43 protein-coding genes and 1 pseudogene (1 of these 44 only partly in view) are annotated in these 51,720 nt (G+C 61.5%); 14 read left to right on the plus strand and 30 right to left on the minus strand.

Features of this window, described 5'->3' with window-relative positions; genetic code table 11:
* From argS to ACTJI4_RS14320, 3 genes and pseudogenes are all read right to left on the minus strand, one after another.
* A protein-coding gene (argS, locus tag ACTJI4_RS14310; protein WP_392924337.1) for an arginine--tRNA ligase crosses the window boundary here: on the minus strand, positions 1–1,090 show its 5' portion. Its footprint begins 599 nt before the window's first position; 1,090 of the gene's 1,689 nt are visible here — the first part of the coding sequence; its start codon is at positions 1,088–1,090; its stop codon lies beyond the left edge, outside the window.
* Positions 1,091–1,241: 151 nt separating this feature from the next.
* A pseudogene (locus tag ACTJI4_RS14315) lies at positions 1,242–1,424 on the minus strand (JAB domain-containing protein); the annotation flags it as partial.
* Positions 1,425–1,491: 67 nt separating this feature from the next.
* A complete protein-coding gene (locus tag ACTJI4_RS14320) occupies positions 1,492–1,716 on the minus strand; it encodes a helix-turn-helix domain-containing protein (protein WP_440869720.1) in 225 nt (74 codons plus the stop codon).
* A 632-nt stretch (positions 1,717–2,348) separates the two neighbouring features.
* Between ACTJI4_RS14320 and ACTJI4_RS14325 the strand changes: the two genes are divergently transcribed.
* The 3 genes from ACTJI4_RS14325 to ACTJI4_RS14335 all read left to right on the plus strand — a co-directional run bounded on the left by ACTJI4_RS14325 (position 2,349) and on the right by ACTJI4_RS14335 (position 5,015).
* Complete coding sequence (locus ACTJI4_RS14325) at positions 2,349–2,798, plus strand: cyclin-dependent kinase inhibitor 3 family protein (protein WP_440869721.1); 450 nt, start codon at positions 2,349–2,351, stop codon at positions 2,796–2,798.
* 210 nt (positions 2,799–3,008) lie between these two features.
* Positions 3,009–3,443: an NIF family HAD-type phosphatase gene (locus tag ACTJI4_RS14330; protein ID WP_440869722.1), complete on the plus strand. Its 435-nt coding sequence runs from the start codon at positions 3,009–3,011 to the stop codon at positions 3,441–3,443.
* Between the two features lie 798 nt (positions 3,444–4,241).
* Positions 4,242–5,015 (plus strand): hypothetical protein, encoded by a 774-nt coding sequence (locus ACTJI4_RS14335; protein WP_440869723.1) that lies wholly within the window; start codon positions 4,242–4,244, stop codon positions 5,013–5,015.
* A gap of 492 nt (positions 5,016–5,507) precedes the next feature.
* On the opposite strand, the gene ACTJI4_RS14340 is transcribed toward ACTJI4_RS14335, so the two are convergent.
* From ACTJI4_RS14340 to ACTJI4_RS14355, 4 genes are all read right to left on the minus strand, one after another.
* On the minus strand, positions 5,508–7,946 hold the full coding sequence (locus ACTJI4_RS14340) for a hypothetical protein (protein WP_440869724.1): 2,439 nt from the start codon (positions 7,944–7,946) through the stop codon (positions 5,508–5,510).
* Entirely contained in the window at positions 7,927–9,573 is a 1,647-nt protein-coding gene (locus ACTJI4_RS14345) for a hypothetical protein (RefSeq protein WP_440869725.1), read from the minus strand. The genes ACTJI4_RS14340 and ACTJI4_RS14345 overlap by 20 nt, the downstream gene beginning before the upstream one ends.
* A complete protein-coding gene (locus ACTJI4_RS14350) occupies positions 9,570–10,757 on the minus strand; it encodes a tyrosine-type recombinase/integrase (RefSeq protein WP_440869756.1) in 1,188 nt (395 codons plus the stop codon). The genes ACTJI4_RS14345 and ACTJI4_RS14350 overlap by 4 nt, the downstream gene beginning before the upstream one ends.
* An 875-nt stretch (positions 10,758–11,632) precedes the next feature.
* On the minus strand, positions 11,633–11,872 hold the full coding sequence (locus tag ACTJI4_RS14355; protein WP_440869726.1) for a hypothetical protein: 240 nt from the start codon (positions 11,870–11,872) through the stop codon (positions 11,633–11,635).
* A 403-nt stretch (positions 11,873–12,275) separates the two neighbouring features.
* Between ACTJI4_RS14355 and ACTJI4_RS14360 the strand changes: the two genes are divergently transcribed.
* Positions 12,276–12,719, plus strand: coding sequence for a RidA family protein (locus ACTJI4_RS14360; RefSeq protein ID WP_372356340.1), 444 nt, complete (start codon positions 12,276–12,278; stop codon positions 12,717–12,719).
* Positions 12,720–13,040: 321 nt separating this feature from the next.
* On the opposite strand, the gene ACTJI4_RS14365 is transcribed toward ACTJI4_RS14360, so the two are convergent.
* Positions 13,041–13,520 (minus strand): DMT family transporter, encoded by a 480-nt coding sequence (locus tag ACTJI4_RS14365; protein WP_115875139.1) that lies wholly within the window; start codon positions 13,518–13,520, stop codon positions 13,041–13,043.
* 8 nt (positions 13,521–13,528) lie between these two features.
* On the minus strand, positions 13,529–14,926 hold the full coding sequence (locus ACTJI4_RS14370) for an amidohydrolase family protein (RefSeq protein ID WP_440869727.1): 1,398 nt from the start codon (positions 14,924–14,926) through the stop codon (positions 13,529–13,531).
* Positions 14,927–15,066: 140 nt separating this feature from the next.
* Here ACTJI4_RS14370 and ACTJI4_RS14375 point away from each other — a divergent pair, with 140 nt between their 5' ends.
* A complete protein-coding gene (locus ACTJI4_RS14375; RefSeq protein WP_372356341.1) occupies positions 15,067–15,972 on the plus strand; it encodes a LysR family transcriptional regulator in 906 nt (301 codons plus the stop codon).
* A 267-nt stretch (positions 15,973–16,239) separates the two neighbouring features.
* A complete protein-coding gene (locus tag ACTJI4_RS14380; protein ID WP_440869728.1) occupies positions 16,240–17,547 on the plus strand; it encodes a hypothetical protein in 1,308 nt (435 codons plus the stop codon).
* A gap of 566 nt (positions 17,548–18,113) precedes the next feature.
* Here the strand turns inward: ACTJI4_RS14380 and ACTJI4_RS14385 are convergent.
* The 7 genes from ACTJI4_RS14385 to ACTJI4_RS14415 all read right to left on the minus strand — a co-directional run bounded on the left by ACTJI4_RS14385 (position 18,114) and on the right by ACTJI4_RS14415 (position 27,882).
* The gene (locus tag ACTJI4_RS14385; protein WP_440869729.1) at positions 18,114–18,506 is read right to left on the minus strand and encodes a hypothetical protein; all 393 of its coding nucleotides are present in this window, start codon (positions 18,504–18,506) and stop codon (positions 18,114–18,116) included.
* Between the two features lie 616 nt (positions 18,507–19,122).
* On the minus strand, positions 19,123–20,169 hold the full coding sequence (locus tag ACTJI4_RS14390) for a hypothetical protein (protein WP_440869730.1): 1,047 nt from the start codon (positions 20,167–20,169) through the stop codon (positions 19,123–19,125).
* A gap of 1 nt (position 20,170) precedes the next feature.
* On the minus strand, positions 20,171–22,561 hold the full coding sequence (locus ACTJI4_RS14395) for a hypothetical protein (protein WP_440869731.1): 2,391 nt from the start codon (positions 22,559–22,561) through the stop codon (positions 20,171–20,173).
* 670 nt (positions 22,562–23,231) lie between these two features.
* Entirely contained in the window at positions 23,232–24,632 is a 1,401-nt protein-coding gene (locus tag ACTJI4_RS14400) for a hypothetical protein (protein ID WP_440869732.1), read from the minus strand.
* 404 nt (positions 24,633–25,036) lie between these two features.
* Positions 25,037–25,510, minus strand: coding sequence for an ABC-three component system middle component 2 (locus tag ACTJI4_RS14405; RefSeq protein WP_440869733.1), 474 nt, complete (start codon positions 25,508–25,510; stop codon positions 25,037–25,039).
* Entirely contained in the window at positions 25,500–26,474 is a 975-nt protein-coding gene (locus ACTJI4_RS14410) for an ABC-three component system protein (protein WP_440869734.1), read from the minus strand. The genes ACTJI4_RS14405 and ACTJI4_RS14410 overlap by 11 nt, the downstream gene beginning before the upstream one ends.
* Positions 26,475–27,216: 742 nt before the next feature.
* Positions 27,217–27,882 (minus strand): UPF0758 domain-containing protein, encoded by a 666-nt coding sequence (locus ACTJI4_RS14415; RefSeq protein ID WP_440869735.1) that lies wholly within the window; start codon positions 27,880–27,882, stop codon positions 27,217–27,219.
* A gap of 115 nt (positions 27,883–27,997) precedes the next feature.
* On the opposite strand from ACTJI4_RS14415, the gene ACTJI4_RS14420 reads away from it, so the two are divergent.
* A complete protein-coding gene (locus ACTJI4_RS14420) occupies positions 27,998–28,246 on the plus strand; it encodes a hypothetical protein (protein WP_440869736.1) in 249 nt (82 codons plus the stop codon).
* A gap of 61 nt (positions 28,247–28,307) precedes the next feature.
* Here the strand turns inward: ACTJI4_RS14420 and ACTJI4_RS14425 are convergent, their stop codons facing one another.
* The 4 genes from ACTJI4_RS14425 to ACTJI4_RS14440 form a co-directional block, all read right to left on the minus strand.
* On the minus strand, positions 28,308–28,433 hold the full coding sequence (locus ACTJI4_RS14425; RefSeq protein WP_314106279.1) for a hypothetical protein: 126 nt from the start codon (positions 28,431–28,433) through the stop codon (positions 28,308–28,310).
* A complete protein-coding gene (locus ACTJI4_RS14430; protein ID WP_440869737.1) occupies positions 28,430–28,840 on the minus strand; it encodes a hypothetical protein in 411 nt (136 codons plus the stop codon). The genes ACTJI4_RS14425 and ACTJI4_RS14430 overlap by 4 nt, the downstream gene beginning before the upstream one ends.
* A 232-nt stretch (positions 28,841–29,072) precedes the next feature.
* Positions 29,073–30,470 carry an ankyrin repeat domain-containing protein gene (locus ACTJI4_RS14435; protein WP_440869738.1) on the minus strand — a complete coding sequence of 466 codons (1,398 nt, stop codon included), beginning with the start codon at positions 30,468–30,470 and terminating at the stop codon, positions 29,073–29,075.
* Between the two features lie 116 nt (positions 30,471–30,586).
* Positions 30,587–30,820, minus strand: a complete 234-nt coding sequence (locus tag ACTJI4_RS14440; protein ID WP_440869739.1) for a hypothetical protein — start codon at positions 30,818–30,820, stop codon at positions 30,587–30,589.
* 225 nt (positions 30,821–31,045) lie between these two features.
* Here ACTJI4_RS14440 and coaBC point away from each other — a divergent pair, with 225 nt between their 5' ends.
* The 3 genes from coaBC to ACTJI4_RS14455 are packed head-to-tail and all read left to right on the plus strand — an operon-like array spanning position 31,046 to position 35,132.
* Complete coding sequence (gene coaBC / locus ACTJI4_RS14445) at positions 31,046–32,302, plus strand: bifunctional phosphopantothenoylcysteine decarboxylase/phosphopantothenate--cysteine ligase CoaBC (RefSeq protein WP_392924320.1); 1,257 nt, start codon at positions 31,046–31,048, stop codon at positions 32,300–32,302.
* Positions 32,299–32,772, plus strand: coding sequence for a dUTP diphosphatase (gene dut / locus ACTJI4_RS14450; RefSeq protein WP_440869740.1), 474 nt, complete (start codon positions 32,299–32,301; stop codon positions 32,770–32,772). Before coaBC ends, dut begins: the two co-directional genes overlap by 4 nt.
* 14 nt (positions 32,773–32,786) lie before the next feature.
* Complete coding sequence (locus ACTJI4_RS14455) at positions 32,787–35,132, plus strand: phosphomannomutase/phosphoglucomutase (RefSeq protein ID WP_440869741.1); 2,346 nt, start codon at positions 32,787–32,789, stop codon at positions 35,130–35,132.
* A gap of 216 nt (positions 35,133–35,348) precedes the next feature.
* Here the strand turns inward: ACTJI4_RS14455 and ACTJI4_RS14460 are convergent, their stop codons facing one another.
* The 8 genes from ACTJI4_RS14460 to pyrE all read right to left on the minus strand — a co-directional run bounded on the left by ACTJI4_RS14460 (position 35,349) and on the right by pyrE (position 44,752).
* A complete protein-coding gene (locus ACTJI4_RS14460; RefSeq protein ID WP_440869742.1) occupies positions 35,349–36,068 on the minus strand; it encodes a response regulator transcription factor in 720 nt (239 codons plus the stop codon).
* Positions 36,049–38,709, minus strand: coding sequence for an ATP-binding protein (locus ACTJI4_RS14465; protein WP_440869743.1), 2,661 nt, complete (start codon positions 38,707–38,709; stop codon positions 36,049–36,051). Before ACTJI4_RS14465 ends, ACTJI4_RS14460 begins: the two co-directional genes overlap by 20 nt.
* Positions 38,706–39,362: a potassium-transporting ATPase subunit KdpC gene (gene kdpC / locus ACTJI4_RS14470; protein ID WP_440869744.1), complete on the minus strand. Its 657-nt coding sequence runs from the start codon at positions 39,360–39,362 to the stop codon at positions 38,706–38,708. Before kdpC ends, ACTJI4_RS14465 begins: the two co-directional genes overlap by 4 nt.
* Positions 39,359–41,410 (minus strand): potassium-transporting ATPase subunit KdpB, encoded by a 2,052-nt coding sequence (gene kdpB, locus ACTJI4_RS14475; RefSeq protein WP_440869745.1) that lies wholly within the window; start codon positions 41,408–41,410, stop codon positions 39,359–39,361. The genes kdpC and kdpB overlap by 4 nt, the downstream gene beginning before the upstream one ends.
* 11 nt (positions 41,411–41,421) lie before the next feature.
* Positions 41,422–43,134, minus strand: coding sequence for a potassium-transporting ATPase subunit KdpA (gene kdpA / locus ACTJI4_RS14480; protein ID WP_440869746.1), 1,713 nt, complete (start codon positions 43,132–43,134; stop codon positions 41,422–41,424).
* A 12-nt stretch (positions 43,135–43,146) separates the two neighbouring features.
* Positions 43,147–43,239, minus strand: a complete 93-nt coding sequence (locus tag ACTJI4_RS14485; RefSeq protein ID WP_068848713.1) for a potassium-transporting ATPase subunit F — start codon at positions 43,237–43,239, stop codon at positions 43,147–43,149.
* A gap of 169 nt (positions 43,240–43,408) precedes the next feature.
* Complete coding sequence (locus ACTJI4_RS14490) at positions 43,409–44,077, minus strand: hypothetical protein (RefSeq protein WP_440869747.1); 669 nt, start codon at positions 44,075–44,077, stop codon at positions 43,409–43,411.
* A gap of 15 nt (positions 44,078–44,092) precedes the next feature.
* Complete coding sequence (gene pyrE, locus ACTJI4_RS14495; RefSeq protein ID WP_440869748.1) at positions 44,093–44,752, minus strand: orotate phosphoribosyltransferase; 660 nt, start codon at positions 44,750–44,752, stop codon at positions 44,093–44,095.
* 163 nt (positions 44,753–44,915) lie between these two features.
* Here pyrE and ACTJI4_RS14500 point away from each other — a divergent pair, with 163 nt between their 5' ends.
* The 3 genes from ACTJI4_RS14500 to ACTJI4_RS14510 all read left to right on the plus strand — a co-directional run bounded on the left by ACTJI4_RS14500 (position 44,916) and on the right by ACTJI4_RS14510 (position 47,400).
* Positions 44,916–45,716, plus strand: coding sequence for an exodeoxyribonuclease III (locus ACTJI4_RS14500; RefSeq protein ID WP_440869749.1), 801 nt, complete (start codon positions 44,916–44,918; stop codon positions 45,714–45,716).
* Complete coding sequence (locus ACTJI4_RS14505; RefSeq protein WP_440869750.1) at positions 45,713–47,086, plus strand: AmpG family muropeptide MFS transporter; 1,374 nt, start codon at positions 45,713–45,715, stop codon at positions 47,084–47,086. The genes ACTJI4_RS14500 and ACTJI4_RS14505 overlap by 4 nt, the downstream gene beginning before the upstream one ends.
* An 86-nt stretch (positions 47,087–47,172) precedes the next feature.
* A complete protein-coding gene (locus ACTJI4_RS14510; protein ID WP_392924288.1) occupies positions 47,173–47,400 on the plus strand; it encodes a hypothetical protein in 228 nt (75 codons plus the stop codon).
* A 31-nt stretch (positions 47,401–47,431) separates the two neighbouring features.
* Here the strand turns inward: ACTJI4_RS14510 and ACTJI4_RS14515 are convergent, their stop codons facing one another.
* Together ACTJI4_RS14515 and ACTJI4_RS14520 are read right to left on the minus strand one after the other, a co-directional pair.
* Entirely contained in the window at positions 47,432–48,556 is a 1,125-nt protein-coding gene (locus ACTJI4_RS14515; protein WP_440869751.1) for an anhydro-N-acetylmuramic acid kinase, read from the minus strand.
* Positions 48,557–48,639: 83 nt separating this feature from the next.
* Positions 48,640–50,103, minus strand: a complete 1,464-nt coding sequence (locus ACTJI4_RS14520; RefSeq protein WP_392924282.1) for a M23 family metallopeptidase — start codon at positions 50,101–50,103, stop codon at positions 48,640–48,642.
* Positions 50,104–50,270: 167 nt separating this feature from the next.
* Here ACTJI4_RS14520 and tyrS point away from each other — a divergent pair, with 167 nt between their 5' ends.
* The gene (gene tyrS, locus ACTJI4_RS14525) at positions 50,271–51,482 is read left to right on the plus strand and encodes a tyrosine--tRNA ligase (RefSeq protein WP_392924279.1); all 1,212 of its coding nucleotides are present in this window, start codon (positions 50,271–50,273) and stop codon (positions 51,480–51,482) included.
* Positions 51,483–51,720: the final 238 nt, after the last annotated feature.

Genomic DNA, 51,720 nt, shown 5'->3' on the forward strand with positions numbered 1-51,720 from the left:
GAATGCCCACGTCCAGCGCCTGCAGGCCGGCGCGCACGCGTGCCAGCGAACCGTGGTGGTCCGCGCCCAGCTCGGTGATCGCGCGCTCATAGCCGCGCTGCCACTTGCTAAGGTGGTAGGCCACGTCCGGCAGGAAGTAGGTGTAGGTGCCGTCGGACTTGCGCATCACGCGGTCCTTGTCGTCACCGAAGTCGGTGGAGCGCAGCCACAGCGCGCCGCCTTCCTCATAGGTGTGGCCGGCCGCCTTGAGCTGGGCCACGGTCTCTTCGACCTTGCCATCCTTGTAGAGCGAGCTCTCCAGGAAGTAGATGTCGAAATCCACCCCGAACGCGGCCAGGTCCTGGTTCTGCTCGTTGCGCAGGTAGGCCACGGCGAAGCGGCGGATCGCGTCCAGGTTGTCCGGGTCGCGCTCGCCCACCACCGAATGGCCTTCCAGCTCCACGGTGGCACCGGCCAGGTAGGCCTTGGCCACGTCTTCGATGTAGTCACCGCGGTAGCCGCCTTCCGGCCAGCCGGCGTCGTCGGGCTTGATGCCCTTGGCGCGCGCCTGGGTGGACAGGGCCAGGTTCTCGATCTGCACGCCGGCGTCGTTGTAATAGAACTCGCGCTTGGCGTTCCAGCCGTTCACATCCAGCAGGCGGGCCAGGCAGTCGCCGATGGCGGCGGCGCGGCCGTGGCCCACGTGCAGCGGGCCGGTCGGGTTGGCCGACACGTACTCCACGCCCACGGTACGGCCGTTACCGCTCAGGTTGCGACCGTAATCGGCGCCTTCCTTGAGCACGCTGGCCGCTTCACGCTGGTACGCGCTGGGGGCCAGGTGAAAATTGATGAAGCCCGGGCCGGCGATTTCAACGCGCAGCACATCGTCGCTCTTGGGCAGCGCATCCAGCAGCGCCTGCGCCAGGGCGCGCGGGTTGCTGCGCGCCGGCTTGGCCAGCAGCATGGCGGCATTGGTGGCGAAATCACCGTGTTCACGGGTCTTCGGGCGTTCCACCACGAATTCCGGGGTCAGGGTATCGGCCGGCAGAGTGCCGTTGGCGCGCAAGGCTTCGATGCCTTGGCTGATCAGGGCGCGGAGGAGATTTTTCACAGGGCCTGCTTTGAGACTGGAGCGGCGGAATCGGCAATTTTAGCCCAGAAGCCGCCCCGATCCATTGAACCGGGGCACAGCGGGGGTGGGAAGCCGGGCGTGGGGCGGGGTGGGAGGCCTTGGGGCAGGAGGAATGGGCTGACCGGGCCGTTCAGGTGCGGGCGAAGGGGTCGCGCTTGAGCCAGCCCCGTTCGGCCATGGAGACCGGCGGGCCGTCGCCGACCACGACATGGTCCACCAGCCGGACCCCGACCAGCGCCAGGGCTTCGAAGAGGTGGTAGGTGATCTCCCGGTCGGAGGGCGAGGGCTCGGCCCGGCCGGACGGGTGGTTGTGGCTGTTATGTCGTATGCGTCGTAAAACGTTGCATCCTATTTCCTTGAAATTCAAACAGATAGCTAAGCTAGATCCCCGCATCTTGGAACAGTTGCGCCAGAGTCGAATCCAGGCCACGACTAACGCGTCCCAGCGTGGCCAAGGTCATGTTGCGCTGGCCGCGCTCTAACGCTGCGTAGTACGACCTATGCATTCCGATGTGATCGGCGAATGAATCCTGGCTGTAGCCAAGCTCAACACGCCTTGAGCGGATAACGCGAGCCAAGGCCTCTACGACTATGTCTTTCTCCATCTCGCGAAAAGTAGGAGGCAGACACTTTTAACACTACGCCCTTAAATGTAGTCTACATATATGTATCACTTGGCCCCATGCATGGATCTGTACCTCGTTTGCACCGACCTAAACCTCACCATTCAAATCCCGTTGCCTCGAGACAGTAGCTCGCAGATCGCCAGCCAGCTTGCCCGCGTCCAGGAACAGGGGGACAGGCGAGGTTTCCAGATTCGCCTTGGAGAAGAGGTTGCGAAGATCATTCCGGACCTGACGGATTGGGATCTAAAGCCACCCTCTAAGGCACAGCTAGCGTTTGCGAGATCGCTTTGCAAGCAACTCAGCTGTGAAATCCCAACACCAGCGCTCTATTCACGGATTTCCATGCACAAATTCCTCTCGGACGCGAGGCTAGAGCTGCGCGCGCAGCAAGGCAGGGAGGGGCGCTAGCCCCTTTCCTCCGTGGCTATCGTGGCTATCCACCCGCCGAAGCCTCGGTGCCGCCCCCGATCATCGTGCATAGATGCCAGCCTTGGAGCGCTACGTTGAAGACAAGTCATACAGATCCACTACGCATAGGGACCATCTGCGTCGGAACGCAAGGAGGCGCAATTGGCGTTACCTTCGCTCCCGGCAAGTATCAAGAGACCGCAATGACCGGCGCGTGGGCTCGGGATCTAGACGTTGATCTCAGCGCAATTCGTATCTGGGGTGCTCGACGCCTAGTTTCCCTTTTAGAGCCTTCGGAGTTCCATGAGCTGCGTATCACATCACTTGCGGAGCGCGCCTCGCACCACGGCCTAGCTTGGCATGGCCTGCCGATCAAAGATGGGGCGGCACCAGACAGGCGCCTGCTCGACCCATGGACTGCTCTTGGGCCGATGTTCTCAAGGGAGCTCCTCGAAGGGGCAAAGATTGTGGTGCATTGCAAAGGCGGACTCGGCCGAGCCGGTACAGTGGCCTCCATGTTACTGCTGCAAAGCGGCGCTGCCACCGATAGTGAAGACGCAATGATCAAAGTCCGCATGGCGCGTCCTGGTGCTATAGAGACCCCGGAGCAGGAGGCGTTCATTCGAGCTTGGGCAAGTCGTGTTATCGGCTAGCACATTGCACCCGCGACGCATTTCTACGCAGCCGGATCCTCACGGTCGAAGACCTGCGCCGTAGCGACTAGTTGCCGATGAGGCCCCAGCCGTTGATCTACCAGTCTTCATGGGGCTCACACTCAACAGCTGCGCAACTAAGCCCTGCCGCGACTCAAGAACACCTCCGCCGCTCCACGAAGACATGAAAAATGAAATGACGAGGAAACAATGAAGCCCACCATCCTGGCGCTGGACTTGGAAGGGACACTCATCTCAAATGCCATCAGCCAATTCCCACGCCCCGGTCTCCATCGATTCCTCGTGGAAGTAGCGGCGCTATTTGATCAGCTTGTAATGTTTACGACTGTGCCAAGGGATCGCTTCCAATCTATAGCAAGGCTTCTTGTTCGCGAGGGAGCCGCACCCACTTGGTTCCCAGCACTTGCCTATACCAACTGGCATGGGGCGACAAAAGATCTTCGCTTTGTCTCGCCCACGCTTGGTGATGCGCTCCTGCTGGATGATCATGGCGCGTACGTGCACACTGGGCAAGAGCATCTTTGGGTCAAACTCCCGCTCTTTGCGTCACCCTATCCTGCCGAGGATGATGGCCTCGATCGCGCCCTCGAAGAGCTACTTCTACGAATCGAAAGGGTCAGCTAGTGATTGGCGCACCCATGGGGCCCAGTGACCAACTGACAGAGCTTAAAGCTTGATGTGGCAAGACGATCAATCTACAGCCTATAAGACGAAGCATGGTGAAGCTGGCAACATTGCGCCCCCTGTCAAAGAACCGCGTTGGACGATCACTCTGCGTAATAAGCACTGATGCCTCGTGCTGTAGCCGGCACCTGGTGGGGCTACGCCCACATAACCAAGGCACTTCCCGACATAAAAGTGAGTGTATCTACAGCCTTGGCCAATTCTGTACGTGGCGGTCTATCGACCGAGAATCTAGTGCGCAAGACGCCCACCGACAATGTGGACGAATAACGTGGTTAGACGACTGCTCGCCAGTCACGTCTATTCTTAACTCTCGTTGATGAAGCCAATAGTAAACATTTGAATGTCGTTCGGCCGATCCTCTTCGTTGACGGGGCAGTCCGCATCACGACAATCTGACGTTAGTGTTGGCGCTTTGTGGTCATCTACATCGCCAACAGCCTAGATCCAAACGGTGCGTCCGCACTTTGCAAAATGGATGTCCCCAACAACGGGGGAGATATTTTCCGCTCTTTGTTCTACAGGGGAGATAGTGTCAGGTTCTGTAGGTGCCAATGGGCTTCATGCAGTACTTCTGCATGAGGCTACGGGATTCCGCCTTCGCCCAATCGCACATCTGCGAGGTTCGACTATCAAACGCTGGCAGTGTCAGGCGCTAAGCCGTTAGAGCCGAACTGGCATAATAAAGATTCGATGTGGTCCGCCGATAGCGTTCCTACAGAGTCAATAGAGCGCACTATGCACATAGTTTTTATGCTGACGGTGGTGGGATCGCTACTTTGGGGATTGGTAGCCCTGACGCCGTATTTGCTTCAAAAGGGATGGCCGCTTGCAGTTGCAGTGCCCTTCATTGGCTTAGTCGACGTCTTCTGGGGGGTTTCGATGATCTACGTGATCGACCTCCTCAATTCGCATTACCGAAAGAATAATGAATTCCTAAGAAAATTCTATGCAGAACTCCATTCCGACCTCCTGTCCGTGCTGGCGCTAGCTGTGGTCCTGCTTGTGATCTTCTCTCTTGCGAGGACCAGTTACTCTCTGTCAAGTATCGACGTCGCGTGCTTGGGTCTCCCGATGTTCATCTGCGCACTGGATTCACTGGCTCGAGCCAAGGATCCGTCGGGCATATTGAATATGAATCTCCCTCGGAGGCTAGTCTTGATGGCGCTTCCCGCTGGACTACTCGTCGCATCCTGCTGGGTGCTGATCGAAATCCTCTCCAACGAATTCTCTGCTTCTGCGTCACTCTGGCTTCAGCTCTGCATTCTCTTCGCCGGGTTCGCGTCCTACGTTGGATCCAAGCAGACGAAGTACTTCATGCTGCATCGTCGTCTTGGAATCTCCCCGACGATCATGGCCCTTCTCAAAAAGGTACGAGGCAGAGGAGCACCGGCGTTCTACGAGCAGACCGCTCAGATGGCAAAGAGGTTCCAACGCGATCTCAACATAGCTATCGCTAAGTCGGCTGCGGACAAGCGAAGGTTGGCAAGAACCTCACGGAAAAAGCGATAGGCCTCTCTAAGGACGCGCGTTCCAAGCACCGATTCCTTTGGCGACACCGAAACTGAAGTTGGGCTGACGGAGGGAAGGCAGCACTCTCCGCTACCGCTTGCTCGATCTAGGGGAGGCGACTTTAGGAGGCGTCGGTTCCGTGAAATAGTGCTTAGGGTCAATCCCGTCGCTTTGAAGGCGCTCACACGCCGATACGATGGCCGCTACAAGGTGTTCTACGTGCTCGCGCAATTGCTGCACTTCCAAGAGGAGGACTGTTGTTTGTTCCGAACGCCCCCTACGCTTCGGCTGGACCCGCCCTGACTTTCGTTTAGCGATGGCGATTCTTATCCGTGCGGATAGCTCCTCATCCCGCCACAGGGTCTGCCGACTTACTCCGATGAGATTGGCAAGCTGACTCAGGCCCCGTTCGGGTCCGACTCCCCTTTCCATCTCCTCAACGACAACGAGTGCTCTCGCCCTCCAGCGAGGTAAAGCACGCTTCTGCATGTCCTATATCACCTTCATGTCAATGCTCTTCCTATCCTGCGGTTGTGCATCACAATAGTGCTTTAGAACCCGCTCACATGAGCGCACGACGTCCAAGAGGAACTCGACGTGCTGATCCAGTGGCTCGCTGTGATCAAGCTCAGCTTCGAGACGCGCGCCTAGCGTGTGATAGTTCGGCATCAATACTCCCAGCATCCGTTGATGGCTGGCGCGCAATTGTTCAATGTTCCGTCTCGCGTCTTGATCGGTTGTATCGACCTGGAATGATTTACAGGCGCCGTTCGTTCCAAAGCCTCGAATGCAAACAAGGGTTCTATCGCAAGGGGAGGTATACAGTTCGCGTGAGCAGGTGCCGTAGGGCGTGATATGCAGGATCGACAATTTGTTGTCGACGATGGACTGGATATCTTCCTCGCTAACGTTCGATGAGCGGAGCTCCCTTACTCTCCTGCCGAGGAAGTCGTTAGGTTCGGATCCTTTATCAAGGTACATCCACCGACGTTGCTCAGCGCGTTCCTTCGCGGTTCGATGGTCGTATTGCCTGCCTTGCCGCGGCGCTCGATTCATCCAAGCATCTACCACTAGCTCATTCGCGCCGGCCCGTAGCATTGCATCGGTTACCCAATGTCGAATCATATGGGGACTAAATGCCACAACTTTTCCATCATCATCGCGAATGTTCGCTCTCCGAAAGATGCTCTTCTGAATCGAGCTGTCGCTAAGGTACCTGTAGATGTCCGGCCTGCGCAGCGGAGATGGCAGGAAACCCTTTCTATTTCCAAGCGATGTTTGCGTGTCCCACACTACGATAAGGTGGTCACTCAGTCGCCGGGGGACGCCAGCAGGGGGAGACGTTGCGATGAAGCCTCCGCCAGAGTGACTTCCGTGGGCCGAGAAGTTCTCAGAGAAGTGCTGCGACAGAAGCTTCGCATACCTCTCCCGAAGTGCGCTTTCAAGCCTACTGAGTACCACTCCTGTTGCATGTGCGCCTCCCCGGTTAGAAAGCGCAGCCTTCCGAATTTTCATCCATCGCAGGCGGAAGCGCTCGACAAGAATCTCTGAAGGTGCCGCACTAAAAGCGCCTTCTACACTCATATCGCGCAGAAGAACGCGCAGATCGGTGATGAACCAGCTCATCCTTTTAACGGATGCGCGGTCCGCGCCGCTTCCTTTAACTAGCCCATCGACAGAGAGGCCGTTGGATATGTTCCCCTTCACCGTGTGGGTAAATAAGCCCCAGTCCCAATAGGAGAAGCGATCATCCAGCCACTGTACGACCACTGATGCAGTCGGCTTTGGGAGAGCTATCAGGCATTCTTTGTACCGACCATCAGCATTGAACGTCTTTTCGCTCACGTCAAAACAGGCGCAAAATTCATCGATAAAGTAGATATCTTCGCAGCCAGACAGCTTTGTCTGGGCGAGTCGTGCGGGCGATAGACCCTGTAATTTGCGTAGCGCATCCAAGCTATCGCGAAGGAAGGCGAACCCTTCCTCCTCAATGAGACGCGCTCTAGCCCTGGCTTCCGCGCAGGCATCCAACAAGTAGCTAACGGATTCCACCAACGCCTTTTCCCACACCTCTGGAACTGGGACCGACGCCGCGTCGTTTGACTTCTCTACAGTCTGCCGAAGAAGCGTGTAGCCCGCGCCAACTCTTCTGTCAATGCAACGTACCGAGAGTGATGTGCATTCTCCTATCCGAGCACCCACTGCTAATGCTGGAGCAAGTGCCTCTAGCCTGATGCGGTCGTATCCAGGCGCAGGCTCAATCGTAGGGGTAGAGACGATGGCGTTTCGAGCGCGAGCCAAGGCTATGGCGATGTCTGGCCTGTGCTTTGATCGGGAGTGTCTACTGAACTCCGCCGACTCCGGGTCCTCAATTTTTCTAATTGGATTCTCAACGTTATGACTCCAGATGATGACTTTGGTAAGGAAACGGAACTCCTTCCCGTCTATCCGTACCTGTAGCCTGTTCAAGTATTCAACTATTGCTTGTAGCGAACCCGCACGGTTGTAGACCGTTGCTTCGCTCATGCCTGGGTCGGCCTTGATTCTTGCTAGGAGCCGGGTGAACGTAGCCCGCGTGAGTCCACACCAAGAGACAGGCTCTTCATTCACAATCGCTGCTAGCAGGCTGAATGTGATAGCCCTACCTCTGACCAATGCAGTGGACGGTCTTCGCCCTGAGGAGATCTGATCAACGACCATAGCCCGCGCGATTCTTCCTGAGAGCGAATCAAGTTCCGGCTGCCTGGCCGAGCCAGAGTGTTTGCCGCCTGCTTCACAGAACAGTACTGAGGACCCCCGGTAGGTCCAAGCTGGGTCATCGTAGGCACCGCTAATCAGACCGGAGTCTACAAGCGCCCTGAATCGCCCACGGCTCTCGCTTTCGACAGCGTTGAGTACCCGTGCTGCGGATTCACTGAGGTCCTTGGTCATTCCCGCCTCCGTCTTCGCGGCAGAGATGCTGTACCAAGCTCATGGCTCCCAGAACTTCCAGAGAGAGCTGATTCCGTACAGGCCCGGTACTTTGCTGCCGCATCAATTCGTCGTACGCCACAATCTCTTTGAGTGCTGCTGAGTGGTCCGCATTCCTATCTGGACGGAATCGATGGCACGCATAGCAGCTGATGCGTGGGTGCTTCGGACAAGGAGCCTTAAGCGTGCAACGCCCCAGCCCGCCGACAGGTCGATCACTAGTTTCCGCAAGTGCATCTTGAAAGAACCGGCCTTCCCACATGTTGGCCGCTTGGACGATCTCTTGGCTTGACGCTGCCGTTGCGTTGATTAGATCGTGCGTTTCGGTGCTGTACCGAAAGTAATGTTCCACGGACCAAGGCGTTGCGTGGTCCAAAGCTTCGGCGACCTCTTCACGCGAACAGCCCATGAGGACCATCGATGTGCCCTTGGTCCGCCTGAGTCGATACGCAAGAATCGTAACGAATGAATCTCCGGTTAGACCTGCAAGTTCTTCGTCCTGCACAAGCGCCAGGGCTTTACCGATGTCTCCAATTTCTCTGCATATCATTCCGCCGGTGGCATGTAGGGTGTACGGATAGAGTGCCGAATCTTCGCAGAACCGCATAAGTCCGGCGTCCGGCCTCTCGCGTCGTGGGAACAATGGCAATGGCGCTGGGCATCTTTCTATTCCAAGCTCGTTGAGGCACCCCTCTACTTTTTCGCGGAGTATGGATACCTGTGACTCAGCCTCAGCCACTTGCATGCGAACGGCTTCCGCCGCTTGGTTTGAAATGTGTCGTCTAACCAAGTTCCCATCTGCACGGCGCAGCTTGGATCGCTGGCCTTTCACACTCGGTACATCGACAAAGGGACCGAAGCTATCCTCGCCAAAGTCACTAGCGCGCATGAGGGCCAGCTGTACTGGCCTAAGCCCCCAGTCCCGGCACAGATAGAACGCGGCGCGCTGTCGATTGCTGACTGCGGGAGAGGAGCTGATTGCGGCTTCGATTCTCGCCAACTCAGGGCGCGTGTACGGGCCGCCAACGGGATCTCGGAGTGTCGCTAATTGTCCATATCTCTTCCTTCTCCCAGTCCAAGCCAGCGCCCGAAGCCTATGCAACGTCCAGTCGCTGAACCCGGGTACAGCCTGAATCTCTAGCGCCCACTGGTAGAGCAGGACGCCGACCATGGGAACTTCGTCCCGATTCTCAGCCGCATCCGCAATCGCGATCTCGTCAATCCATGCAGACAGCGCCCGCTCAACAGACTGCGCGTCAATCGCTGATACTTGCACGTCAGAGATCCTGCGTAGGAGCAACTGAATTGGTCGGACGTGCAGCGCCGCCTGGAGTCGATCGATCAGCCAGCTTCTGACGATCCACTCAAGTAGCGGATTGCTGTGGATCTGGCCAGCCCATGGAATTTTCTGCGTGCCAGAGCCAATAGGTTCGATGAACAGTGCTGTCGGCCATTGCCCCTCTGGCGTAACCACTTCAATGCTTTGCCCGCTTGGGGAAGCGATCCTATAGTCAAATTCGTCAACATCTTCCCCAAGCGCCTTTGCAGCCACCAGGCGCAACTGTGCTGGTGGGAGTGCGCGCTTCACTTCGCGCCTTCCGCAGGTTTTGAGCGAAACCCAAGAAGCTGCTCTACCTTCTCCTGAATGGCAAGTCGCGTGTAGAGCTGAACAGACTGGCTACCCGGTGCCCAACCTCCGTGATAGGAGAGCGCTAGCAGAAGATCAGAGTCAGATAGTTCCGTTATCGTCTGCAGACGCTTCCGTTGCATGGTGGTCGAGGTGGCACGAAGTCCGTGCGGATGCAAACGAAGTGCTGCCTCCGCTCCAATCACGGATGTGACTTTGGAGAAGAGCCGGTTTATTGAGGATCCGGACAGACGCTTTCCGTCGGCAGTGCTTGGGAATAGCGCAGTACTTACCGTCCCCTTGCCGATTAGTTCCGGCCGGCAACCATCCAAGTATGTTGCCAATAGGTTGGCCAATTCTGAACTCAATGGAAGGGTCTTGGTTTGCGTCTTCAGGGCTGACCTGTCGCGGCGCTGTCCGATGACCCTGGGTGTCGGACGCTTGACGGAGATGGTCGGACTTCCGGATAGGTTCACGTCCATCGTTTCCAGTAGTACGAGCTCTGACCGCCGCAGGGCGGCTTCACAGGCGACCCTCAAGATGCAATAGTTGCGTGCTCTTATGGGGTAGCTTACGAATGGATTGAGTTCGGACTCCGGATGCATGATAAGGTGGATCAGCTCGATCTCTTCTTCGGATAGGACCCTCGAGTGGACAGAGCACGCGCCACGGTTGATATGCTTCTTAAATGCGCTCGCAAACTTCCTCTCCACTGCGCTGAAGTAGACGCTGACACCATGAAGCTCATCCTTGGATAGGTCTTGGGTGGACAGAACATGGTCTTGGACTGAGCGTAGATACGACCGGATGGCTTCAAGCCTCCGTGTGCAAGTAGCTCTCGCCAAGCTTTTCCCATCTCTCACGCACAGTAGCTGCGCAGCCCCGACGACCTCGTTCTTGGTTATTCCTTTCAGACTGACCAGGCGAGACTCTAGGTCCGTCTCCACGCTGGAGAAGTAGTGGTAGAGGATGCGGACGTCGCGCGCGAACGCATCCCTGGTGTTGTCTTTCTCACTGAGCGATCCGATCCATAGATTTGCTAGTACAGCGGGAACTCCCCATTGAAGTAGGTACGGACGGATCCCGGACCTCTGCTTTATGAGCAGAAGTGTTGGTACTTCATTTCGCTGAGCGCAAAGGTGCATTCCCGCAAAAGTCGCCAGGACCGAAATCGGGGTGAACCCTAGCAATTCGTTTTTCCGATCGCTAGATCGTGAGCCTGCTGGTACGTTTCAGATGAAACATTTCACGCGCGCTCCCATGCACATCAATAGCTTGCATGCTCAGATAAATTTTCATTTAACATTCATGCTGCATTGCAGCGCAGCGCCTCTGTGATTTTGCGCACTCAGGCAGGGGTTCTGTACGGGCGTTCAAGCTGCCTCCGTGTGTTATCAGAAGAAGCCACGCAGGAAATGCACAGTGAGCCCGTCCTGCCGCGCGCACGGAGGAGAGCAGGAGGTTCTCGGAGTGCGTCGCTTGCTCCAATCCGCCTTGGGAATTGACGTCGTCGTCGAGCTTGATACGGGTGCCTGGGCAGGTCCTCCGCTAATGCCTTTGTCCAACACGGCCACCGATTTGCTTGAACGCCTCTCAGCCATACCCGTCGAGCGTGAGAACTGGGCCTAAGAGCCTGATGAAGCTGTAGCCAAATGGGGACCGTTAGGTCCGTGAGCAAATGGCCGACACCGCCCCGGCGACCCATGATTCATAGCGCTGACGGTTTACTGGAGCTTTGCGCTTCCTATGCCTCCCTCTGTACCAAGCCAACGATCAGCACAGAGCAGCTATGTCGCTCGAAGGCGGGGGGGGGCGTTACCGAATCGCATGCGGAAGGTGCGACTGTTTGGACGCTTGAACGCACTCATAGACGCGCAACCATAGGTTTTCACTTTTGCTGCACCTATGGTTGCCGGAGAGCAGAAAACCTCTGGTTGCAATGGTCAAAGGGTAGGACTGGCGCTCAGGGAGATCGCGCACGTGACCCCTTCACGCTTGTCCAGCTGTGAAGGGTCTCTCGTTAAGAGGCTGCTACCTGCCCGATCACCCGAAAAGGTGGCATCGGCTCCGTCAGCGTCTCCGTCGGGACGTTGGACCGCAGCATCCGGTGGCCCAGCAGATCAATCTCGGCCAGGTCGAACAGGCTGGCTATGAAGTGGGGCAAAGTGCGCGCAGTGGAACTGGTCCAGTGTTCGAGCTCACCGACAACGTCGGGCAGCAGTTCTTGGAGGTAGCGAGCAGTGGCGTCGAGGTCGCTCATACAAGCGACCGTAACATCGATATTTAACCGTAACACGTGCCGGTTACGGTCAGACCTATCTGTTACAGCCCAGCGCACGAACGTATTAAGGGCTCGCCTGGTGCTACTGCAATGGCCGACGATCGCCATTGAGGGGCTCTAAACCATCTATATCAGTCCGGATCAAGATGATTCGTCCCCAGACGTAATGCGCTACTCGCAATCGACGTCCGCTTTCGGCCAGAAGCGGACGTTCGCCCTACCCTCGATAAACATCCCTAATCCCCTGCGCCGCCGATGTCCGCTCCTGGCCAGAGATGGACACCCGGGGCCTGCGCAGGCGCTCTCGTATTACCCTTTCGGGGCAGGTAGGCAACCTCGTCTACCGGCACACTGGCGCCTTCTACACAGGAAGGACAACGAAATGAGCGCCTCCAACCGCAAGACGGCCAGCTTTGGCGTGCCGTGGGAATCGGCTTATGGATACGTGCAGGCCGTGCGCGTGAACAATTCGATCTTCGTGTCGGGCCAGCTCTCGCACACGCCGGAGGGCCAGCTGGTGGCTCCGGCTGCTCTGGGGGCTGATGGGAAGCCTGCCAATTTCGACACCATGGAGGCGCAGATGAAGCGCACCTATGAGAACGCCCAGGTGCTGCTGGCCGAGCTGGGTGCGTCGCTGGCAGATGTGGTGGAGGAAACCCTTTTCGTAATCGACGTACCGGCCGCGTTCGCCGCCAGCGGCAAGGTCAGGCCAGCCGTCTACGGCCAGGCAGTCCCGCAGGTGGCCAGCAATCTCATCGGCGTGTCCGCGCTCGCCTTCCCCGAACAGCTGATCGAGATTGCATTCCGCGCTGAAGTGAATTCGTAATCCTCCTCCAGGGGACAAGTAGCAATTCAATGGAAAGCCCGTATGCGCCAAGCTGCGGGCTTTTCTTGCGTTTCCCCATTTGCGTGGCAGTTCACATCGCCGATTAGACAGTCCAATCTGGTCAATTGCGCGAAGAGAAAGGCGCCAATGAGCCTAATGCATCCGCAGCTATTGCTGCTTCGCTTCCTAGCCCGCAAGGTCTGCCACGCTAGAGACCATGGCTGCTCGACTCAGGAGCGACGTCCGCTTCCGGCCAGAAGCGGACGTTTTCGGTCAAGCCAGGGTTCGAGCGCGCGGCCGCCTGCACCGTTCCTCGAGCAATCACACAAGCAACCTGGACCAGCGATCTCCAAACAGCGAGATTGCAAGTCCGGCCAGCATGACCAGCGCGCCTGCAAGCTTGATGAGGGAGACGGGACGATGGGCAGAACCCATCAATGCGAAATGGTCGATGGCCAACGAAGACAGCAGCTGCCCGGCGATCACCAGCCCCACCAGGGCGGCCATGCCGATACGGGGCACCAGGATGACGTTGCTGAGCAGCGCAAATGCGCCCATCACGCCCCCCAGCAACACCCAGGCCGGCTGCGCCGGGATGCCTGCAAGCAGGCCGAGGGTGTTGCCCCGTACGAGACCGACGAGAGTGAGCGACAACAGCCCCACCATGAAGGAGAAGATGGCGGCTGCAACAGGATCGCCGCCCAGGCCCTTTGCCAACTGACCATTGAACGTGGTCTGCAATGTGACGGCCATTCCCGCAACCATTGCCAGTGGAAAGGCCCAGGCACCGAAGCTGTTCATGTTTACTCTCAGTGATTGGTTAGAACGGGGAAGGAAGTGCCGAACGCGTCCGGCGTGTAGCCGGCAGCCGAGAACAGGTGCGCGCAGGATTCGTCCACCGCAGCGCGCAACTTGCCCATGTCCAGGCCGCACATTTCGCCGCCCCGCTTCAGCACCCGGCCGCCGACCATCACGGTGTCGATGTTGCTGCGCTCCGCCGCATGCACCACTGTTCCGAACGCATTGTTGGACGGATACAGGTTGATGTCGCCGGTGCGGAACAGCACGATGTCGGCCTGCTTGCCCGGCGTCAGGCTGCCAATCCTGTCCTGCAGCCCTGCGCAGGCCGCGCCATCAAGCGTGGCGGCTTCAAGCAGGCGGTGGGAATTGAGCGGATCCTGTGGGGTGCCGGCACTACGCGGGGGACGTGCATTGACGCGCAGCACGCGCTCCAGGTAATAGGCCACGCGCATTTCCATGAACATGTCGCCGCTGTAGGACGTCTCGTTGTCAACGCTGAAGCCGGGTCGCAGCCCGTGCCGAACCGCCGCATCCCAGGCGAACATGCCATCCTCGATACCGTAGTGGGCATCCGAGCGCGGGCAGACATTGATGTGCACACCGGCATCGCGAAGGATCTCCCAGCCCTCATCCTTCAGGCAGGTGCAGTGGTTGAAGATGTTGTCCGGGCCCAGCAGCCCTTGCGCATGCAACTGAGGGAGCTGGGCGCCCATCTGTTCACCGAAGAACTCGGTGACGATCGGGATACCCAGGCGGCGTGCTTCGGCCCAGAGCTCCGGCTCGATGTTGGCCATGGTCGCCAATGTGACCAGGTCGTTGGCCGGGTCCTTGAAGTACTTTTCCTGCAGGCGGGCGAGGTTTCCCGGCCAATGCGCGCGGTCCCAAGTGCCGGACACGGGAGCGCCTGATGCATGCAGCGCACGGATGCCGGCATCGAGCAGAGCTTCAACCGATGCATCGGAGTGCGCGGCTGTGCGGCTGTTGTGGGAGTTGTCGATGACCGTAGTGATGCCAGCATCAATTGCGCCCAGCGCGGACAGCAAGGTGCCGACATACATGTCCTGCGGACGGTAATGCTTTGCGAACGAGAAATGCGTGGCGTTGGAGTAGTGCTCCAAGGTCTCGGCGTTGGAGTTGATCCGGCGCAGCTGACCCTCCCAGGCGTGGCGGTGGGAGTCCACCATGCCCGGGATGGCGATCATGTCCTTGGCATCGATGACGAACGCGTCCTCGGCGCTGAGGTTCTCGCCAACGGCAGTGATGGTCCGACCGGAGACCAGGATGTCGCCCTTCACGAGGTTGCCCACAGCCGGGTCCATGCTGATGATGGTTGCGCCACGGATGAACGTCTTTTCGGCCGCTGCGGTTGTCGGTTGCTGAAGAATGTCTCGCGGGAGGGTGCTCATTGGGGCAAGGTCGATTTCTGGGCTGGCGTGAACTCTATGCCACGCTGACCCTGCGAAAAATCCATGCTCTTCGTTTTTATTATTCGTAGAACGCGCATAATCAGGATCGAGGTGACCGTCAACTGTAGGGTGGAAGCGAAATGGATCGGATTCTGGCGATGCAGGCGTACGTGCGGGTGGTAGAAGCGAAGAGCTTTGTGCGTGCCGCCGAGGCTCTCTCCATGCCCCCCTCCACCGTCACGGGCTTGATCAAGGGCTTGGAAAAGCACCTGCGCGTCCGCCTGCTCAACCGGACCACGCGCAGCGTCAGCCCCACTTCGGAAGGCGAGCGCTACTACCTGCAGTGCCGCGAGATCCTCAACCAGATCGAACAGGCGGAAACCGGCCTGAAGTCGTCGCCACAGGACCTGCGGGGGCGGTTGAGGATCGACATGCCAGGCGGCCTCGCGCACTCGATACTCCTCCCGAACCTGGACAGCTTTCGCCGTCAGTATCCCGGGGTCCATCTGATGATCGGCGTGGGTGACCGGCCGGTCGACCTCGTCCAGGAGGGTGTGGACTGCGTGATCCGGACCGGGCCGCTGGAAGACTCCAGCCTCGTAGCCCGGCCGCTGGGGAACTTCCGCTGGATCACCTGCGCCGCACCAAGCTATCTGGAGGTGTATGGCGTCCCACAATCACTTGAAGACCTCGCCGGGCACCGCGCAGTCCACCATTTTTCCTCTGGTTCGAGGGGCGGTGGCAGCCTGCTCTTCTCAGCTGATGGGAAGAGACAGGTAGTACCAGTGGAGGGCTCGGTCGCCGTCAATGAGACCGAGCTGTACATCAAGCTGTGCATGAAGGGATACGGCCTGGCACAGTTGCAAGGCGTACTGGTCGAGAAGCAGTTGCAGGATGGCAGCCTGGTTGAGGTGCTTCAGCGGTGGCGTCCGCCGTCGGTGCCGGTTTCGATCCTTTACCCGCACCACCGTTATGGATCGCCCATCGTCCAAGCATTCATAGCATGGGCTGCAGAGCTTTTCTCCGCCAAGAGCGAGAAAGCATAGATCGCGAAGTCAGCCGTCGCGTCCAGAGATTCCGAGGCGGTGTCGAGCATCTATCTCTCGGGTGGACTGCTAGAGATAGCGTATCCCTCAGACAGATGCCTCCCGGAAGCCGCCGGGCAAGGTGTCCGCTTCCGGCCAAAAGGAGACATCGAATGCCGTGTTGAGCCGCCGCTGCGCCAGCGAGCGTCGGATATCGTCAGCCGCTCGGCGGTGCCATGGATGCATTCGATGATGTCATCATCGGCGAACCACAACGGGAGCGATTGCGTGGCCATCCCCTTTTCTGAAGAACAAGTACACGAGCAGTTGTTGGCGATGGGCATGGAAACGGTCGTGATGGACTCGACCGAGCTGACTCAAGCCTTGGAAGGCCGCGCCTTACTGCCCGAAGTAGAAGATGAGGAGGGCAGCTTCGAGCTGTGGCGCATCATCAAGCAGCGCGCTTTGCAGCGCATCGATCGCATCCACGATAGCGTTCGCTACGGAACGTTCGTCGGTAGCAAAGTCGACCTACCCACGGACAGTACCAAGCCGATGCAGCTCGACTTGTTGGGTTACCACGAAGACGGCATTTTCGTACTTGAGCTCAAGGTCGGCAGTTCATCCGAACGGAACGCGTTCTCTGAGTTACTAGCCTATAGCAACTACATCGCCCAAATGTTTGCGCTTTCGGGGCCGGCAGACATCGCCAACGTTTTGGTGGCGCCCATGGGGGCGAAAATTACTCGCCATGCGTACCTGTATGACCTGCTCATCTCCAATCGGGACGTCATCGCTTACCGCCCAATCTTTTCGGAGCAGACGCTTGAAAGCTTGAAGCTGGAGCTGTATGTCCCGACAGATGAGGATTTCCGCTACTTCGCAAATAGGCTGCTATCGCACCAGGCGATGGGCTGCGTTGTCGCCTCGTTCCACGACCTAGAAGGCTGGTATGACAGTGAGGAGGATGAGGGAAACCTCAACGATTACACCCGCGAGGCGTTGGGCGCCCTGAGTACGTATGCCGCGCAGTTAATGGAGGCCGAGCAGCTGCACGGATTCGTGTTCGTCCGCAAGCCCTGGAAAGAGCTCCCTCGGTACTACCGCAATAGCCTGATTGTGTGTGCCGTCAACCCGTTCTTGGTGGCCGATCCCGAGCGCTCAGTCCCGATGCTCGAGCAGATGGACGAACAGCATCGCGACATTTTCATGGATAGCCCGCGGTACGCCTTCGATGGTCGGCTGCTGCGCCTCGCCAAGCGCGCTATTGACGATTGCCTGGCGCACGGAACCGAATGCGAGCGCGAGGTGCCTCTATGGGATGGTATGGTTCACGAGCTTCAAGAAGTGGTCTTCACGCACAACTTTGGCTTTCGCCCGACCGGCATCTTCCGCGAGGCGTACGTGGCCTCCCTACAAGCGTTGTACATTCGCAAGGCGGGCGGAAGCGACGAAGACGTTAGCACCCTGAAAGTCGACGAGGTGAACAACTGGATGCGCGCCTGGATGTTCATGGAGATGTGCGGGTTCGTTGCCGGGGAGGCAGATGGTGTTGTTGACGACGAAGAGGCTGACGAAGAGGGGCCGGCATCGTAGGCCGACCTGCCACCCGACGTGCACCCAGTTTTGAGTAGCAATCAGATTCGGGGCAATGTTGGACGTAACCGTGAACGGCGGCTACGGAACCCTGGGCGATTCAGATTGATGAGCATGCTGCGCGCATTCGCTCTCTCTCTGGAAGGATTTCAGGTCTTAGCAGGCAAGTCCAACCGCGCACTTTTCTCCAAGCGCTACCTGGTGTTCTGCTTCAGCAACCAAGCGCGGGCTGAGGCCTTTCGTCAATGCGGCCGTGAACGCATGGGTGATGTCTTTACCTTCCATCGGCGGCCACGACGGTCGATTAGAGGCTCCCATCGGACTGACATAAGCTAGTGCTACGCAGAAGCGGTCTTTGCTCAGTGCCGCGGAGTGGGGGGCGTATGCCCCCCTCTCTCTTGACTCCTTAGCAAAGTGCACTCGATGAGTGCATCTCACCTCATGCGAACAAGGCCGATGCCAGCCACCCACCATGATCGGATGCTCCGCTAGCTCCGGTACAAGGCTTGGGTTGGCAGAGATCGCCGAGAGCACTGGCTTCTCGGACGCTCAAAATTTGCTGCGGGCTATGGGTCAAGTGAGCCCCCAGCCTCCAAATGCTGCCGGACCGCTGCAAGGTCATCTATCCGATCGCTGCACATAAATGCTAGCGCCGTGGATCCTTGAAACGGCGAGGCAGAGTGCTGCCGGCGGATCCAACTGTCGGCCTGCTGTCGATTGGGAAATATCGTATGGAGTGCACGGTAGATGCCGAGAAGGTAGCTGATCCGCTCAAGCACCTCTGGATGAAGATCGAAGAGATCGCCATCTTCAAGCATGTCCTTGTACACGCTCGGAGGCTGCCAGAGGAGCGCTTTTTGTTCCAGTTCCGTAAGGGACCAACTCTTAGCGAGCCCGGCGAATGTTCGCAAGGCTGGACCGACAAGGTTGCGATCATCCTTTGCAAGCTGCGTGGTCATGCTTTCGGACCATTGAGGTACCTGGCTCATGCTACCTCTAAATTGCGATAGCGGACTGTCGTGGCCGCCGAGACGTCCCAAGGTGAGCGCGAGTAAAGTGTATGCCGCTGGGAAGAGAGCGGGACACTATGTGTTGTTTGCCCTATTCTGAATAGAGGCAACCATTGATTTCCCTTGCTCAAGCCCTGATGTGTATTACTCTGATTCTAAAGAGCCTTTGAGTTGTGAGGCTCAACCTTTGGTTGCAACGCAACCAAAGTTTGATCAACTTACCGCGCGCAGCGGCTGCAGCTATTGTTGCAAGGAAGCTCAATCTATCGTTGCGTAGCTACTCAGGAGGCTTCAGGTCTAGCCACCCCGTTTCAGGTCCAGGAGAGCGTCAATAAGCACATCAAACGACTGGTATCCGCGATGCATCGTGTACTACTGCGACGCAGGTTGGCAGCCTTATCTAACGGAGGAGGGGGCCTTGAGCTCAGCCCCCTCATCGGTTGATCTGACTGAAGAATTTGGGAGTGAACAGGCAGTATCGGCTTGCTACGGCGCTTCCGTTGCTCTTCCCTTCGGTCCTGGTCTGGCAGTTCTGGACGGCATTTCGATAGGCACAGTCACTTCGTCATTCAATATTCCTCGTTGCGGCTTGTGCAGTCCAACCAGCTTGCCGCTCTGCCGCAGCGAGAGTCCGGCGGAGATCCTGCGAGAGGCCACTTAGGGTTGAAGCGCTCACTCGGCCATACTGGTCAGCATGTGCGGATGCAGTCGTGAGTTGACATGATAATCCGACGGAGAGGACGACACCGCGTGCTGCAAGTTCCTCGACAGACCTCCGGTGATCTTCAGGTCCGCGGAACATAATAGGAAACAGTGGGGACGGATCTGGACTGGAAGGAAGCCAGTCAGCTCCAATTGTTAGGTACTCACGAAACGCGTCCGACTTTGCCAACAGCTGACTGGGTGATGCAGAAAGAAATGTATCCCACATCGCGGATATCATCGACCATCCAGAGGTTAAACTGGGCCTATAGCTGGACGGATCTGTAACCGAGTCAAGGCCTTTCGACCAGTAGTCAGGAAATTGTGACTTCTTCTCTAAACGGGATCTTTCCCTAAGGACCTGATCCCAAAGCTTTTGACCAAAGTGCCTTTCAGTCTCGAACTTTGTCCGCACTATCTTCAGTAGTGCATGCTCAAGCCCAAACAACGAAGATTTAATTGAATCTATACAAGCTTCCTCTGCGGACAGGGAGCATGTTGAAATCAATCGAACATCCCGTGCGAAAACGATGACTTCACGCCCTCCGTGGCCCGGCAGCCAATCCGGAGCAATCGCGGGCGAGGAGGCTTGCGCGACATTCATTTTTCCTCGCGAAATAACGACAACCCCAAGAGGCGATTCATGGCCGTCGTCATCCAAATTTAGAATATCGCTTCTCAGTGAACTTAAGATCGACATGGCATCCGAAGCCCACGCATTCGGATCCTGAAAAGCTGATGTTCGAAGCACATGGGGGAGTAAGCGCGTACCCGCAAGTCTCACAGAAAGCTCTTGGAAGATGCCTTCTCGATCAGTGTCGTCTTGAAGCCAATATACGACCACGCAAAATTTGTTGAAAGATTTAATTGATTCGGAGATCGAATCGACAAAAGTAGTAATAGATGTCATTTCAGCAGATCCTAGGGGTTGCGGCTGCCGTAATGCGACCTAATAGGGGGATCGCCAGCCTAACGAGATTGTCCGAATCAATTTTGAAGAAATTTGCATCCTCTGCAGTCCTGAGCATTTCCAAAGAGGATATGCCTGACGAGTTCAACCCGGCCTTGTCATAAGATCTTGAGAATTCTGCTATTTCGCAGCGCTCATGGACACCATAACTTATGACGAACATACGCATGGCTTTATACACCGACCAGAGCCATGGATTTGACGACTTGCCTGTCTCGCTCATTGCGTCTGCAGCTGCCTCGAGGAAAAACTGATACTCTGTATTAAGAGCAACATCCTGGTGTGAAAGATCCTCCTCAAAGTATTGCTCTAGCATCTTTGCATCGAACCTAATATCGCTAACTCTAACCCTTCTTGCTATAAGCCAATCGACCATCGATACAATCATGTTCACTGTTAGAAATGGATGTCCGGCGGTCTCCTGAAACAGCTTGTCCGCGAAACCAGCAGTGAATCCAAATCTCTCAGATATGACTTTAGCAAGAAGATCGACAAACTCGCCGGTTGTTGATCCAGTGGCATGCCTAAACAGAGGGAATGAGTCCTGGGTTACATACGCGCTTAGCTTATTCTGATCCATGAAAACAAAATGAGCGTTTGGTTGCTGCCCTACGAGTATTACCATATTTTCACGGGCGAACTCGACAATCTGATCTAGCAATGGGAAAACGATAGAGTATTTAATATCCTCTTGGCGTCGCACTGCTCCCCTTAGTCGGCCAAAAAGAGTTTCGTACTCATCGATAACAAGTACAGTCTTGGCGGCCGCGCCAGAGCCTTGTCGAACCTCGTCTATGATGTCAGTGAGGAACCTTCGACCAATTGGCTCTTCATTTTCAATGCAGTCAATGATTCGCCCGTAAAGACGCCCTGACAAATCGTCTTGCCGTAGTACTTCGCATGTCTGAACCACCGTTTCGGAGGACGCTAGTGAACCGCTTAGGTCATTACATGCCGTGGTCTTTCCGCTGCGTCTAGCGCTACACCACAATCGAACTCCATTCCTACCTTCAATCTCCTGGAGAAGGTTGCGCACGGATTTCCTAACGACGTGGAAGTACTTCGTCTGGAATGGGTTGTTAAGAGGGAATCCTCTTGCAAAATTGTACTCAAGGATAGCTTCGCGATCTCCCTCGGAAATTATGCTAAAGGCGCCGGTAAGGATTGCGCACGCTCGCTGCTCAAATTCAGATGGGGTTTGATTCCCCTCGTTCGTATCAACGATCTTCTCCTGCATTCGCTCGGCTTGAGAGGACCTGGCCACATCGGGCTTGAGGCTGCAAATAACGAGAGAAATGTCACGGCTCTCCGCTTCTCTTAGATCCGACACTGGAGGAAGTTCAGGATCCAGAAGAACGAAAACTTCTGATTTTGCCACTACTCGTTTGGCACTGGAAGAAACGCAAAGAACTTCTAGGCGCTTCTTTTCATGGAAGTACTGACTGACTTGCGGCAGTGGATGGGAACTGGTCGCGCTTTCCGCGCAGCGATCCAGGGCAAACGCCAGAGGCCGAACAAGTCGCGCGAGCGTCTGCGATATAGAGCCGCTTCCGAACTGCTCCGCAATCTGCCCCAAATCGTGCGAATCTAAAAACGTCAGATAATGGAACCAACGCACTCGACTGGACGCCAGCACTTGCGCGCCTGACTTGGACTTGAAGTTGCATGCAATGAAGCCTGACAGAATGCCGGCGAGCAGCCTTGAGGTCGCACGGCGCAGCGCAACTCGACGTTCTCCCTTCGCCTCCTTAATCGCACCACCAGAGTAGAACTCTACGGCGAGGTCGGCAAATCGCTGAACCCCAGAGAGTGCTGTCACATGGGCCGAATCCTCCCCTCTTCGCTGCCCTACAACCTTGTAAGTAAAACCTTTCTCAAAAATTTCCTTCGAGTGAGCGGCGACTGCGGATTGAAACGCCAACATCGCCTCGTCCTGAAGCTTGGGAGCAAGGTTAAGCATAATCTCAACACTATTCCCAACCCACTCCCTGTAGTAGGTAGGCCATTGGAAAATGTGGAACTCCGATAGATCATGCAGTTCTTCGACAACCTCTGCTTTCCACCTATCCGCAGCCTCATGCTCATCCGCTGTCGGCATGGCGTTGCTGTCTTGTTCTTGGCTTGATTCCAGTAGCAATGCCAGGGCAGACTGCAAGCGCCTCCTTCTCTTAGGTAGGAAATTGCCAATGCTGGCTTCAAGCTGGGGCAGCCATTTCTGCAGATTTGCCGATCCCAGCGTCTGCATGAGCTCATTAAGCTGCTCCTCCGCTCCCCGCGGATTTGACTCTCGCTCCTTGTCAATCGTGTCAAGGAGCTCTATCACTGAAGCCATTTCCCCTCCGATCCCTGAATGCTAATAAGCGCAGATTGATATCTTGTCAGTGCGCCGATGTTCTATCAAGATGCCTTCGGCTTTCGCCGTCTAGTATTCGCAGTGGTCGAATTAAATTGCCCAGAGATTTGCAGGCAGTCACCAGTCATGTAGCGCGTACTACTTGCAGAACTCTATCCGCGTCAGCTCCACTTGGAACTGCGTCGCCGTTTTCGGTTGCAAGAGATCTCGATGTACTGGACGACTTCGGCGTGTGCCTCGTCGTGATTGCCACAGATCCTCGCTTGATCGACTATGGCCTCACTAGCAGGGAGAAGTCCATCGCTGCATTGTCAGTGCAATTTCTTCGTCTACTCCCGCTCCAGGCGACGTCGTGCTCGCGCACGAAGCTCTACTAGTCTTCGCTGATGAACTGGGTTCGCTGGTTTTGATGAAGCTGACATCCGATGCTTGGCTTGCGGCGGTACACTATTGCAGATAGGACATGCAGGATCAGACCGTTTTGTCGGGTCGGCCGGGTTGCCACTCCTGTAGTCCTGCGTCATCTCGTCAATTGCTCCGTTTGGCCGCCTTTACGACCACTGATAGTCCATCGGTTGCCGGAGAAGGTGCGCGGGTATTCATGGAGCCTACCCGCGCCTGCGGTCGGCAATGGTCGGTCAGTGCAACGCTAGAGCGGGAAGAATCCGCGCCGGCCGCTCGCTTTTCCAGAGCCAACGAACTCCGTATGACTCAAGCGCGACAGAACGTCTGGCGGTGGCTCCTCGTTTTCTAGAACAATGACCTGGCCTGGTTCCTTGCGATCAGCGAGCCAGGCGTAGAGTCGATCTTTCACAGAGGGGTCCAGCGCTTCCTCAGGATCTTGACTCCCGTGTTTGGGATCCTTGTATGTAACCACCGGTGAGTCGATTGCGACTATCCCCAAATGTGGATGACCTAGCTCTAACGCTCGCTCCATCATTGCCACAACCATGGCGGTTAGGAATATTCCGCGCTTGCCTTTTCCGTAGGAAACTCTCTGCCGATTGTTAATGAAGAGATCCGCATGGCTTTCGTCGAAGTGTACGGCGTGCACCATGGGCACGTGCCATTCCGACAGGAGTGCTGAGACTCTCTGGCAAAGAGCACTGGCGCTTGCAGACACGTCCCGAGAAATTGTTTGCTTTCTGCGCTTCGTCTTTTCTTTCACTTCACTGAGGCGTTGCTCTATCGAGTCAATACGGTCATAACTGCGCAACGCCACTGTGAGTTCCGCCCGCCGCTCCGTAAGTGCACCTAGGTGATCGCGATTACCACCTCGTGGTGCTAAGCCAATCAAGTTCGCTTGATTGCGAAGATTTCCCGATGCCTCCTGAGCTAAGGCATTAACGCTTGCCTCCAACAGTTCAATGTCGTCGCCAACGTCTCGGAGCGCGACCATCAGGCCGTCTCTAAGCGAAGTGATTTTTGAAAGCTCCGCGTTAGCCGCGCGCCGGATCAGTTCGGTATGCTCGCCGAGGTCGTGGCTGAATTGATGCGTGATATCCGATTTGCACAGCGGGCAGGGGCGCGCCTCGAAGGTTGCCGCGACTCCCGTTGCGGTGATGAGGGAGGTCAGGCGATGGCCATCGTTCTCGTACTTTTCGTCAAGAAGCCTAAATCTATCTTGGGTCTCGCGCCCGCGCGTCAACTCCGTCATCGCAGCGTGTAGTTGCGCATCGATTACCACGTGCTGCTCTTTGAGCTTTGCCAATTCTTCTTCGTTGGTGCGCAAGAACGCGTCAACGCCCTCAATCTCACTAGTGACGCGTTCCAAGCCGTCCTCGCAATCAGCTCGACTCAAGCCGTCCGGAACACTGGATCTCAGTGATTTCAGTTCGTCTTCGAGTGCTTGTAAGTGACCTTTTGCGATATTTCTGGCATCAGTCTTGACAGCAAGATCGGCCCCAGAGTCGTCCGCGCCTGTCAGAACTAGCGAGACGGTCGCGCGATTGCGCATCTTGAAAACGTTGTCCTTCCCCTCCAGGGGTACCCTATCCAGCGTCCGTATTTCGTCAAATACGCTCAGCCGCCGCATATCGCTGGCAGCCACGTTACCGAGCACTCCGCTCTTAGTGAGGATCCGCTTGCCCGTAGCTGCGCTCCATTGAACAACTAGCGGGCCGATGGTGTGGGCAATTGGAGACGTTGCCGTTGGAGGCAAATTATGAAACCCGGCATGCACTGCTTCGTTTCCAGTGAGGAGGTCCCGAAACAGCGTGAACCGTGAGTCCGGTGCGACTTCTACCTGGAGCGCAGCTCGCGTGTAACCTTCCGACAGGCCGACGTTGAGTGGCTTCTCATCGCTACCGAGGCAGTACGCAATGCATGACGCGATGTAAGATTTGCCTGTATCTGTCGGGCCGAAAACCAAATGTGATGCGCCGTCTAGGTTCAGCTCCGCGTTCGGCTTGGTGGGCCCAGTGAGTATCAATCTGTGTAAAGAAAGCCTTGTCATCATCTGCCGTCCGTGGAAATAAAGTGCGCGCTCCAGAGCGAGCCACGGACGCCAAGAAGCGCCTCCAACTCAGCGTCGCTTAAGCTCCCAAGCTCGCTGGCGACCCAAGCGCAGCGCTGGCGCAGGGCGCGGTTGTACGGACCAGCTAGCAGGTCGATCAGTGCCGGCCCGCTCTCGCCGATACCATAACGGATGCCATCGCTAGTGGCCTTGGCGTCCACGAAAGCCCTGCCCGCCATCAATAGCAGGCCGGCCTCAATAGTCTCTCTCCTGCTTGCATACTCAACGCCACGCAGAGGAACCGGAGTGTGCAAGCTCTCAGGTCCGCCGACATCGGCGCTGTAGATGACGGCGTAGTCCAGATACAGCAATGTCTGGAGGTCGGGCTTACGGGGATGAAGTGCATGGAGAAGGTAAACCATGCGGATTCCTAGCTCAAACGGGGTGTTGAAGACCTGGGAGCTATTCTTCATCGGTGTCTGCCCAGTCTAAACGTGCCAAGTTCACCAGATGGTGGCATGTTCCCTGTAAGTCGCCTGCCTGCAATCGATAGTGCAAGGGATTATTATTGATTTGTAGCGAATTGGCAGTGAGCAGTGTTTGGGTCAGGCGTGCCCAAGAGCCATCATGTGGAGCATAGGCCACTCCAGCGACACCTACCTCCACATCATCCAATAACGCATCAAATGCTCCAGGGAGCTTGTCGCGACTGAACCGGTTGAGTCCCTCGGCGCTGTAGAACAGGCGGCGTTGTGCCGCAAAATGCCTGAGATAGGCTTTCGGAATGCATTCGATGGAGGCGATGGTTAGACCTGTCCGCTCCTGGTACACACTCAGAAGTGCCTGGAGATATCGGTCCTCCATAGGGTCAGGTGTATCAGGCGTTTCAGGATTGGGCTCGCGCGTATGCAATACTCCGAAATGTTGCCAATGTTCGGAGGCATTGCGTGCGTGGATCTCTAACAGTTCATCGGGAGTCCGTCTTGCAAAAATTTCGAACGGGAAATCGATAAGAAATTTCTGTATGGCAGAATCCCATGGCCGTTTAAACGGCCCGAAGTCTCCATTCTTGCGCTCCCAGTCGTCCATTACCCACTTTCTCATCCCATCGGGATCTAGAAGGTGGTCCTGCAGGGTAGCCCCAACCTTGAGCGCGCATAAGTAATATCGACGCGGGCGGCTGTAGGCGCCGTCGAGCACATGCGATAGAAACTTGGCGACTTCGCCGATGAAGTCACTGGGCGAGAGCGTGCTGCCGTAATATTTGGCTTGGTAAAGATCCCAAGAGTCTTCAGACGGCGGCAAGGTCCTGTAGCCACAAACATCTCGGCCTTTATCGTTAGCTCCCCCAAGCCTGATGACTTGGGAATACTCGCCCTCTTTCTCAAGTTGGCGCGCGCAGCGCACTATGAATGCTTCCCATTGAACATCGTCCATGAGCAGCAGGCGCTCCTGAGGAGTGGGGCTCGCAGGCCCGGAATGATAGTTAGGAGTAGTCCCCACGTCCCTGCCAGCCTGCTAGTGTCCGGAATAGCTGATGTGCTGGAGCATATCTCAAAGCACGCAAGGCATGTGAGCAATAGCTATCGCCGCGAGCCGATGTAATCTCTTGGGCTGAATCGAGCTCTACTCCGTAATCACGGGCGGATCTAAAGCAGTGGCAACTACAGTATCTGGTGTCCCCGCCGATCGTGCGGTCGCTGCCGGCAGCGGTGTTCAGACTAATCCGGCACCATGCATAGACGTGCAACTGCCCCTTACGCCTAGAAATCAGCTTGAACGGGCGATGATACTCGATCATGAATACGTACTGCGCCCTTGCGGCTTGGCAAATTGCGCGGAAGCTTTTCGGAGAGTGTCTCCTCGGCTGCCCGCCTGAGCTTGCCCTTCCGCTGTTGATGGAAACGGAGGGCTGCGGATTTGGTGCCCGTGCATGCAAGAAAGTCAGCAGGTGTCGCGAAGTCTTAGCTCCCGAGCCAGCTGCGCCCAGGTGGCAACGTGCTGGCTCGCCGACTCAACCGCATCGCGCTTGAAGCGGGCACTGACCCTCCTACGCTTTAAATTGGCATGATCCACATCGGCGTCCATGCAGTTGTCCGTAAGAGCGGGCTCGACCAATCTACTCACAAAGATGAACAAAACTATGCATATTGCTTTGAAACCTGCGGAGCTATCAGTCTCAAAAGAATAGGTGTTCTCGCCGCACCGATCTCAATGCGATTTCACGTGTTACAGTCTCAAATGTTACGCGGGCACGTCGCGACGTACAGATATATCCATAAAAATCAGATCGATACGTCTCCTGAAACGCTTTTGGAGCTGCATAACCCTTGACAATGACGGCCGCCGCGTTGTGCAGCAGTGCTCGCCGTACCACCTCCCGTGGGTACACGGTGGCCGTGTCGATGGTGCCGGTGAACAGCTCTTCATACGCCAGGGTGCGGTTGCGGGTGTCCATGAACAGCGCGGCGAAGACTTCCTGCGGCCGCGCGCGCAACCGCAGCTTGAAGTAGCGCCCGGCCGAGCCGGGGTCACACACGCTGTCGCCTCGCTCCAGGTCGGACAGCAGATGGCGGCTGGCCAGCTCCAGCGCGGCAACCAGCTTGCAGGCGCGCGCGGGGCCTAGAGCAGGCAGCTTCCTCAGCTTGCTGGCATCCATGTCCATCAGCCTGCGCAGCGGACCATTGTCTTCGAGCAGGCGGCGTGCACTTTGCACAGCATCCAGGCCATTACACCCGCTGCCTATGAACAGAGCCAGCAATTCTGAATCGGATAGGGCCTTGGGGCCCAGCTTGAGCAGCTTCTCCCGCGGACGGTCGTGCTCGGGCCAATGTTTGATTGCCATTCGGCCAGTGTCGGCTTTCGGGCAAGCGGAGGGCATAGGAAACTGCCGCGTGACCTGGTGGGGAAGGACAACTGCTATAACCTGCGCTTCAACAACTGCCTTCAGCGGAGTTCTGATGGGTTACTGGAAGCGATTCGCCCTCGCATGGTTCGGCACCTTCCTGATCTTCACGCTTTACACCCTCGCCGCGAACGGGCGCCCCTCCTCCACTGAGGATCTGGGCTTGATGTTGCTTGTAGTTGCGGGGCTTGCACTGGCCACGGGCTCAGCCGCGGCGGCGTTGGTCCGGAAGAACGACGCCATCATGGTGTTGGTCTCACAGGTCCTGATCATCGCCGTCGTAGGAGCGATCTGGAACAGGTGATCGCTTCCCGCCGCGCGGGAGGTCAGCAAGGTGGTAACGATTGCAACAGATCTATTGCAGATCACTCTGGATGATCGCGCTCCTTTTGCCGCTGCACCTCTTTATGCGTCTGAACCAGACTCCACGCCCCGAACCCAAGGGCGACAAGTGCAATCACTACGGTTGAGGCGACGAGGATTTCTGTCATGGAACGCGCTCCGAACGATTCAGGTCAATCTTTGAAATGCGAGTGAACAGCATGTAGCTGAGACCGAGCGAGGCGAGGGCGATGATCGCTACGCAGTACATGATTGCTTGACGGTCAACCGAGTCGCCTCCAACCAAGGTCAAGCAAAGAAGAACGCCATGAACGGCGATCAAGCAGGCAGACATACCGTTCTGAGCTGTCTTCCAAGACCGATCAGCATCGACAAGGTGTTCGATCTCGTTGATATTCGAGATGAGCAGGACGAGGCCAAATGCGATGAAATCCTGCGGCGCAAAAGGCTCGATGCTTCCTTCCTTGGTTACCAACCAGACAAGGAACCTGGAGAAGATGGGGAACAGTCCGATGAGGACGGTGTACGCAAGCCATTTGCTCTTGACCGTCTGCATCTCCTGCTCCCGGCGTCGATTCTGCGTTGAACCTTGAGGATGCGAAGTCTATGGCCGGAAAACGGCTGAAGTTGAATAGCTCGTCTCAGTTTTGGAAGTATCTATGGATCGAATACACCCAATGTCGGTACTGGCGTAGTTGCGCGGGTAGGCAACGACAACAGGCTCGCAGTGGCCTCGCAGTTCAAGCATGCCGCCGGCCTCGATCAATGCTTCCAGCCCGCTGGAAGGATCAGGCGGACAACTTGAAATAGCGGGAAGTCATGCCCCCCACCGCTTCCGCCACGGCCTCGATGCCGGGCTGTTGCTCGGGAGACATGGGCATGACGATCTCCTCTCGGCAGACAAGGTCATCTCCATCAAGCTGCGCGTAGCTGACACGCAGGCTCCCCCAGGTCACGATGTCCGGCTGCACCGTCACCACCCCGCTGCGGCTGATCCAGTCCTTGGTCTTGGACAGGCGCAGCGTGCGTAGCGCATCGGTGTAATCGGCGTACAGCAGGTTTACCGGATTGACCGGGTGGCTGCCGCTGGCCAGGTGTTCGAACAACGCTTTGTTATATGCGCAGAACCAAGCAGGGCGCTGCCATGCGTCAGGGTGGTTCATCTCCTGGCGCGCGCGGTCCCACGACGCGCCCTGCGCGGCACCTTTCGGCTTGGCCTGCCTCCTGGGAGGCTTGCTGGTGCGGCTGCTGGTGGCCAGTGCCGCGACATGTGCTTCGAACTCCGTGCCCTTGAATCGTCGTACATCCGCTTTCAGGAGCCTGCCCTGATCGGCAAGCGCTTCGGCCACCACCGCCGCCACGTCGACACTGCCGGCGTTCAACGCCAGCGTAAGCGGCGTGCGGCCGCGCTCGTTGGCAGCGGCCGGGTCCAGGCCCCATTCAATCAACAGCCGGGCAACGGCTACCGGCTCGCCCATCCGGTGCCATGTGGTGGAGATGCCGCCGCGGCTGGCCTTAAGCCCGTCCACGTCGCCGGCCGCATACATCAGCGCAGTGGAACCGGCGGGATTGACCACGTGCACGTTGGCGCCGCGCTCTGCCAGGAATCGCAGCAGCGGCGTACTGCCCAGGTACGCGCCGATCAACACGGGTGTGTACATCTGCCGGTGGTCCATGGCTTCAATGCTGGCACCGGCCTGCAGCAGCGCGTCGATGGCGTCGAAGATGCAGCCCATCTCCGCCGGATCCGCATCCGCATCGAACGCGGAGTTCCACACTTCGCCGCGCATGTCGCGCAGGCCGAGCACGGTACAGATCGGCGAATCCTTGGTCAGGCGGGGGTTCGCGCCGGCGGCGAGGAGCCGCCGCAGTTTCTCCAGGGCCCACGCGGCTGGGCTGAAGATCAAGTCGCGGCAGGTAATCGAAAGGGGCGTGGCGCCACGGCCGGCCGCCTTGTTGGGGTCTGCCCCCGCCGCCAGCAACAGGGAGATCAGCGCCAGGTGCGCATCAATGCGCCGCGCAATCGTAGCCTCGTCCGGACCGTCGTGGTGAAGCAGGCTGTTGTTGCACACCCAGTACAGGGCGCGCTCGTTATGGCGCAGCCGGATGCGGTCGGGATGCACGCCGGCACGAACGTGTCGTTCGATCTCCGCGAACGCGTCCTCGCAGGTGAGGGAGGTGTCCAATACAACAGGGGAAGACGAGGTGGCCACAGGCAGTTCACGATCGTTGATCTACTGCGATCAATGCTAGCAATGGCGACGCGCGCTGCACTGGACAAGTTGTCAACTCGCTTGGACACCTATGCCAGTGTGGCGCGATAGATTCCGAACACGGTCAGCGCAATCAGTACCCAGGTGATCAGTCCGGCGATGGCGCAGGTATTCTCCGAAGGCTCCTTCTTCGGCGCCAGCACACTCATGACCATGTAGCCGGTTCCCAAGATGATGGTGTGGAACAGCAGGTCGACGAACATCCAGCCAAAAAACCGGGCAATGCCGCCGAGCAGGCTTCCCGCAATTTCTTCAACAGGCATCGTGATCTTTCCTTGTCACGCGTCAGAACTGACCTGCTTGGGTGATTCCCCGTCCCCCGGTAGGCCGCCAAGGCTAGATCTTCGCATGCCGCAAGGTCCAGCTGCCCCACCAGACGCACTCGGCGGCCTTCATGACCAAAAACCCACTCCTTATGCCCCTGGGGCATCAGCCCCGCACACCCCATCGGGTAAGCTAATCGCCTCGGTTCGACAGGAAATTCGCAGGTGGCTGACTCCCCCCAGGCTTCCCCGGCGCAGGCGCGCCCGCTGGCAGGCCAGAAGCTGTTGTTGTGCGTGGGTGGCGGCATCGCGGCCTACAAGTCGCTGGAACTGGTGCGCCGCCTGCGCGACGCCGGGGCCCAGGTGCAGGTTGCCATGACCGCCGGGGCCCAGCAGTTCGTCACCCCGCTGAGCTTCCAGGCCCTGTCCGGCCAGCCCACCCGCACCACTTTGTGGGACAGCGCGGCCGAACAGGCCATGGGGCATATCGAGCTGGCCCGCTGGGCCGACCGCATCATCGTCGCCCCGGCTACGGCCGACCTGCTGGCCCGGCTGGCCAACGGCCATGCCGATGACCTGGTCACCACCCTGTGCCTGGCCACCACCGCGCCGCTCACCGTGTGCCCGGCCATGAACCACCGCATGTGGCTGCACCCGGCCACCCAGGCCAACATCAGCCTGCTGCGCGAACGCGGCGCCCAGGTGGTCGGCCCGGAAGACGGCCCGCTGGCCGAAGGCGAATCCGGCCCGGGCCGGCTGAGCGAACCGCACGCCATCGTGGCCGCGCTGGCCGCCGTGCAGGGCCCGGTCGACGCGGCCGAATCCCCCCAGGAGCTGAAAGGCCTGCGCGTGGTGATCAGCGCCGGCCCCACCTATGAAGACCTGGACCCGGTGCGCTACGTGGGCAATCGCAGCAGCGGCAAGATGGGCTATGCGCTGGCCGCCGCCGCCGTGCGCCAGGGTGCGCAGGTGGTGCTGGTCAGCGGCCCGGTGCACCTGGCCACCCCGCCCGGGGTGCAACGGGTGGATGTGCGCTCGGCCGCGCAGATGCGCAGCGCCGTGCTGGATGCGCTGCCGGCCGACATCTACATAGGTGCCGCCGCCGTCTCCGACTACACCCCGCGCCAGGTGGCCCCGCAGAAGCTGAAGAAGACCGCCGGCACCCAGACCCTCACCCTGGAGCTGGTGCGTACCCAGGACATCCTGGCCGAAGTGGCCCAGCAGACCAACGCACTGAAGCTCGTAGTCGGCTTTGCCGCCGAAACCCACGATGTGGAGAAGTACGCGCGCGGCAAGCTGGTCGACAAGCGGCTGGATCTGGTGATCGCCAATCAGGTGGGCATCACAAACGGCGGCTTCGAAAGCGACGAAAATGCAGCCACCGCCTATTGGCAGGGCGGAGAGCAGGCGTTCCCCGGTACCACCAAGGCGCTGTTGGCCGAACAACTGTTGTCCCTGATTGCCCAGAGGTTGCACGCATGACCCAAGCCCCGTCCCTGCACGCACTGCAGGTGAAGCTGCTCGATCCCCGCTTCGGCGATACCTGGCCCCTGCCGGCCTACGCCACCGAAGCCAGCGCCGGCATGGACCTGCGCGCCGCGCTGGAAACCGAGCTGACCCTGCAGCCGGGGGATACGGCGCTGATTCCCAGCGGTATCGCCATCCATATCGAAGACCCCCACCTGTGCGCGGTGGTGCTGCCGCGCTCCGGGCTGGGCCACCGCCACGGCATCGTGCTGGGCAACGGCACCGGCCTGATCGATGCCGATTATCAGGGCCCGCTGCTGATCAGCGCCTGGAACCGCGGTCGCGAGGCGTTCACGCTGCAACCGGGTGACCGCATCGCACAACTGGTTGTGCTGCCCATTGCACGCGTCGGCCTGCAGGTAGTGGATACTTTCAACGACAGCGCCAGGGGAACGGGTGGATTCGGCCATACCGGGGTGCGCTGACAGGGGGAACATCAATGAGCAAGGCAACGGCGGAAGGACAGCCGCGATTGACAAGCAAGCGTAATGGTCTGTTGCTGGTGGGGTTGTTGACCCTGCTTGCAGCGTGGTTTGCCTGGAGCGGGGTGCGGCAATGGCGGCAGGCCTCGGTAGGGCAGGCGCTGGAACAGTCCCGCGACGAGATCGTGCAGGGCGTGGATGCCGCGCTAAAGGGGCAGGGCACCCAGCTGCGCAACCTGGTGAAGAGCGAACGGGTCACTACCGCCCTGGCTGCCGGCGATGCCGATGCCACCGCGCTGGCCGTGCGTGAAGGCTGGCCGGGCACCGAAGACGTGCAGGTGCTCAGCGCAGACCTGGACCAGGCCTATGCCGATCCGAAGGCCTTTGGGTATGCCCGTCTGGGCCTGCTGGAAGCTGCCATCGCCGGCGACACCGTGGTCGCGCGCGTGGTGCGCGACGCCGGTGGCCAGCGTCTTGGCCTTGCCGTGCCGGTGCAGCTGGGCAGCGCGGGCCCGGCCGTGATCTACGTACGCCAGCCGTTGCTGCGCCTGACCGGCACCTTTGACCAGGTGCGCGTGCCCTCCGCGGGCTACCTGGCACTGCGCCAGGGCAGCCACAACATCATCGAGCAGGGCGACAGCAGCCTTTCCGAGGCAGCGGAAGGCCTGGCCCGGCCGATCGGCAAGAGCGGCCTGCGCCTGGCCGCCGCCGTGCCGGATATCGAGCCGGGCCCGCTGGGCCTGGGCGCGATTCCGTCCCTCATCGTGGCGGTGCTGTTGCTGGCCATTGCCGGCATGCTGCAGTTCGGCAAGGGCCGCGTGCCGCTGCCGCGCCGCCGTACCACCGCCAGTGAGGCCGACCATGGCCCCACCCTGCGCGAAAGCCTGGTGCAGGAACCGTTGCTGGAACCCGCCGTGGCGTCAGGTGCGGGCGTGGCGCCGCCGCCGCCGCTGCCGAGCGGCCCCGGCCATGAGGTGCCGGACGGCATCTTCCGCGCTTACGACATCCGCGGCGTGATCGGCCGCGAACTCACCCCGCAGGTGGCGGTGCTGATCGGTCAGGCCATCGGCTCGGTGCTGCAGGTGCAGGGGCTGCGCGACATCGTGGTCGGTCGCGATGGCCGCCTGTCCGGCCCGGAACTGAGCGCCAGCCTGATTGAAGGCCTGCGCCGCGCCGGCTGCGATGTCGTCGACATCGGCTTGGCCCCCACTCCGGTGGTGTACTTCGCCAGCTACCACCTGCGCGCGGGCAGCTGCGTGGCGGTCACCGGCAGCCACAACCCGCCCGACTACAACGGCTTCAAGATCGTGGTCGGCGGCGAGACGCTCTCCGGCGATGCCATCACCGAGCTGTACCAGCGTATCCGCGATGGCCAGCTGCATGTGGCGGCCACGCCGGGCAGCCTGCAGCAGCGCGATGTCAACGCCGATTACATCCAGCGCATTGCCGATGACGTGCAGCTGGACCGCCCGATCAAGGTGGTCGCCGATGCCGGCAACGGTGTGGCCGGCGAACTGGCGCAGCCGCTGCTGGAGGCCATCGGTGCCGAAGTCATACCGCTGTACTGCGATGTGGATGGTACGTTCCCCAACCACCACCCCGACCCGAGCGACCCGGAAAACCTGGAAGACCTCATCCAGACCGTGAAGCGCTTCGACGCGGATATCGGCCTGGCCTTCGATGGCGATGGCGACCGTCTGGGCGTCGTCACCCGCGAAGGCAGAATCATCTACGCCGACCGCCTGCTGATGCTGTTCGCGGCCGATGTGCTGCAGCGCAATCCCGGCGCGCTGGTGATCTACGACGTGAAGTGCAGCGGCAAGCTGTCGGACTACGTGCTGCGCAACGGCGGCAGCCCGATGATGTGGAAAACCGGGCATTCGCTGATCAAGGCCAGGATGCGCGAAACCGATGCCGAACTGGCCGGTGAGATGAGCGGGCACTTCTTCTTCAAGGAGCGCTGGTTCGGTTTCGATGATGGCTTGTATGCCGCCTCGCGCCTGCTGGAGATCCTGGCCCAGCGCGACGAGACGCCGTCCGAAGTGCTCGATGAGCTGCCCGACAGCGTGTCCACCCCGGAGCTGAAGGTGCCGGTGGAGTCGGGCACTCCGCATGCGCTGGTGTCGATGTTCGTGTCGGCCGCGCAGGTGGAGGATTCGCCGTTCGCCGGTGCGCGCCTGTCCACCATCGATGGCCTGCGTGCGGACTTCCCGGATGGCTGGGGCCTGCTGCGCGCCTCCAACACCACCCCGGTGCTGGTGCTGCGTTTCGAAGGCAATGACACCGCCGCGCTGGAGCGCATCAAGACCCTGTTCCGCGAACAGCTGCAGCCGCTGCTGCCGGGTGTCGAACTGGGGTTCTAAAAGGAGTACCGACCAACGGTCGGTACCTGCCGGCGACCTGCAGGTCGCTGGTAGGGTCGCATCCTGATCGACTTCCATGGAATTGCCAACGTCCGGTAATGGCATGACCCGGAACGAAGAACGCGTTTCGACGGAATCCACGTCGTCACCGCGCCGATCAACGTCATCGGCGGTCGATCGGGATCCGACCCTACCGCGTGATGCGATGTCGGGGTTTCAGCCTTTGAACCGTAAACCCACGCCGGGTTCGGTGAACAGGTAACGCGAATCCAGCGCGGAATCGCCCAGCTTGTGGCGCAGCTTGCCCACCAGGATGCGCAGGTAGTGGGTGTCGTGCTGGTGGGTGGGGCCCCAGATCTCGGCCAGGATCTGCGGCTGGGTCACCACCCGGCCGGCGTTGCGCAGCAGCAGCGACAGCAACGCATACTCCTTGCGGGTCAGCGCCACCGGCGCGCCGTCCAGGTGCACCTCGCGGCGCACCAGGTCGATATGCAGGTGGCCGTCATCGAACTGCGGCAGCACTCCATCGGCCGATACCGTGCGCGTGCGCAGCAGCGCACGCACCCGTGCCATGAGTTCCTGCGTGCCGAACGGTTTGGTCACGTAGTCGTTGGCGCCGTTGTCCAGCGCCAGCACCTTCTCGGTTTCGCTGGCACGCACCGTCAGCATGATCACCGGCACCTGGCTCCACTGGCGCAGCTCGGCCAGCACCTGGTGGCCTTCCATGTCTGGCAGGCCGATATCCAGAATCACCAGATCGGCGCCTTCGCCCACCAGCTGTTCCAGCCCGGCCTGCCCGGTCGCGGCCTGCAGCACACGGTAGCCCTGCGCGCGCAGGCTGATGTCCAGGAAGCGGCGGATCTGCGCTTCATCGTCGATCACCAGCACGCGCGCGGGCGGCACGCCAGGGGAGTTTTCAGGAATCGTCGGGGTCATCGGCCGGGTGGGGTTGCAGCAGGGGGAGCGTGATGCGGATCAGGGTACCGCGTCCATCGCGGCCCGGCAGCGCCTGCACGTTGCCGCCATGCGCGCCGATCATGCCCTGGCAGATGGTCAGGCCCAGCCCGGTGCCATGCCGGCCACGGTCGCCGCGCTCCACGCTGTAGAACATGTCGAAGATGCGCGCGCGTTCGTCATCGGGAATGCCAGGGCCGGCGTCGAGCACGTCGATGCGCAGTTCGCCGTCCACCAGCCGCGCCTGGACGTCCACCGCCGCGCCGGGCGGGGAGAACTTGGCCGCGTTTTCCATCACGTTGAACACCGCCTGTTCCACCAGCGCCGGATGCACCCAGATCGGGCCCAGCGTGCTCGGGATATCCAGCTGCAGCCGCACATCGGGCTGGTAGCGCTGCAGGCGGCGCGCGGCCGATCCGACCAGCTCGTCCACGCCGATCCAGTCGCGGTTGATCTGCAACCCCTCGTGGCCCAGCCGGGTCATGTCCAGCAGGTTCTGGATGTAGCGGTCCAGCCGCTCGCCTTCCACCAGGATGGTATCGAGCAGCGCACGGCGGTCGCTGGCATCCATCGCCTCGGCATAGCTGGAGAGGCTGTCGGCCGAGCCGATCATCGCTGCCAGCGGCGAACGCAGGTCGTGCGAGACCGATGACAACAGCGCCGAACGCAGCCGCTCGGTCTCGTTGCTCACGTGCGCCTTTTCCAGGTCGGCCACCAGCCGCGTGCGCAACGCGGCCTGCGCGATGTCATCCACCATCGCTTCGGCCAGCTGGCGCTGTTCAGGGGTCAGGCGCGGCGCGCTGCGCGGGAAGCGCATGCCGGCCACGCCGATGCTGCGCTCGTCGCCATCCAGCAGGGGCAGGAACCACCATTCCGCACCGGCCAGCGTATCGGTGAAGCGGCCGCTGGGCTGCCCGTGGCGGTGCGCCCAGTCGGCCGCCGCCAGGTCGGTGTCGCCCGGTGCTGCGCTGCCGCTGGTGCTGGTGTCGGCGCCGATGCGCAGCCAGGCCGGTGCATCCAGCGCCTGTTCCAGCGCTTCGCGGCCGGCCTGTGCCACGTCCTCGTTGCTCGCCGCGCGGGTCAGCTGCCCGCCCAGCACCTGGCGTGCGTTGGCGTGGCGGTTGGCCGCGCGCAACGCCACCACCTGCATGCGCAGGCGCGAAGCCAGCCGCCCGGCCACCAGCGCCGCCACCAGGAACAGAAACACGGTGATCACACCCTGGCGCGCGCTGATCGCGAAGGTGAAGCGGGGTGCAATGAAGAAGAAGTTGTAGGCCAGGAAGCACAACGCCGCGGCCATCACCGCCGCACTGGTGCGGCTGCGCGCGGCCACCACCACCACCGCGACGATGAACACCATCGACAGGTCGTACAGGCCTACCCAGCGCTCGGCGACCACCGCCACCAGGCATGCCAGCGCGGTGGCCACCAGCGCCAGCACGGTATCGCGGCCCGTGCTCAACGTCGGCATCGACAGCCCATGGCGGCGCGCCCGCGCGCGCGCCTGCGGGGTGCCGATGATGGTGATTTCAAAATGCGCGCCGCGCTGGATCAGCTGCTGGGTCAGCGTGCGGTTGAGCATGCGCGCGAACGGGCGCTCGCGGGTACGGCCCAGCACCAGGGTGGACACCCCGTTGTGGGCGGCGTGGTCGAGCAGGGCATCTGCAATGCTGGGCCCGTGCAGCAACTCCGCCTCGCCGCCAAGCCGCCGCGCCAGTGCGAACGCCGCGTCGATCTCGCGGCGGGTGCTGTCGTCTTCACGGCGGCGCTGCACGGTCACCACCGTCCACGGTGCATCGCGGCGCTCGGCGATGCGCCGGCCCACGCGCACCAGATACTCGCTCTGGCCACCGCCATCGATCGCCACCAGCACCCGTCGGCGCAGCGGCAGGTTGCCTTCCCCGCGTGCGGCGCGGGTTTCGCGCAGGCTGTTGTCGACCCGGTCGGCCGCTTCCTGCATGGCCAGCTCACGCAGCGCGGTCAGGTTGGCCGGCGAGAAGAACGCCTGCAGCGCCTGCGCCGCCTGTTCGGGCACGTACACCTTGCCCTGCTGCAGGCGCTCGATCAGTTCGCGCGGCGGCAGGTCCACCAGCACGATGTCGTGCAGGCGGTCCAGCACCGCATCGGGCACGGTTTCGCTGACCCGCACCCCGGTGATGCGCATCACCACGTCGTTGAGGCTTTCCAGGTGCTGGATGTTGAGCGTGGTCCAGACGTCGATGCCCGCGTCCAGCAGCTCCATCACATCCTGCCAGCGCCGCTCGTGGCGGCTGCCCGGCACGTTGCGGTGGGCCAGCTCATCCACCAGCACCAGCGCCGGCCGGCGCGCCAGCACCGCATCCAGGTCCATTTCCTGCAGCGCATGCTGCTGGTACTCGCGCTGCAGCAGCGGCACCTGCGGCAGGCCATCCAGCAGCGCCGAGGTCTCGGCGCGGCCGTGGGTTTCCACCAGCCCCACCACCACGTCCACGCCGCGGCGCAGCTGCTCGTGCGCGCGGCCGAGCATGCTGTAGGTCTTGCCCACGCCAGGGGCGGCACCGAGGAATACGGTGAGCTTGCCGCCGGCCTCGCGCTGCAGGCTTTCCACCAATGCGTCGGCCTGTCGGGTGCGGGAGTCGGTCATGGGGATGGATTGTGCACCGGCTGGCTTGCATCCAGGGCCATGTTCAACGTCATCACGTTCACCCGCGGCTGGCCGAACACGCCCCACTGCGGGCCCTGCGTGTGCGCCTGGACCAGAGCCTGCACCTGTTCCACGCCCAGGCCGCGCGTGGCCGCCACGCGCTTCACCTGGATAGCCGCCGCCGCCGGCGACAGCTCCGGGTCCATGCCCGCGCCGGACTGGGTGACCAGGTCACCCGGCACGTCGGCCACGGCGATGCCTTCGCGCAGGGCCACCGCGCGAGTGGCCTCGGTGACGCGTTCCTGCAGGGCCGGGTTGCTGCGCGCCAGGTTGCTGCCGGCGGCGGCCATCGGGTCGTAGCTGGCCGCCGACGGCCGCGCCTGGAAGTAGCCATCGCCCACGAACGGCTGCGCCACCAGCTGCGAGCCGCGCACCTGGCCGTGGTGCAGCAGCAGGCTGCCCTGTGCCTGGGCCGGGAACAGCGCCGCGCCAACGCCGGTGGCAGCCAGCGCATAGGCCAGGCCCAGCACGAGCAGGCTGGCCACGCCCAGCCCGATCGCCGGGCGCAGCGCGCCGGAGTGCTGGAGCGAAAGGACAGCGGCGGCGCGCGCACGCGCCGGGCGGGACAACGAAGCAGCAGCGGAGCGGTTCATGCGCCAAATACCTGGAAGAGGAGGAGGTCGATCAGCTTGATGGCCGCAAACGGCAGCAACACGCCGCCCAGCCCGTACACCAGCATGTTCCGGCGCAGCAGGGCGGTTGCCGTGGCCGGGCGGAAACGCACGCCGCGCAGCGCAAGCGGAATCAGCGCCGGAATCACCAGTGCGTTGAAGATCAGCGCAGCCAGCACCGCGTTGCGCGGGCTGGACAGGTGCATCACGTTCAACGTGGCCATGGCCGGCAGGGTGGCGGCAAACAGCGCCGGCAGGATCGCGAAATACTTGGAAACATCGTTGGCCAGCGAAAAGGTGGTCAGCGCACCGCGCGTGATCAGCTGCTGCTTGCCCACTTCCACCACTGCAAGCAGCTTGGTGGGGTCTGAATCCAGGTCCACCATGTTGCCGGCCTCCTTGGCCGCCTGCGTGCCCGAGTTCATGGCCAGACCGATGTCGGCCTGGGCCAGCGCCGGGGCATCGTTGGTGCCATCCCCCACCATCGCCACCAGCCGGCCCCCCGCCTGTTCGGCGCGGATGCGGGCCAGCTTGTCTTCCGGGCGCGCCTCGGCAATGTAGTCGTCCACGCCGGCCTCGGCCGCAATGGCCGCAGCGGTGAGCGGGTTGTCGCCGGTGATCATCACCGTGCGGATGCCCATCGCGCGCAGCTGCGCGAACTTCTCGCGCATGCCGTGCTTGACCACGTCACTCAGCTCGATCACGCCCAGTACGTGGCGGCCTTCGCACACCACCAGTGGGGTGGCGCCGTTGCGCGCCACCTGTTCCACCCTCCCGGCCAGCTCGGCCGGCACGGTGCCGCCCAGCTCGCGCACATGGGCGGTGATCGCATCGGCCGCGCCCTTGCGGATGCGCCGCCCGCCATCCAGGTCCACGCCGGACATGCGGGTCTGTGCGCTGAAGGCGAAGTATTCCGCCTTGTCAGGTTCGCTCGTGGTGCAGCCTTGTTCGCGTGCCAGGCGCACCACCGACTTGCCTTCCGGGGTCGGGTCGGCCAGCGACGACAACAGCGCCGCTTCGCGCAGCTGCGAGGCTTCAATGCCGGCCAATGCATGGAACTGGGTCGCCTGGCGGTCGCCGTGGGTGATGGTGCCGGTCTTGTCCAGCAGCAGCACGTCCACATCGCCGGCCACTTCCACTGCCTTGCCCGATTTGGCCAGGATGTTGGCGGCCAGCGCACGGTTCATGCCGGCGATGCCGATGGCCGGCAGCAGCCCACCGATGGTGGTCGGAATCAGGCACACCAGCAGCGCGATCAGCAGCAGCGGGTCGACCTTCACCCCGACGAAGGCGCCGATGGCAGGCAGTGTTGCCACCACCACCAGGAAGGTCAGCGTCATCGCGGCCAGCAGCAGGGTCAGCGCCACCTCGTTCGGCGTCTTCTGCCGGTTGGCGCCCTCCACCAGCGCGATCATCCGGTCCAGGAAGCTGTGGCCCGGCTCGGCGGTGATCTTCACGATGATCTGGTCCGACAGCACCTTGGTACCGCCGATCACGCCGCTGCGGTCGGTACCGGCCTCGCGCAGCACCGGTGCCGATTCACCGGTCACCGCCGCTTCGTTGATGGTGGCCAGGCCCTGCACGATTTCGCCGTCGGCCGGCACCAGCTCGCCGGCACTGACGATCACATGGTCGCCCGGGCGCAGCTCGGCCGCCGGCACCTGGGTTTCGCTGGCCCCGGCATGGGCGGCGGCCAGCCGGCGCGCACTGAGGTCCTGGCGGGCACGCCGCAGCGAGGCGGCCTGGCCGCGGCCGCGGGCCTCGGCCACTGCTTCGGCGAAGTTGCCGAACAGTACGGTCAACAGCAGGATCGCGGTCACCGTCAGGCCGAAGCCCAGCGGCGCGTTGCCAGTCAGCGTGACCAGCAGGCTCACCAGCGTGCCCGCCATCACCACCGCCATTACCGGGCTGTGCACCAGGTGGCGCGGCGACAGTTTGATCACTGCATCGCGCAATGCCCGGCGCAGGCCAGCTGCATCGAGCAGGCGCGGGCGGCGGGAAGGAGCTGCATTCAAGGGATAGGTACTCATGGTTTCACGTCTCAGCGCAGCGTCAGCGACAGGTGGTCGGCAACCGGGCCCAGCACCAGCGCCGGCATGAACTGCAATACGGTCAGGATGACGATCAGCGCGATCAGGGTCAGCGCGAAGGTCGGGGTTTCAATCTGCAGCGTGCCGGCCGATTCCGGCGCACGCCGCTTGGCCGCCAGCTGGGCGCAGACGATCAGCGGAATCACCAGCACCGGGTAACGACCCAGCAGCAGCACCAGGGTGCAGCTCAGGTTCCACCACGGGGTGGCATCGCCCAGCCCTTCAAATCCCGAGCCGTTGTTGGCGAATGCCGATACGTATTCGTAGAACACCTGGCTGACCCCATGGAATGCGGGATTGGAGGTGCCGGTGATCGAGGGAATGGCCAGGGTGATCGCGGTGAACGCCAGGATGGTGATCGGCTGCAGCAGCACCAGCAGCGCCAGCAGCTTCACCTGCGGGGTTTCCAGTTTGCGGCCCAGCAGCTCGGGGGTACGCCCGGTCATCAGACCCGCCAGGAACACGCCCAGCAGCAGGTACACGATGAATTGCTGCAGGCCGCAGCCGATGCCGCCCCAGATCGCGTTGATCAGCATGTTCACCATCGGCACCGCACCGGCCAGCGGGCTCAGCGAATCATGCATGCCGTTGACCGAACCGTTGGAAACCTGGGTCGTGATCGCTGCCCATAGTCCGGTGCCGTCCGCACCGAAGCGCACTTCCTTGCCTTCCATCAGCAGCGGGCTCGCGGCCGCGGCCGAATGGCCCTCCAGCCACACCGTGGCGGCGATCGACACGCTGGACATCGCCAGCATGCAGCCGAACACCAGCGCGGCCAGCCGCTTGCGCCCGGTGAAGGCGCCCAGCATGAACACCACCGCGACGGGAATCAGCAGGATGCCGATCAGCTCCAGCGCGTTGGACAGCGGGGTCGGGTTTTCCAGCGGCATGCTGCTGTTGGGGCCGTACCAGCCGCCGCCATTGGCACCCAGCTGCTTGGCCGCCACCATCGCCGCTACCGGGCCCAGCGGCAGCTTCTGCGCATCCATGCCCGCAGCCGCATCGATCGGCGTGGCGGTCGGGCCACCGGCCAGCGTCGACGGCACGCCCTGGCTGGTCAGCAGCACCGCCCACAGCAGGCACAGCGGCAGCATGAAGCGCACGCAGGAACGCACCACGTCGGCATAGTAGTTGCCCACGTCGATGCGGCGGTCGGCCGGCAGCGCGGGTTCGGCGGCATCGCCTTCCGGCACCGTGCCGAACAGCGCACGCAGCGTGGCCACCACCAGTGCCAGCCCCATCATCGGGGTGACTACCTGCAGGCCGGTGATCGCGGTCATCTGCGCGAAGTAGGACAGCTGCGCCTGGCCGGAATAGTGCTGCTGGTTGGTGTTGGTCAGGAACGAGACCATGGTGTGCAGCGCCGTATCCCAGCGCATGTTGGGAATCTGGTCGGGGTTGAACGGCAGCCAGGCCTGGGTCATGAAGACCGCCTGCACCAACACGGCGATCACCACGTTGCTCAGCACGAACGCGCCCACGTAGCCGCGCCAGGACATGCCGCGCGCCGGGTTTACGCCCAGCACGCGGTACAGCGGCTTTTCAATCCAGCCGAACAGCGCGTCGCCGCGCATCGGCCCGCCGCGCATCACCCGGGCCAGGTACAGCCCAAGCGGAAAGGCCAGCACGATGCTGGCCAGCAGAATCAACAGAATCTCGGTCATGGTCGGCTCCGGTCAGAATTTTTCGGGCGCGAGCACGACATACAGCAGGTAGGCGGCGGCAACGAGCACCAGCACGCCGCTCACGAAGGACAGCCAGGCAGGCATGGGGGCATTCTCAGAAGTAGGGAAGGAAGGTCGCCATCGTGTTCCCCATCGGCGTAAACGCTCCACGCCCGCTCAGCGCCCAACCCGTAAAAAGTGCATAAAAAAGGGTGCACCGACGGACGTCGGTACACCCCTGGTGGCGCGGCCGTTGGCCGGCCCTCGTGAACCCTTACCCGCGCGGGTCGGTGGAAACACCCTTCAACAACCGGTACCGCTGCAGGGTCTCCTCGATCTCCACGTCCAGTGCCTTGCGCTGTTGCAGGTAGGAGGCCTGCATGCGCCTCTGCGACACCAGCTCGGCATGCCGCTGGCGGATGTCCTCGGCCTGCTTGGGCAGCACCGGCAGGCCGGCCAGCTCGCGGTCGCCAGCGGCTCCCAGCAGCGTTACCAGCGTGCCGCGCAGGCTGGCCACGTTGTAGTTGGCCGTCTGCACGTTGTTGTCCAGAATTCCGGTGCGCTCCACGAACACCCGGCGCAGGTCGGCTTCGTCCTGGTAGGTGGACAGCATCGCCTGCTCGGTGCGCTGACGGGTATCTTCGGCGGCCTGGTCGAGCTGGTGCTGCGCGGCGGCAACGGCGGCATCGGCGCGCTCCTGCTCGGTCAGGGTGCGGTCCACCCCGCCCTTGCGCAGGCCGCTGTTGACGCTGAACTCCTCACGGGCGCTGTTCACCGCGTCCTGCGGCAGGGCATCGCTGCAGATCCGCTCCTTGCCTTCGTTCCAGCAGAACAGCTTCTTCGGTTTTGCCGGCGTGCTGCTGTGCTTGCTCTGGGCCTGGGCCGTGAGCAAGGGCGCGGCCAGCAACAGGCCGATGATGGTGAACGTGGCAATCCTGGACATGGGAGCCCCCTGCTCTCAACGCGTAGGACGGCTGCCGTAACGGGAACGATAGTCCTCCAGCGGCTGCCGGTACCCGACAAGTTCCGGATTTCCGGAAGCAAAATCAAGCAGGTCGGCCAGCGTGGCCACCGCCACCACCGGAATGCCGGCCTCTTCGGCCACGGCCTGGGCGGCCGAACGGCGGTCGTTTTCCGAGGCGATTTCCTGGCGGTCCAGCGCCACTACGATGCCCGCCGGGGTGCCGCCGGCCTGCTTGATGATGCCCAGCGCCTCGCGGATGGCGGTACCGGCGGTAATCACATCGTCCACGATCAGCACGCGCTTGCCGTTCATGTCCGCGCCGATCAGGTTGCCGCCTTCACCATGGGTCTTGGCTTCCTTGCGGTTGAAGCTCAGCGGCAGGTCGCGGCCGCGCTGGGCGAACTCGCAGGCGGTGGCGGTAGCCAGCGGAATGCCCTTGTAGGCCGGGCCGAACACCACGTCGAACTTCAGCCCGGCGGCTTCCACGGCATCGGCGTAGCAGGCGGCCAGCTGGACCATGCTGGCGCCGGAATCGAAGCGGCCGGCATTGAAGAAATAAGGGCTCAGGCGGCCCGACTTGAGGGTGAACTGGCCAAAACGCAGGGCATCGGCGGTCAGGGCCAACTGCAGGAAACGGTGACGGTGGTCGCTCATCTAACGCTCTATACAATTCTCTTGGAGCGCAGATCCTAAAGCATGACCGGCAATTCAGGCTCGCGACCGGCCGCCGCAGCACCCTGCAATGGCCGGATCCGGCCAGCCGATGGGCCGGGCAACCCGGTATGCTTTGCCCGTTACGTACCAGACCCGGGTCAGCATGCGCATCATCAGTTTCAACGCCAATGGCATCCGTTCCGCCGCCACCAAGGGTTTCCTCGAGTGGTTCCGTGCCCAGGATGCCGACGTGCTCTGCATCCAGGAAACCAAGGCCCAGGAAGACCAGCTGACCGATCCCATGTTCCGCCCGGATGGCCACCACTGCTTCTACCGTGACGCGATCACCAAGAAGGGCTACAGCGGGGTGGCCATCTACAGCAAGCGTGAGCCCGACCAGGTCATCACCTCCCTGGGCTGGGCCCCCTTCGACGACGAAGGCCGCTACATCGAGGCCCGCTATGGCAACCTGAGCGTGGTCTCCTTCTATATTCCTTCGGGCAGCTCGGGCGACCTGCGCCAGGGCTTCAAGTATGAAGTGATGGAGTGGCTGCGCCCCATCCTGGCCCAGTGGCTGGCCAGCGGCCGCGATTACGTGCTGTGCGGGGACTGGAACATCGTCCGCTCCGCGCTGGACATCAAGAACTGGAAATCCAACCAGAAGAACTCCGGCTGCCTGCCACCCGAGCGCGATTGGCTCAACGGCCAGTGCGTGGACGCCGGCCAGGCAATGGACGTGGCCGGCGGCCAGGGCTGGACCGACGCCTACCGTCTGCTGCACCCCACCGGCGAGGATTACACCTGGTGGAGCAACCGCGGTGCGGCGCGTGCCAATAACGTCGGCTGGCGCATCGATTACCAGTTCGTCAGCCCCGGCCTGCGCGAACGCCTGCGCGGCTGCTCCATCTACCGCGATGAGCGCTTCTCCGACCATGCCCCGTTCACGGTGGACTACGCCCCATGAGTGAAGCGGTCGCCAAGCCCCGTCGCCCGTGGCAGCGGGTGCTGGCCAACCTGCGCGAGCGCAAGGTCCTGGCCATGCTGCTGCTGGGCTTCAGCTCCGGCCTGCCGATCTACCTGGTGGGCAACACGCTCGGCTTCTGGATGCGCAAGGAAGGCATCGAGCTGGACACCATCGGCTTCCTGTCGTGGGTGGGCCTGGCCTATTCGATGAAGTTCCTGTGGGCGCCCATCGTGGACAAGGTCGACGCCCCGCTGCTGGGTCGCTTCGGCCGCCGTCGCGGCTGGATGCTGCTGTCCCAGGCCGTGGTGGCGGCCGCCCTGGTCGGCATGGCCGTGGTCCATCCCAAGGGTGGCCAGATCCTGATCCTGGGCATCGCGTGGGAACACATGCTGGTGTTCGGGATCATGGCCACCGTGGTCGCCTTCGCCTCGGCCACCCAGGACATCGTCATCGATGCCTGGCGCATTGAAAGCGCCGATAACAGCGAGCAGCTGGGCCTGCTCACCTCCACTGCAGCGCTGGGCTATCGCACCGCGCTGCTGGTGACCGATGCGCTGATTCTGCTGATCGCCGCCCGCGTGGGCTGGGAGATGTCCTACGAAATCATGGCGGGCCTGATGGGCCTGGGCGTGGTCGCCGTGGTCATGGCGCGCGAACCGGCGCGCGCGCAGATCGCCGTGCAGACCCAGGCCGCCCCGCTGTGGACCCCGCGCGGACTGTTCGATGCACTGGTGGGGCCGTTCATCGCCTTCGTGCGCGAGCACCGCAGCGGCGCCATCCTGATCCTGCTGGCCATCAGCGTGTACCGCATGGCCGATTTCATCATGGGTCCGATGGCCAACCCCTTCTACGTGGACCTGGGCCTGACCGAAGAAACAGTGGGTGCCGTGCGCAGCTCGGTGGGCCTGGTCGCCACCTTCGGGGGCATTGCCGCCGCCGGCCTGGTCTCTGTGCGCTGGGGCGTGCTGGCCACGTTGCTGGTCGGTGCCGTGCTCGGCCCCGCATCCAACCTGGCATTTGCCTGGCTGGCCTACGTCGGGCCGGACCCGACCAGCTTCGCCATCGCCATGGCGATCGACAACATTTCGGGCGGGTTTGCCGGCACCGCGCTGATCGCTTACATGTCCAGCCTGACCAGCATCGGCTACACCGCCACCCAGTACGCCCTGCTCAGCTCGTTCTATGCCATGCCCGGCAAGGCACTGAAGGGTCTCTCCGGCTGGGCGGTGCAGTCGTTGGCCCAGGGCCGCACCCTGCTGGAGGGCTACGCGCTGTTCTTCGTCGGCACCGCGCTGATCGCCATCCCGGTGGTGATCCTGTGCGCCCTGTTGATCGTGCAGCAGCGCCGGCACCTGCGCGCGGCCACCTGACCGGGTGCTTGCCCGCACCCCCCGGCTGGGCCATCATCAAACCCGTTGTGCCGTGGGGGCGGTGCGTTGCCAACGGGGGAAGACACATGGCTGATCTGGTGCTGCGCGATATCGATCCGCTGTTGAACGAGCGGATCCGCCGGGTTGCCGTCGCGCGCGGCTGGACCCGTGAACACACCTGCCTGGTTCTGCTTGAGCAGGGCCTGTTCGCCAGCGAACTGGAAGTCCGAAGCGGATTCCACGACCCGGAAGTCAACGCCCTGGCCGACGCCATCGCCGCCCTCCAGGCCCTCCCGGACGTCAAAGCCTTCTAGGGCTGGCGGGAAACAGTTCCGCCTGACCGCATCACGCCAGGTGAATCGCCCCAAGAATCCGCGGCCCCAGCGCCCCGGTCACACTCGGCAGATTCCCCGGCAACCCGTTCAACGTTTGCTGCGCCAGCCACGCAAACCCCATCGCCTCCAGGTAATCCGGGTCCAGCCCGTGCACCGCACTGGATTCGATCACCACCCCGGGCAAGCGCGCGCTGAGCCGCCGCAGCAACTGCGCATTGCGCACCCCGCCGCCACACACCAGCACCCGCTTCGCCCCTGGCAAATGGGCCAGCAGCGCATCTGCCACCGTCACCGCAGTCAACTCCAGCAGCGTGGCCTGCACATCGGCCGCCGCGCGCTGGCGGTCGCCCAGCGCGGCCTCGGCCCACTCCAGGTGGAACTGCTCGCGCCCGGTGCTCTTCGGCGGTGGCAGTGCGAACCACGGTTCGGCCCGCCAGCGTTCCAACAGCGCCTCATCCACCTGTCCGCTGGCCGCAAACGCGCCATCGGCATCGAACGGCCTGCCGGTGTGCCGCTCGCACCAGGCATCCATCAGCGCATTGGCCGGTCCGGTATCGAAGCCACGCGGCGTGCCCACGCGCGGAATCAGGGTCAGGTTGGCAATCCCGCCCAGGTTCAACACCGCCCGGTCCTCATCGGCCGTGCCCAGCATTGCCAGGTGGAAGGCCGGCATCAGCGGCGCCCCGTGCCCCCCGGCTGCCACATCGCGGCCGCGGAAGTCGGCCACCGTGGTGATGCCGGTCAGCTCGGCAATCCGGTTGGCATCACCCAGTTGGCAGGTGAAGGCCGGGTCGGCCAGCGGCCGGTGCCGCACGGTCTGCCCGTGCGAACCGATCGCCCGCACCTGCGCCGGGCTCACCCCGGCCTGTTCGAGCAATCGGTTGGCGGCGGCCGCGAAGGCAATGCCGATCTGCGCATCGATCCGGCCCAGCGTATCCAGTGAGCCCAGCTCGCCGCCTTCGCCCAGCGCCACCAGCTCGGCACGGAGGGCCGGATCCCAGCCATGGGTGAGTCCATCGACGAAACGGCAGCCGCCCTCGGCGGGAAACTGCACCAGCGCGGCATCAATGCCATCGGCGCTGGTGCCGGACATCAGGCCGAGGTAGAGCGGGGTATGCGGATCAGCTGAAGTCATGACCAGGCGGTTCAACAGGGTGCGTGCAGCTTCTCCGCAACCTGTTGCCGCCGTCAATGCGCGCGCGGGTGCGCGCGCTGCACTCAGCCGCGGCTGCCCTTGGCCGGCTTGGCCGCGCTGGCCGTGGTGGTAGCGGCCTTGGCGGCGTTCGGCGCCGGGCTGGCGTCGGCGTAGATCAGCTTCTCCATGCCCTGGATGCGGGCCAGCGCCGGGGCGGTCTGCGCGCGGAAGGCGACCAGCTCGCTGCCCTGCAGCGGCTCCGGCGGCGGCATCGTCACCGACAGCGGGTTGCGGTGCACACCGTTGACGCGGAATTCGTAGTGCAGGTGCGGGCCGGTGGCCAGGCCGGTCGAGCCCACGTAGCCGATCACCGTGCCCTGCGCCACGCGCTGGCCGGTCTTGATCTTGCCAAAGCGCGACATGTGCCCGTACAGGGTGGTGTGGCCACGGCCGTGGTCCAGGATCACCACGTTGCCGTAGCCGCGCTGCACGCCGGCGAACTGCACGCGGGCGTCGCCGGCGGCCATGATCGGGGTGCCGGTGCGCGCGGCGTAGTCCACGCCCTTGTGCATGCGCATCTTGCCCAGCACCGGGTGCTTGCGCGCCCCGAAGGTGGAGCTCAGGCGGGCGAACGGAATCGGCATGCGGATGAAGCTCTTCTTCAGCGGGCGCCCGCTCACGTCGAAGTACTCGGACTTGCCGTTACGGTCGAAGCGGAAGCCGCTGTAGGTCTTGCCGCCGGAGGTGAAGGTCGCCGCCAGGATCTTGCTGGTGTCCACCTTCTCGCCTTCGCGCCAGGTTTCATCCATCACCACGCTGAAGCGGTCGCCCGGCTGCAGGTCCTTGGAGAAGTCGATGTCGTACTTGAAGATCTCGTCGGTCATCGTCGCGATGGCCGACGGCGACAGCCCGGCCTTGCGCGCCGCCGCGTACAGAGAACTGGTGATCTCGCCGCTGGTCACCACCCGGCGGGTGGAGCTCTCACGCTTGCTGACCTTCTCGGTGATCTGCCCGCCCTTCAGCGACAGCTCCACCCGGTTGTCGGCATCGCGGTCGAAGCGGATCGTGCGCAGCTCCCCGCTCAGCGGCAGGTCGAAGGCGATCTCCGCGCCGGGGCGCAGCTTGGTCAGCGCCTCGCGCGCACCGGGGTGCTCCAGCACCTGGTGCATCACCGTGGGCGAAATGCCGGCCTCGTCGAACAGGTTGCTCAGGGTCTGGCCGCGCTGCACGCGCAGGACCTGCCAGCTGTCGCCCGGCACCTGCTGCAGGCGTTCCTGGGAGAGCGGCGGCAAGGGCAGGGCCAGCGTGGAGTGGCTGACCGAGTAGGGAGACTCGATGGTGTGCGAGAAGCCGGGGACAATGGTGGCCACCAGCGCGCCGATGGTGGCGAACAGGCTGGCGTGCATCCAGTGGCGGCGGGTCCAGCGCTCGTTGAAGGCAGCGGGAAGATGCTGTCGAAGCTTCCGATGCAGGGCGGTGTCGTGGAGAACGTGAAGGCGTTCCTTGAAGCGCTGCTTGCGCGCGCGGCCTTGATCGGTATTCAGCATCGTCGGTGTGTTCCTGGCTGGCCCGGGAGCGCGGGCCCAAACGTCGGTAACATAGACAGGTATAAATATCGCGTCAAACCCTTGTGCCTATTGGCTTTTGTGAAGCGCTTGCGGTTAACTTGTACTTAACGTCATTCATGTAAATAAGGCATCGCCGGGAGTTGCACGTGTCCTCGATTGAACAAGCCCTTGCCCAGATCGGCCGTGGCGCCGATGAAATCCTCAAGATCGAGGAGCTGCGCCAGCGGCTGGAATGCGGTCGTCCGCTGCGGGTCAAGGCCGGTTTCGACCCCACCGCCCCGGACCTGCACCTGGGCCATACCGTGCTGCTGAACAAGCTGCGCCAGTTCCAGGACCTCGGCCACCAGGTCATCTTCCTGATCGGCGACTTCACCGGCATGATCGGCGACCCCTCGGGCAAGAACGCTACCCGCAAGCCGCTCAGCAAGGACGACGTGCTGGCCAATGCGCGCACCTACGAAGAGCAGGTGTTCAAGGTACTGGACCGTGAAAAGACCGAAGTGCGCTTCAATTCGGAGTGGTTCGGCAAGATGGGCGCGGCCGACATGATCCGCCTGGCCGGCCAGCACACCGTGGCGCGCATGCTCGAGCGCGACGACTTCGCCAAGCGCTATGCGGCCCAGCAGTCCATCGCCCTGCACGAGTTCCTGTACCCGCTGGTGCAGGGCTACGACTCGGTGGCGCTGGAAGCGGACGTGGAACTGGGCGGTACCGACCAGAAGTTCAACCTGCTCATGGGCCGTGGCCTGCAGGAGCACTACGGGCAGAAGCCGCAGATCGTGCTGACCATGCCGCTGCTGGAAGGCCTGGACGGCGTGGCCAAGATGTCCAAGTCGCTCAACAACTACATCGGCATCAGCGAACCGGCGATCGACATGGTGACCAAGACCATGAAGATCGGTGATGACCTGATGTGGCGCTGGATCGAGCTGCTTTCCTTCGAGATCAGCCAGGCCGAAGCGGTCAGCCTGCGCGAGCAGGTCGCCGCCGGCAGCTTGAACCCCCGTGAGGTGAAGCTGCGCCTGGCGCGTGAGTTGACCACCCGCTTCCACGATGCCGACGCGGCCGAACTGGCCATTGCCGGCTGGAACGCGGCCGTGACCGGGCAGGGCGATGTGACCCTGTTGCCGCTGCAGGAAGTGGCCATTCCCGCAGAAGGCCTGCGTATTGGTGCGCTGCTCACTGCGGCAGGGCTCACCCCGAGCAACTCGGAGGCCTCGCGGAAGCTCAAGGAGCGTGCGGTGAAGGTGGACGGCGAAGTGGTGGACGATGCCCAGCAGCTGTTCGTGCCCGGGTTTGAAGGCCTGCTGCAGGTCGGCAAGCGCAACTTCGCACGCGTGCTGCTGGTCGCCGCCTAAGCGGCGCAAGGGTTTCGCGCCTTCGGGCGTGGACCCAGCATGAATGAATGCATAGAACCGTGAAAAAAGTTCATGCACCCCCTTCACAAACGAGGCGGTTGGGGACATACTTTCCCTCCCCCGACGCAGGGGCCACCGCAAGGCGGCAGCCGCGAAGGAACAGGACGTCAACTTCTTCGAAAGAAGGTGTTGACGGAAACGAAAAGCCTGACATAATAGGCGGCTCGCTTCGACGAAA

The sequence above is a fragment of the Stenotrophomonas sp. 22385 genome (assembly GCF_052045085.1).
In the GTDB taxonomy this organism is placed as follows: domain Bacteria; phylum Pseudomonadota; class Gammaproteobacteria; order Xanthomonadales; family Xanthomonadaceae; genus Stenotrophomonas.

What these genes read in the sequence shown, in the direction of transcription:
- ACTJI4_RS14320 (WP_440869720.1), bottom strand. Translation starts at nt 1,716, where the DNA reads ATGGAGAAAGACATAGTCGTAGAGGCCTTGGCTCGCGTTATCCGCTCA.
- ACTJI4_RS14325 (WP_440869721.1), top strand. Translation starts at nt 2,349, where the DNA reads ATGACCGGCGCGTGGGCTCGGGATCTAGACGTTGATCTCAGCGCAATT.
- ACTJI4_RS14330 (WP_440869722.1), top strand. Translation starts at nt 3,009, where the DNA reads ATGAAGCCCACCATCCTGGCGCTGGACTTGGAAGGGACACTCATCTCA.
- ACTJI4_RS14335 (WP_440869723.1), top strand. Translation starts at nt 4,242, where the DNA reads ATGCACATAGTTTTTATGCTGACGGTGGTGGGATCGCTACTTTGGGGA.
- ACTJI4_RS14340 (WP_440869724.1), bottom strand. Translation starts at nt 7,946, where the DNA reads ATGACCAAGGACCTCAGTGAATCCGCAGCACGGGTACTCAACGCTGTC.
- ACTJI4_RS14350 (WP_440869756.1), bottom strand. Translation starts at nt 10,757, where the DNA reads ATGCACCTTTGCGCTCAGCGAAATGAAGTACCAACACTTCTGCTCATA.
- ACTJI4_RS14355 (WP_440869726.1), bottom strand. Translation starts at nt 11,872, where the DNA reads ATGAGCGACCTCGACGCCACTGCTCGCTACCTCCAAGAACTGCTGCCC.
- ACTJI4_RS14360 (WP_372356340.1), top strand. Translation starts at nt 12,276, where the DNA reads ATGAGCGCCTCCAACCGCAAGACGGCCAGCTTTGGCGTGCCGTGGGAA.
- ACTJI4_RS14365 (WP_115875139.1), bottom strand. Translation starts at nt 13,520, where the DNA reads ATGAACAGCTTCGGTGCCTGGGCCTTTCCACTGGCAATGGTTGCGGGA.
- ACTJI4_RS14370 (WP_440869727.1), bottom strand. Translation starts at nt 14,926, where the DNA reads ATGAGCACCCTCCCGCGAGACATTCTTCAGCAACCGACAACCGCAGCG.
- ACTJI4_RS14375 (WP_372356341.1), top strand. Translation starts at nt 15,067, where the DNA reads ATGGATCGGATTCTGGCGATGCAGGCGTACGTGCGGGTGGTAGAAGCG.
- ACTJI4_RS14385 (WP_440869729.1), bottom strand. Translation starts at nt 18,506, where the DNA reads ATGACCACGCAGCTTGCAAAGGATGATCGCAACCTTGTCGGTCCAGCC.
- ACTJI4_RS14390 (WP_440869730.1), bottom strand. Translation starts at nt 20,169, where the DNA reads ATGACATCTATTACTACTTTTGTCGATTCGATCTCCGAATCAATTAAA.
- ACTJI4_RS14395 (WP_440869731.1), bottom strand. Translation starts at nt 22,561, where the DNA reads ATGGCTTCAGTGATAGAGCTCCTTGACACGATTGACAAGGAGCGAGAG.
- ACTJI4_RS14405 (WP_440869733.1), bottom strand. Translation starts at nt 25,510, where the DNA reads ATGAAGAATAGCTCCCAGGTCTTCAACACCCCGTTTGAGCTAGGAATC.
- ACTJI4_RS14410 (WP_440869734.1), bottom strand. Translation starts at nt 26,474, where the DNA reads ATGGACGATGTTCAATGGGAAGCATTCATAGTGCGCTGCGCGCGCCAA.
- ACTJI4_RS14415 (WP_440869735.1), bottom strand. Translation starts at nt 27,882, where the DNA reads ATGGCAATCAAACATTGGCCCGAGCACGACCGTCCGCGGGAGAAGCTG.
- ACTJI4_RS14420 (WP_440869736.1), top strand. Translation starts at nt 27,998, where the DNA reads ATGGGTTACTGGAAGCGATTCGCCCTCGCATGGTTCGGCACCTTCCTG.
- ACTJI4_RS14425 (WP_314106279.1), bottom strand. Translation starts at nt 28,433, where the DNA reads ATGACAGAAATCCTCGTCGCCTCAACCGTAGTGATTGCACTTGTCGCC.
- ACTJI4_RS14430 (WP_440869737.1), bottom strand. Translation starts at nt 28,840, where the DNA reads ATGCAGACGGTCAAGAGCAAATGGCTTGCGTACACCGTCCTCATCGGA.
- ACTJI4_RS14440 (WP_440869739.1), bottom strand. Translation starts at nt 30,820, where the DNA reads ATGCCTGTTGAAGAAATTGCGGGAAGCCTGCTCGGCGGCATTGCCCGG.
- dut (WP_440869740.1), top strand. Translation starts at nt 32,299, where the DNA reads ATGACCCAAGCCCCGTCCCTGCACGCACTGCAGGTGAAGCTGCTCGAT.
- ACTJI4_RS14455 (WP_440869741.1), top strand. Translation starts at nt 32,787, where the DNA reads ATGAGCAAGGCAACGGCGGAAGGACAGCCGCGATTGACAAGCAAGCGT.
- ACTJI4_RS14460 (WP_440869742.1), bottom strand. Translation starts at nt 36,068, where the DNA reads ATGACCCCGACGATTCCTGAAAACTCCCCTGGCGTGCCGCCCGCGCGC.
- ACTJI4_RS14465 (WP_440869743.1), bottom strand. Translation starts at nt 38,709, where the DNA reads ATGACCGACTCCCGCACCCGACAGGCCGACGCATTGGTGGAAAGCCTG.
- kdpC (WP_440869744.1), bottom strand. Translation starts at nt 39,362, where the DNA reads ATGAACCGCTCCGCTGCTGCTTCGTTGTCCCGCCCGGCGCGTGCGCGC.
- kdpB (WP_440869745.1), bottom strand. Translation starts at nt 41,410, where the DNA reads ATGAGTACCTATCCCTTGAATGCAGCTCCTTCCCGCCGCCCGCGCCTG.
- kdpA (WP_440869746.1), bottom strand. Translation starts at nt 43,134, where the DNA reads ATGACCGAGATTCTGTTGATTCTGCTGGCCAGCATCGTGCTGGCCTTT.
- ACTJI4_RS14485 (WP_068848713.1), bottom strand. Translation starts at nt 43,239, where the DNA reads ATGCCTGCCTGGCTGTCCTTCGTGAGCGGCGTGCTGGTGCTCGTTGCC.
- ACTJI4_RS14490 (WP_440869747.1), bottom strand. Translation starts at nt 44,077, where the DNA reads ATGTCCAGGATTGCCACGTTCACCATCATCGGCCTGTTGCTGGCCGCG.
- pyrE (WP_440869748.1), bottom strand. Translation starts at nt 44,752, where the DNA reads ATGAGCGACCACCGTCACCGTTTCCTGCAGTTGGCCCTGACCGCCGAT.
- ACTJI4_RS14500 (WP_440869749.1), top strand. Translation starts at nt 44,916, where the DNA reads ATGCGCATCATCAGTTTCAACGCCAATGGCATCCGTTCCGCCGCCACC.
- ACTJI4_RS14505 (WP_440869750.1), top strand. Translation starts at nt 45,713, where the DNA reads ATGAGTGAAGCGGTCGCCAAGCCCCGTCGCCCGTGGCAGCGGGTGCTG.
- ACTJI4_RS14510 (WP_392924288.1), top strand. Translation starts at nt 47,173, where the DNA reads ATGGCTGATCTGGTGCTGCGCGATATCGATCCGCTGTTGAACGAGCGG.
- ACTJI4_RS14515 (WP_440869751.1), bottom strand. Translation starts at nt 48,556, where the DNA reads ATGACTTCAGCTGATCCGCATACCCCGCTCTACCTCGGCCTGATGTCC.
- ACTJI4_RS14520 (WP_392924282.1), bottom strand. Translation starts at nt 50,103, where the DNA reads ATGCTGAATACCGATCAAGGCCGCGCGCGCAAGCAGCGCTTCAAGGAA.